The organism is Nonlabens sp. Asnod2-A12, from assembly GCF_045063745.1.
In the GTDB taxonomy this organism is placed as follows: Bacteria; Bacteroidota; Bacteroidia; order Flavobacteriales; family Flavobacteriaceae; genus Nonlabens; species Nonlabens xylanidelens.
The window spans coordinates 2,595,220-2,652,890 of the sequence record NZ_JBEFOB010000003.1; the positions used below are offsets into that span (position 1 = coordinate 2,595,220).

General features: G+C 36.0%; 41 protein-coding genes (1 of these 41 running past the window's edge). 27 read left to right on the forward strand and 14 right to left on the reverse strand.

Annotation, left to right across the window (positions count from 1 at the left end; translation table 11 throughout):
• The 5 genes from ACJJVJ_RS11850 to ACJJVJ_RS11870 all read left to right on the forward strand — a co-directional run.
• Window positions 1-648, forward strand: partial view of a MotA/TolQ/ExbB proton channel family protein gene (locus tag ACJJVJ_RS11850; protein ID WP_104513905.1) — the 3' portion only. It extends 96 nt beyond the left edge of the window; only the last 648 of its 744 coding nucleotides appear in the window; its start codon lies off the left edge, out of view; its stop codon occupies window positions 646-648.
• Window positions 649-670: 22 nt separating this feature from the next.
• Entirely contained in the window at window positions 671-1,144 is a 474-nt protein-coding gene (locus tag ACJJVJ_RS11855; protein ID WP_146080351.1) for a hypothetical protein, read from the forward strand.
• Between the two features lie 3 nt (window positions 1,145-1,147).
• Window positions 1,148-1,774, forward strand: a complete 627-nt coding sequence (locus ACJJVJ_RS11860; RefSeq protein ID WP_405370495.1) for an ExbD/TolR family protein — start codon at window positions 1,148-1,150, stop codon at window positions 1,772-1,774.
• Between the two features lie 2 nt (window positions 1,775-1,776).
• Window positions 1,777-2,262: an ExbD/TolR family protein gene (locus ACJJVJ_RS11865; RefSeq protein ID WP_405370496.1), complete on the forward strand. Its 486-nt coding sequence runs from the start codon at window positions 1,777-1,779 to the stop codon at window positions 2,260-2,262.
• 88 nt (window positions 2,263-2,350) lie between these two features.
• Window positions 2,351-3,061, forward strand: a complete 711-nt coding sequence (locus tag ACJJVJ_RS11870) for a porin family protein (protein WP_405370497.1) — start codon at window positions 2,351-2,353, stop codon at window positions 3,059-3,061.
• Window positions 3,062-3,077: 16 nt separating this feature from the next.
• Here the strand turns inward: ACJJVJ_RS11870 and ACJJVJ_RS11875 are convergent, their stop codons facing one another.
• The 7 genes from ACJJVJ_RS11875 to pyrH form a co-directional block, all read right to left on the reverse strand.
• The gene (locus ACJJVJ_RS11875; RefSeq protein ID WP_405370499.1) at window positions 3,078-3,683 is read right to left on the reverse strand and encodes a hypothetical protein; all 606 of its coding nucleotides are present in this window, start codon (window positions 3,681-3,683) and stop codon (window positions 3,078-3,080) included.
• Window positions 3,684-3,689: 6 nt separating this feature from the next.
• Window positions 3,690-5,147: an RNA polymerase factor sigma-54 gene (gene rpoN, locus ACJJVJ_RS11880; RefSeq protein WP_104513899.1), complete on the reverse strand. Its 1,458-nt coding sequence runs from the start codon at window positions 5,145-5,147 to the stop codon at window positions 3,690-3,692.
• A gap of 165 nt (window positions 5,148-5,312) precedes the next feature.
• The gene (asnS, locus tag ACJJVJ_RS11885; protein ID WP_405370501.1) at window positions 5,313-6,761 is read right to left on the reverse strand and encodes an asparagine--tRNA ligase; all 1,449 of its coding nucleotides are present in this window, start codon (window positions 6,759-6,761) and stop codon (window positions 5,313-5,315) included.
• Window positions 6,762-6,885: 124 nt separating this feature from the next.
• Entirely contained in the window at window positions 6,886-9,276 is a 2,391-nt protein-coding gene (locus ACJJVJ_RS11890; RefSeq protein WP_405370503.1) for an RND family transporter, read from the reverse strand.
• 82 nt (window positions 9,277-9,358) lie between these two features.
• On the reverse strand, window positions 9,359-11,548 hold the full coding sequence (locus ACJJVJ_RS11895; protein ID WP_405370505.1) for a DUF5686 family protein: 2,190 nt from the start codon (window positions 11,546-11,548) through the stop codon (window positions 9,359-9,361).
• Between the two features lie 131 nt (window positions 11,549-11,679).
• Window positions 11,680-12,234, reverse strand: coding sequence for a ribosome recycling factor (frr, locus tag ACJJVJ_RS11900; protein ID WP_104513895.1), 555 nt, complete (start codon window positions 12,232-12,234; stop codon window positions 11,680-11,682).
• Between the two features lie 43 nt (window positions 12,235-12,277).
• The gene (gene pyrH / locus ACJJVJ_RS11905; protein ID WP_104513894.1) at window positions 12,278-12,985 is read right to left on the reverse strand and encodes a UMP kinase; all 708 of its coding nucleotides are present in this window, start codon (window positions 12,983-12,985) and stop codon (window positions 12,278-12,280) included.
• A gap of 242 nt (window positions 12,986-13,227) precedes the next feature.
• Between pyrH and ACJJVJ_RS11910 the strand changes: the two genes are divergently transcribed.
• The 4 genes from ACJJVJ_RS11910 (at window position 13,228) to ACJJVJ_RS11925 (ending at window position 18,637) form a co-directional block, all read left to right on the forward strand.
• Window positions 13,228-13,791 carry a DUF3109 family protein gene (locus ACJJVJ_RS11910; protein ID WP_104513893.1) on the forward strand — a complete coding sequence of 188 codons (564 nt, stop codon included), beginning with the start codon at window positions 13,228-13,230 and terminating at the stop codon, window positions 13,789-13,791.
• Window positions 13,792-14,145: 354 nt separating this feature from the next.
• Window positions 14,146-15,138 carry a ribonucleotide-diphosphate reductase subunit beta gene (locus ACJJVJ_RS11915; RefSeq protein WP_104513892.1) on the forward strand — a complete coding sequence of 331 codons (993 nt, stop codon included), beginning with the start codon at window positions 14,146-14,148 and terminating at the stop codon, window positions 15,136-15,138.
• A gap of 148 nt (window positions 15,139-15,286) precedes the next feature.
• Window positions 15,287-17,908 (forward strand): ribonucleoside-diphosphate reductase subunit alpha, encoded by a 2,622-nt coding sequence (locus tag ACJJVJ_RS11920; protein ID WP_405370508.1) that lies wholly within the window; start codon window positions 15,287-15,289, stop codon window positions 17,906-17,908.
• A 282-nt stretch (window positions 17,909-18,190) separates the two neighbouring features.
• Entirely contained in the window at window positions 18,191-18,637 is a 447-nt protein-coding gene (locus tag ACJJVJ_RS11925; RefSeq protein WP_405370510.1) for a PA2169 family four-helix-bundle protein, read from the forward strand.
• Between the two features lie 125 nt (window positions 18,638-18,762).
• Here ACJJVJ_RS11925 and ACJJVJ_RS11930 read toward each other — a convergent pair whose 3' ends face one another.
• Complete coding sequence (locus tag ACJJVJ_RS11930) at window positions 18,763-19,680, reverse strand: hypothetical protein (RefSeq protein ID WP_405370511.1); 918 nt, start codon at window positions 19,678-19,680, stop codon at window positions 18,763-18,765.
• 407 nt (window positions 19,681-20,087) lie between these two features.
• On the opposite strand from ACJJVJ_RS11930, the gene dnaE reads away from it, so the two are divergent.
• The 4 genes from dnaE to ACJJVJ_RS11950 all read left to right on the forward strand — a co-directional run bounded on the left by dnaE (window position 20,088) and on the right by ACJJVJ_RS11950 (window position 27,131).
• Complete coding sequence (dnaE, locus tag ACJJVJ_RS11935; protein WP_405370513.1) at window positions 20,088-24,437, forward strand: DNA polymerase III subunit alpha; 4,350 nt, start codon at window positions 20,088-20,090, stop codon at window positions 24,435-24,437.
• A gap of 141 nt (window positions 24,438-24,578) precedes the next feature.
• Window positions 24,579-24,899 (forward strand): thioredoxin, encoded by a 321-nt coding sequence (trxA, locus tag ACJJVJ_RS11940; protein WP_405370515.1) that lies wholly within the window; start codon window positions 24,579-24,581, stop codon window positions 24,897-24,899.
• Between the two features lie 179 nt (window positions 24,900-25,078).
• Entirely contained in the window at window positions 25,079-26,077 is a 999-nt protein-coding gene (locus ACJJVJ_RS11945; protein ID WP_405370517.1) for an NADP-dependent oxidoreductase, read from the forward strand.
• 124 nt (window positions 26,078-26,201) lie between these two features.
• Window positions 26,202-27,131 (forward strand): DUF58 domain-containing protein, encoded by a 930-nt coding sequence (locus tag ACJJVJ_RS11950; protein ID WP_104513884.1) that lies wholly within the window; start codon window positions 26,202-26,204, stop codon window positions 27,129-27,131.
• A 63-nt stretch (window positions 27,132-27,194) separates the two neighbouring features.
• Here ACJJVJ_RS11950 and ACJJVJ_RS11955 read toward each other — a convergent pair whose 3' ends face one another.
• The 5 genes from ACJJVJ_RS11955 to ACJJVJ_RS11975 all read right to left on the reverse strand — a co-directional run bounded on the left by ACJJVJ_RS11955 (window position 27,195) and on the right by ACJJVJ_RS11975 (window position 36,136).
• A complete protein-coding gene (locus ACJJVJ_RS11955; protein WP_405370519.1) occupies window positions 27,195-27,425 on the reverse strand; it encodes a hypothetical protein in 231 nt (76 codons plus the stop codon).
• A 268-nt stretch (window positions 27,426-27,693) separates the two neighbouring features.
• Window positions 27,694-30,426, reverse strand: coding sequence for an alpha-amylase family glycosyl hydrolase (locus ACJJVJ_RS11960; RefSeq protein WP_405370521.1), 2,733 nt, complete (start codon window positions 30,424-30,426; stop codon window positions 27,694-27,696).
• Between the two features lie 61 nt (window positions 30,427-30,487).
• A complete protein-coding gene (locus tag ACJJVJ_RS11965; protein WP_405370523.1) occupies window positions 30,488-31,624 on the reverse strand; it encodes a SusE domain-containing protein in 1,137 nt (378 codons plus the stop codon).
• 19 nt (window positions 31,625-31,643) lie between these two features.
• Window positions 31,644-33,242 (reverse strand): RagB/SusD family nutrient uptake outer membrane protein, encoded by a 1,599-nt coding sequence (locus ACJJVJ_RS11970; RefSeq protein WP_405370525.1) that lies wholly within the window; start codon window positions 33,240-33,242, stop codon window positions 31,644-31,646.
• A gap of 11 nt (window positions 33,243-33,253) precedes the next feature.
• A complete protein-coding gene (locus ACJJVJ_RS11975) occupies window positions 33,254-36,136 on the reverse strand; it encodes a SusC/RagA family TonB-linked outer membrane protein (protein ID WP_405370527.1) in 2,883 nt (960 codons plus the stop codon).
• A gap of 190 nt (window positions 36,137-36,326) precedes the next feature.
• Between ACJJVJ_RS11975 and ACJJVJ_RS11980 the strand changes: the two genes are divergently transcribed.
• From ACJJVJ_RS11980 to ACJJVJ_RS12045, 14 genes are all read left to right on the forward strand, one after another.
• Window positions 36,327-37,346 (forward strand): LacI family DNA-binding transcriptional regulator, encoded by a 1,020-nt coding sequence (locus tag ACJJVJ_RS11980; protein ID WP_405370529.1) that lies wholly within the window; start codon window positions 36,327-36,329, stop codon window positions 37,344-37,346.
• Window positions 37,347-37,469: 123 nt separating this feature from the next.
• Entirely contained in the window at window positions 37,470-38,855 is a 1,386-nt protein-coding gene (locus ACJJVJ_RS11985; protein ID WP_405370530.1) for an MFS transporter, read from the forward strand.
• Window positions 38,848-39,510, forward strand: a complete 663-nt coding sequence (gene pgmB, locus ACJJVJ_RS11990) for a beta-phosphoglucomutase (protein ID WP_405370532.1) — start codon at window positions 38,848-38,850, stop codon at window positions 39,508-39,510. The genes ACJJVJ_RS11985 and pgmB overlap by 8 nt, the downstream gene beginning before the upstream one ends.
• Entirely contained in the window at window positions 39,507-41,810 is a 2,304-nt protein-coding gene (locus ACJJVJ_RS11995) for a glycoside hydrolase family 65 protein (protein WP_405370534.1), read from the forward strand. Before pgmB ends, ACJJVJ_RS11995 begins: the two co-directional genes overlap by 4 nt.
• A 289-nt stretch (window positions 41,811-42,099) precedes the next feature.
• A complete protein-coding gene (locus ACJJVJ_RS12000) occupies window positions 42,100-44,499 on the forward strand; it encodes an alpha-amylase family glycosyl hydrolase (protein ID WP_405370536.1) in 2,400 nt (799 codons plus the stop codon).
• 72 nt (window positions 44,500-44,571) lie between these two features.
• The gene (locus ACJJVJ_RS12005) at window positions 44,572-45,999 is read left to right on the forward strand and encodes an alpha-amylase family glycosyl hydrolase (RefSeq protein WP_405370538.1); all 1,428 of its coding nucleotides are present in this window, start codon (window positions 44,572-44,574) and stop codon (window positions 45,997-45,999) included.
• 346 nt (window positions 46,000-46,345) lie between these two features.
• Window positions 46,346-47,056: a DUF2064 domain-containing protein gene (locus ACJJVJ_RS12010; protein ID WP_405370539.1), complete on the forward strand. Its 711-nt coding sequence runs from the start codon at window positions 46,346-46,348 to the stop codon at window positions 47,054-47,056.
• A 74-nt stretch (window positions 47,057-47,130) separates the two neighbouring features.
• A complete protein-coding gene (locus ACJJVJ_RS12015) occupies window positions 47,131-50,112 on the forward strand; it encodes a TonB-dependent receptor domain-containing protein (RefSeq protein ID WP_405370540.1) in 2,982 nt (993 codons plus the stop codon).
• A 69-nt stretch (window positions 50,113-50,181) separates the two neighbouring features.
• Entirely contained in the window at window positions 50,182-51,402 is a 1,221-nt protein-coding gene (locus ACJJVJ_RS12020; RefSeq protein ID WP_405370542.1) for an ABC transporter substrate-binding protein, read from the forward strand.
• Between the two features lie 126 nt (window positions 51,403-51,528).
• Window positions 51,529-52,389 (forward strand): ABC transporter permease subunit, encoded by an 861-nt coding sequence (locus ACJJVJ_RS12025; protein ID WP_405370544.1) that lies wholly within the window; start codon window positions 51,529-51,531, stop codon window positions 52,387-52,389.
• The gene (locus ACJJVJ_RS12030; protein WP_104513877.1) at window positions 52,389-53,156 is read left to right on the forward strand and encodes an ABC transporter permease; all 768 of its coding nucleotides are present in this window, start codon (window positions 52,389-52,391) and stop codon (window positions 53,154-53,156) included. The genes ACJJVJ_RS12025 and ACJJVJ_RS12030 overlap by 1 nt, the downstream gene beginning before the upstream one ends.
• Window positions 53,157-53,161: 5 nt before the next feature.
• Complete coding sequence (locus ACJJVJ_RS12035; protein ID WP_405370546.1) at window positions 53,162-53,887, forward strand: ABC transporter ATP-binding protein; 726 nt, start codon at window positions 53,162-53,164, stop codon at window positions 53,885-53,887.
• 111 nt (window positions 53,888-53,998) lie between these two features.
• Window positions 53,999-54,958 (forward strand): radical SAM protein, encoded by a 960-nt coding sequence (locus tag ACJJVJ_RS12040; RefSeq protein WP_405370548.1) that lies wholly within the window; start codon window positions 53,999-54,001, stop codon window positions 54,956-54,958.
• Between the two features lie 398 nt (window positions 54,959-55,356).
• Window positions 55,357-56,385, forward strand: a complete 1,029-nt coding sequence (locus ACJJVJ_RS12045) for an App1 family protein (protein WP_405370550.1) — start codon at window positions 55,357-55,359, stop codon at window positions 56,383-56,385.
• Between the two features lie 120 nt (window positions 56,386-56,505).
• Here the strand turns inward: ACJJVJ_RS12045 and ACJJVJ_RS12050 are convergent, their stop codons facing one another.
• Window positions 56,506-57,606, reverse strand: a complete 1,101-nt coding sequence (locus tag ACJJVJ_RS12050) for a DUF4407 domain-containing protein (RefSeq protein ID WP_405370551.1) — start codon at window positions 57,604-57,606, stop codon at window positions 56,506-56,508.
• Window positions 57,607-57,671 lie beyond the last annotated feature (65 nt).

The following is a 57,671-nucleotide window of genomic DNA, read 5'->3' on the forward strand; positions in this document are numbered from 1 at the left end:
GTAATTAAGACAGAGTCTTTCCACCAAGTTTTAAAGAAAAACTTTATTGATGGAGGACCTGGATTCATGGCCATCGTATTAGTATGTCTTATATTAGGACTTGCAGTTGCTATAGAAAGAATTATTTATTTAAATCTTTCTACAACAAATTCTAAGAAACTTGCTGCTGATGTAGAGCAAGCTCTAAAAAGTGGTGGTATAGAAGCTGCTAAAGATGTGTGTCGTAACACAAAAGGACCTGTAGCATCTATCTACTATCAAGGACTTGATAGAGCAGATGAGAGCATTGAAGCTGCTGAAAAAGCTGTCGTAGCTTATGGTGGTGTTCAAATGGGTCAATTAGAAAAGAATGTATCTTGGGTATCTTTATTTATCGCTCTTGCACCTATGTTAGGTTTCATGGGTACGGTAATAGGTATGATTGGATCATTTAACAGTATTGAAGAAGCAGGTACTATGGAGCCTTCTCTTGTAGCTGGTGGTATTAAAGTAGCACTTCTTACAACGGTATTTGGTCTTATCGTAGCGATTATCCTTCAAATCTTTTATAATTATATCGTTTCTAAAATCGATAGTATTGTAAACGATATGGAAGACGCTTCTATTACTCTTATCGATATTCTTGTAGACTATAAGAACGGTAAGTAATTAACCATTACAAAAACAAATCATGGTTTTACATAAAGTATTAAAATACCTAGTTCTTCTTTTGAGCCTTATAGCGATGGGATTCTTTTTCTATACGCTAGCTTTAGGTGATGAAGCAATTGAACTAAATACGGAAGGCAGCCAGGCTGTTACCGTATCGCCATTAATCTATTTGGCTTATATTTCGTTAGCTCTTATCGCTGTTATAGTGATAATCTTTGTTTTCAAAGGACTTTTTTCTAGTGCTGAGGTTTTAAAGAAATCTTTGATTTCTGTTGGACTTCTTGCAGTTGTTGCATTGGTGTCTTATTTCGTTCTTGCAGATGATAGCGTTTTAGATGCGTCTGGCAAGGTTATTGAGTTAGAAGATGGAGAGCTGTTAACTGCTGGAACTTCTAAATGGATAGGTGCTTCTTTATATATGTTCTACATATTAGGAGTAGTTGCTGTTGGAACAATAGTATGGGCAGGAGTAAGTAAACTTATAAAAAAATAAATTATGGCTAGAAGATCTGCACCAGAAGTAAACGCGGGATCGATGGCAGACATCGCATTCCTACTATTGATCTTCTTCCTGGTTACTACCACGATTGAAGTGGATAGTGGTATCGCAAGTAAATTGCCACCACCTGCTCCAGAGACACCACCGCCACCAATTAAGAAAAAGAATATTTTTCAGGTGATAGTGAATGCTGAGAATCGTCTACTTGTAGAAGATGCTGACATGGATATCAAAGATTTGACAGATGCTACTGTTAATTTTTTAGATAACGGTGGAGGAACAGATGCTAGAAACGCTTGTACGTACTGTAGAGGTGCTAAGGATCCAGAATCTTCTGACAATCCTAAGAAAGCTGTTGTTTCTCTAGTTAATGATAGACAAGCATCTTATAAGATGTATCTAGCGGTAACTAATGAGCTTGTAAGAGCTTATTCTATTTTAAGAGATAGAGAAGGGAAGCGCCTTTATAACGAAACTTATGGTTCTATGACTAAAAGATTGTCAGACTGGCCGGCAACGGAGGTAGATTCTCCTGAGTACGATGACCTGAAAGATAAAATTGATAAAGTTAGAGAATTGTTTCCTAGAAACCTTTCTGAAGCTGAACCTCAAAACAGAGAATAATTATGTCTAAGTTTAAGAAAAAAAAGAGTGGTGAATTACCAGCTGTTTCTACAGCATCTCTTCCAGATATTGTTTTCATGTTACTATTCTTCTTTATGGTTGCGACTGTAATGAGAGATGATGAACTACAAATTGAAAACAAATTACCACAAGCTAATCAAGTTGAAAAGCTAGCGGAAAAGAAGAAGGTAGTTACTATTTACATAGGTAAACCTAGTCCTAACTTCCAAAAGACTTATGGTCTTACTGAAGTTGTTCAATTAGGAGATAAAATTGCTCCAATTTCTGATGTTCAGACATTTGTCAATACTAGGAGAAATCTTATGGACGAAGATGATAAGGATGCGATGACTGTTTCTTTAAAAGTAGATCAGAATTCACAGGTTGGTATTCTAACTGATGTTAAACAAGAATTAAGAGATGCATATGCTCTTAAAATTAGTTACACTTCAGTAGAAGGTGATCCTTTAAAAAACTTAAAGAATTAATAATAAGTTCTTTAATTTAATATTAATAGCCGTTCTTTTTTAGAGCGGCTATTTTTTTGCTTTAACTTTACGGCCTTATCTTTTCATTATGAGATTATTTTTGCTTGTTTTATTGTTTTTAACCGCTTTTACAGTTGTAAGGGCTCAAGATATTAAACGTTCTGAAAATGCTATTCCTACGGTAGTTGATTCGCTTTATAGAGAAGATCAATTTTATTTAGCTTTATCTTTTAACCTTATTAATAACGAGCCTGATTCTTTTTCTCAAAATGGATTTTCTGGTGGTTTAAGTCTCGGTTTTATTAGAGATATGCCGGTAAATAAACGTCGTAATATGGCTTTAGGCGTTGGTCTTGGGTTTTCTACAAATTCCTATAATTCTAATTTGTTCATTGGAGAAGACCCTTCGGGAGCAACAGTTTTTAGTATTCTTGAGGATGAGGATAGTGTAGATAGAAATCGTTTTTACACGAATTTAATAGAGATGCCTATACAATTTAGATGGCGTACTTCTACAGCTACCAATACTACATTTTGGCGTATATATAGTGGTGTGAAATTATCTTACATGTTCACTCATAGAGCAAGCTTTAAAGATGACGTTTCTTCGGTTAAGAAAACTTCTATTCCAGAGTTGAATAGATTTAGATATGCTGCGACATTGACCTTAGGTCATGGTAGTTTTAACGCATTTGTTCAATACGATCTAAATACTTTGTTTGACGACAGTGCATTAATAGGAGTAGAGCGTGTTAATCTACAGCCGATAAAATTCGGAATTGAATTCTACTTATTATAGCTTTGGTATTCTTTGGTTATGTCGTCATATAACTAAATGCTAATACCTGACTTAAAAGTCCTAATAGAAACCCAAATATAAGTTGATGGCTATTATGTGCCTTCATGCTTAATCGAGATGTAGCTGTAAGACCAGAAATAATGCCTAGCGCTGCAATTTCTAAGAGTAGATTAATTCCTAAAGTATAAGATAGCATTATTAAAAAGCCTAATGTGCCACCTGTAGCCATTAAATGAAGGCTTATTTTGTACCTAATAGATGTAAGTATAGTTGCTACTATTGTAGCAATTAAAGTACCTAAAAAGAAGTTGTATAAAGATAGGTGTAAACCGTTGACAAAAGCGGTTCTCAATAGCATGATCAGTAAAATGGCATACACAATTAAAGGTGTTATTCTCTCACCAGTAGTAGATAGATGTACACTTTTTACAATTCCTAAGACCTTCAATATGCTATAGATAAATAACGGTATTGCTGCGGTAAGAATTACAATTAAATACAGTTGTAATTTTACACTATCAGCATCACTGTAATAGCTGAAGTTAAAGTACCATAAGGATACTAAAGAAGGAATGAATATAGGATTTACTATATAGCTCCATAGTGTGAGAAACCACTTCATAAGATTCTAGATCTCTTTTCTTAACCTTGCTACTGGTATGTCTAATTGTTCTCTGTATTTTGCAACAGTTCTACGTGCAATAGGGTACCCTTTTTCTTTTAGCAATTCAGCTAGTTTTTGATCAGTAAGGGGTTTTTTCTTACTTTCTTCTCCTATAACTGTTTCTAGAATTTTCTTTATCTCTCTTGTAGAAACCTCTTCACCATCAGAATTAGTCATTGATTCTGAGAAAAATTCTTTAATCAATTTAGTACCATATGGTGTGTCTACATATTTAGAATTTGCAACTCTTGAAACTGTAGATACATCCATGTTGATCTTATCTGCGATATCTTTTAAGATCATTGGTTTTAAATTACGTTCATCACCTGTAAGGAAATATTCCTCTTGATAATGCATAATCGTAGACATGGTTACAAAAAGTGTTTCCTGACGTTGTTTTATCGCGTCTATAAACCACTTTGCACCATCTAATTTCTGTTTAATAAACATAACCGCATCTTTTTGAGATTTGGTCTTTTCTTTGGCTTCTTTATAACCTCGTAACATGTTAGAGTAATCTCTAGAAACATGTAATTCTGGAGCATTACGACCATTAAGAGTTAATTCTAGGACGCCATCTTTAATTCTAATATTAAAATCTGGTACTACTTGTTCTACTATTCTTGTACTTCCACCAGTGTAAGATCCTCCTGGTTTTGGATTTAAATGCTCAATGTCATCGATAGCGTCACGTAATTCTTCTTCATTGATATCGTATTTAGTCATTATTTTAGAATAATGCTTTTTACTAAATGCGTCAAAGTAATCTCTAATCAACTTTATGGCTAGTTCATTACTCTCTGATTTTGTTTTGCGTTTTAATTGCAGTAGTAAACATTCTTGCAGGCTTCTAGCTCCTACACCTGCAGGATCTAGATCATGAACTACTTCTAGAACTTTTTCTACCTCTTCAACATCGGTATATATGTTCATAGTAAAAGCAAGATCGTCTGCAATGTCTTCAATAGATCTTCTTATGTAACCACTACCGTCTATACTACCTACTAGAAACTCTGCTATTGCTCTATGTTGCTCACTTAGTCTTCTAGTGTTTAATTGCTCTACTAAGGTTTGTGTAAAGGACTTACCAGCTGCATATGGAACGCTTTTATCGTCGTCGTCAGCACTGTAGTTATTTACTTTTGTACGGTATTCGGGAACATCGTCATCACTTAAATAATCGTCAACATTGATGTCGGTTTCTATAGTTTCATTACCGTCGTCATAGTCATCTTGATTAGAATACTCGTCGTACTCGTCTTCAGACTTTTCCTTTCCGCTGTCTAGAGCAGGGTTTTCTTCTAGTTCAGATTTTACACGTTGTTCAAAAGCCTGTGTAGGCAATTGTATCAACTTCATCAACTGTATTTGTTGAGGAGATAACTTCTGAGATAATTTAAAATTTAAAGACTGTTTAAGCATGTTTGTTTTCTAACTATGTAAAAATACTAAAAGCCTATTTGATAAGTGCTAAAGTTGTTAAAATTATAAGTAATCATGGATCATGTGAGTTGTGAATACTTATTTTAACTAAAAAGTCCCAATTTCTAATTTAGAAATCGGGACTTTTATTAATCTTTATGCTATTTAAAATTCAGCATTTCCAGGAGTACGTGGATAAGGAATTACATCTCTTATGTTACCCATACCGGTTACAAACATAACTAGACGTTCAAACCCTAGTCCAAAACCACTATGTACCACACTACCGAATTTGCGCATCTCTAAATACCATCCTAGTTCTTCTTCAGAGATTTCCATGTCGGTCATTTTCTGTTTTAAGACATCATAACGCTCTTCACGTTGTGATCCACCTACCATTTCACCTATTCCAGGGAAAAGGATGTCCATGGCTCTTACCGTTTCATTTCCGTTTGCATCCTTATCGTTAAGGCGCATGTAGAATGCTTTAATTTTTGCAGGATAATCAAAAAGAATTACAGGACATTCAAAGTGCTTTTCTACTAAGTAACGCTCGTGTTCTGACTGTAAGTCTGCACCCCATTCATTAATAGGATATTTGAATTTCTTCTTTTTGTTAGGCTTAGAATTTCTAAGAATATCAATAGCTTCTGTATAAGAAACACGTTTAAAGTTATTCTTACCTATAAATTCTAATTTTTCACGTAGTGGCATTGGACTACGTTCTGCAGCTGGCTTTTGTTTGTCTTCGTCGGCTTGTCTTTTTTCTAAAAATGCAATATCATCTGCACAATTTTCTAATGCATAATCAATAACAGATTTTAAGAAACCTTCTGCTAGGTCCATGTTAGCATCTAGATCGTTAAATGCAACCTCAGGCTCTATCATCCAGAATTCTGCAAGGTGACGAGATGTATTAGAATTTTCTGCTCTAAAAGTAGGGCCAAAGGTGTATACCTGACCTAATCCCATAGCATACGTTTCGGCTTCTAACTGACCAGAAACAGTAAGGTTTGATTCCTTCTCAAAGAAGTCTTGTTTGTAATCTATGTTTCCTTCTTCATCCAGCGGCGGATTCTTAGGGTCTAACGTAGAAATGCGGAACATTTCTCCAGCACCTTCTGCGTCACTACCTGTAATTATAGGTGTATGCGCCTGATAAAATCCTTGTTCTTGAAAATATTTGTGTACCGCAAAAGATAGTGCTGCTCTCACACGCATCACTGCGCCGAAGGTGTTAGTACGCACACGTAAATGCGCTTGTTCTCTTAAGGTTTCTAGATTATGCTTCTTAGGCGATAATATAGTTTTCTTCACCTCTTCAGGGTCTGCAGTGGCAAGTATTTCTACTTTAGTAGCTTGTAATTCTATGCGCTGTCCAGAACCTGCACTCTCTGTAAGTGTACCTGTTACAGCAACTGCTGCGGCAACATTAATTTGATCTAGAAGATCGCGATCATAATTTTCTGGCTCTATTACTGCCTGTAAGTTATGTATGGTAGATCCATCGTTTAATGCTATAAATCTATCGTTTCTAAAACTACGTACCCATCCTTTTACGGTTATCTCGATCATACTAGGATCAGACTGGAGTATTGCTGCTATTCTTTTCATTGGTTTACTTGATGAATTCAGTTCGGCAAATATAATTTTTATGGGCCGTAAGCACAATTAATAATGATTGTAAATGTGATGGTGTTGGTGTTTATCTCGCTTTCGCGAAAGCGGAACTAAAATCCTACTCTTCTATACCATCTGTATCTTGTGCGATTAATGGAATCGCTGGTTTTTTAAAGGTGCGCTCATTTGCAATACTTTTTTCTAATGAAAGCAACATACTAGGTAATAATAATAAGTTTGCTGCCATTGCAAAAAGTAAAGTAGCACTTACCAAAGCACCTAACGCTACGGTACCACCAAAGCTGGATGCGGTAAAGGTTAAGAAGCCAAAGAACAAAACGATAGATGTGTAAAACATACTCACACCGGTTTCTTTTAAGGCGCCATAAACTGACTTTTTAATCTTCCAGTCGTTTGCGATCAATTCCTGACGGTATTTTGCCAGAAAGTGTATCGTGTCGTCCACTGATATTCCAAATGCGATGGAGAATACAAGTATAGTAGATGGTTTAATAGGTACGCCTAGGTAGCCCATAAGTCCAGCAGTAATTAATAACGGCAACAAGTTAGGGACGAGTGACACAAAAATCATGCGTAGAGACTTGAACATCCATGCCATGAATACGGCTATAAGCACGATTGCAAGTGATAGGGATAGAATAAGATTATTGATAAGATAGTTGGTCCCTTTTTGGAAAACAAGTGCTTTACCAGTTAGGGTTACTTCATAACGTTCTTCTGGGAATATGGTTTTAATTTTCTCTCTTAGGTTTTCTTCTACACGTTCCATGCGATCAGTTCCCATATCTTTCATGAATGTGGTGATGCGAGCATTTTGTCCGGTGCTGTCTACAAAGCTTTTCATTAAAGAGATGTCGTTAGAGCTTTTCTTTACCAGCTTAGACATAGTAACTGCATCATAAGTAGATGGTAGGTCAAAGTACTCTGGATCGCCACCATAATGTGCCTGTTTACTAAATTTTACAGCAGATACGATGGACATAGGTCTAGACAGTTCTGGAGTCTCAATAATGTGTTCTTCTAGTTTATTAAGTCTTTTAAGTGTCTTTAGGGAAGTTACTTTTTCATTTTTACTCTCGACTAGTATTTCTAATGGCATGATACCGTCAAAGCTTTCTTCAAAAAACTTAATGTCTTTATAGAATTGCATGCTTTTAGGCATGTCTTCAATGAGACTACCAGAAACTTTGATCTGATATATACCTATAAAGCTTAAAATAAGAACTACTACGCTAGTAATGTAAATAGGAATGCGCTGTTTTTTTACCATGCGTTCATTCCAGTCTACAAATTTGTTGATCCATGTTTTACCTAAGTGTTTTAAGTGACGCTCTTTAGGAATAGAGAGGTAACTATAAATGATGGGTATGATCATTAAACTAAGTAAGAATATGGCGATAATACATATACTTGCTACTACACCGAATTCTACTAACAATTTACTTTGTGTAAAGATGAATGTAGCAAATCCACTGGCAGTGGTTAGGTTGGTCATTAAAGTGGCGTTACCGACTTTAGTAATTACGCGCTGTAAAGATTTTGCCTGGTTACCGTGTTTCTTGATTTCTTGCTGGTACTTATTAATTAAGAATATACAGTTAGGAATCCCGATTACGATAATAAGCGGTGGTATTAATGCGGTAAGCACGGTAATTTCATAACCTATCCAGCCTAAGATACCAAAAGCCCACATTACACCTATAACCACGGTTACTATGGAGATAAAAGTAGCGCGCCAGGATCTAAAGAAAAAGAAGAAAATACCAGAAGTAATAGCTAGAGCGGCCAGTAAAAACATTCCTATCTCGTCTACTATGTTTTGAGAGTTAAGAGTTCTTATGTACGGCATACCAGACACTTTAATGTCCAGCTGATTATCGCTAGCATATTGATCTAGAACAGGTTGAAATTTATCGATTATAAAATCCTTGCGCAGGATAGTATTTACGATATCCTTTTTTATATAAACAGCGGTGCGTATAACGCTATCATTTTCTGAGTAGATTAGGTTTTTATAAAAAGGTAACTCGTTAAAAAGTTTCTTTTTAAATGCAGCTAATTCTTGATCGTTTTTAAGAGGTTCTTGAAGAACAGGTTCTACTATAAATTTTGTGTTATCGTTGTTTTTAGTAAGATTAGGAAGGTTAGAGGTGGATAAGACCAGCTCTACTTCTTCAAATGTTGCGAGAGAGTCTGCTAGTGCGTTCCAGGCATTGAACCTTTGGTAGTTGTCAAGATTATTGTTTTCTACCCCTAGAATAATTAGATTTCCTTCTTCACCAAATTTGTCTAGAAATTTATTGTATTCTTCATTAACAGGATGGTCGTCAGGCAGTAAGTTAGCCTCTGTATGAGTAAACTGCATGTATTTCCATTGTGAGGCTAGTGCAATAGTTGCGATAACTATTAAGGCTAGAATCACTTCTCTATTGCGCAGTATAAGTCTAGCGATACTATTCCAAAATCTAAAACTAAATAACTTTTGCATGGCTCAATTTAAGGCGCGCAAAGGTACTTTTAAAAGACGTAATTAAATAAGGAATGAAGACTTAATTATGCTTAAAACACTGTTATAGCTCTAGGTAGAATGTAAACTTGAGGGCGAGGTTGTCTGCAAAATCAGGTAAATGATAGGCTCCATAGCGGTAACTAGCACTTAAACCGAATCCAAAGATGAGTTTATTTAATTCAAAACCGCTCTCTAAATAACCTTTTTCTAAGGTGTTAAAGCTTATGTTTTCATGACGTTGCTCGTTATCTAGATCGCCCCATGCGGCTTTTGATATCAATACCAGTTCTGGTTGCAAAAACGAGAAGATCTTAAATGGAGCAAACCTATGTTTTACCTGTCCTATTAAAAGTTTATCAGAGAAAAACTCATTAAAATACATGGTTTCAAAACTGCGTCTACCAGCTACAGAAAAACGTTGTAGGATCTCATCTTTATTAGGCGCGTTAGGGTAGGCGTGATACAAATGTGTTAAAGGTACTTCTCCAGCGCTGTAATGACCTTCTATCATAAAATCGGTACTAGTTTTATTGGGCCTATTTATGGTGTATTCTGCTTTTCCAGAAACTTTAAGATAATTAAAGTTACTCTCTGCGAGGCCTTTTATTCCTTGTGTGATTTGCCCGCTTAAAATAGGGTAACCTCTTGTTATTTCTTGATAACCTTGTGGTGTGCGCATAAACTCACTGACAGGACTCCATCTCGCGCCTAGAGAAATTTCTGATAATACATATTCAGAAAAAGGATCTCCAGTTGGGTTAAACTGGTAATTTGTTGTTTGGGTAACTCGCTTTCGCGAAAGCGAGACCTCACTAATCACAGATGGAAATAATCGCTGTTGTAATGACATTCCATACTGTTTATACAAATAAAAAGTAGGTATGTTAATTAATCTAGGTTCAAATAGAGAGTAGACTCTTGCGTCGGTTAGAAAACTTTCTGCAGCAAACTCGTTGATATCATCTTGTTTATAGATGTTTAACCAGGTGTTTTTTTCTTTATTAATACGGTAGCCTATTCCTATTTTATGTTTAAAAACAGCATCGTTAGTACCGTAGGCCAGGTATCCATTAATCCTAAAGTTTTCACTTAACTTCTCATTAGTTTGCCCGCCTATGCCTATTCTAAAAGCTTCGTAATCATTGAATTTAACTAAGTATTTTAAATCTACATCAAAGAAGCTGACAGGAAAATAACCTACCTTAAATTTATCTAGAGTTTCTAGCTTGCGAGTGATTTTGGACGCTGCGACTATACTGTCTAGATCCATAAATCGAGCAAGCTCTGTGGTAGAAAAGGCGTCATCTCCACGGTATTTATCCCAGTACTGTTCTTGTTGTGTTATAGCGCTGTCCTGTACTTCTATTTTAAGACCTTTTCTACCGTAATTAATTTCTTTATTGGTTTTAAAATTGGAGTTTAAGGCTTCTATTATAAGGTAGAGTTCTTCAGAAGCATTTTGATCATCACCTACTTTTTTTTCTATACCTACTTCTAGTCTTGCACCTAGTATTTCTAATTCTTTTCTAGTTTTCTCTTTTCTTACATAGAGTTTTCTAGAGCTGTTGAACCATAGTGATGTGGTAGGGTCATAAATAAAATCATGATATGCGATAATGTTAAGATCGCCTGTTTTTTTAAAAACAGCCTTTGCTACGCCATTAGTTTGATGATCTATATATAAGGAGCCGTAGAATAATTGTGCTTCTTTCTTATATCTAGGAGTAAAGATGATTTTAGAAACAGGCCTGTCATTAATTATCGTGTCTTTCTCTATTTTAAAATCATATAAAGAAGGAGCCTTTTCATTAAGTGGGCTTATAAACTCTTGGTCAAATATTATGTAGGTGTTGTCATATATATTTTCTGATTGAAAATCTATATTGTAAATAGGGTAGACTGGTTTTTCAAATCCAGGCATGTTTGCCCCAGTGATAACCTCTTTGTAGCCTTCTATGTCATCATAAATGTGTTGTGATGTTTTTTCGGCAAAGAAGACTCCGGTTTTCTTAAGCGTTTTCCTTAATTCTGTTTTTTTATATCCTGGTCCGGTAAGTGCTTCTGGATCTCCAGAAACCTTAAGATTCTCATAAGCATCGTATTTATAGGAATTCAGTTTATGAGTAGGGTCATTTTTTTTTGAAGAGATAAGTACCTTGGTCATTAACATCTCGGCCTCTCTGGTACTTTGCTGTTGTGCAAACATACCTATAGATAAAAGCAAGATAAAAATACCAAAAACTAACTTCATAAAATGATTTGCTTAGAAAGGTTAAAAATAGAATAAGCACAGTTATAAAACTACGGTACTTAGGAGAATATTGTGAGCGTAAAAAAACGCCAGTGGTGACACTGGCGTTTTGTTAAATAGATAGCAATCTATTATACTTTCATAATCTCTTGTTCCTTAACAACTAGATGCTCGTCTATTTTAGCAACATATTTGTTAGTTAAGTTTTGCACATCGTCTTCAGCATTTTTAAGTAAATCTTCAGAAATATCAAGTTTCTTAAGATCATTCATAGCCACCTTACGGTCGTTACGGACACCTATTTTTGCTTCCTCACCTTCAGCTTTTGCTTGTTTTGCAAGATCCTTACGTCTTTCTTCTGTAAGAGCAGGTACGTTTATGATAACGCTCTCGCCGTTATTCATAGGGTTTAAACCTAGGTTAGCATACATGATTCCCTTCTCAATTTCGGTAATCATACCTTTTTCCCACGGCTGTATAGTTAACGTACGAGCGTCTGGAGTAGAAACGTTTGCTACTTGTGATAATGGTGTCTGGCTACCGTAGTAGTCTACCATTACAGTGCTTAACATGGCAGGAGATGCTTTTCCTGCACGTATACTTAAAAGTTCTTTTTCTAAGTGTGTGATAGCGTTATCCATGTTTTCCTTGGCGCTATCTAGTATAAAATTAATTTCTTCAGTCATCACTAGTATTTTTATAATATGCTATGCAAATATATTGCCGTTTTTACATTTGTACTTTAGTACCTATGTTTTCACCACTCAATAGCTTAATTAAGTTGCCATTTGTGTTCATGTCAAAAACAATAATAGGTAATTCATTTTCTTGACTTAAAGTAAATGCCGTAGTGTCCATTACTTTAAGGCCTTTGCTCAATACATCGTCAAAGGATATAAAATCAAATTTAGTTGCCGACGCATCTTTCTCTGGGTCTGCAGTGTAAATACCATCTACACGAGTACCTTTAAGAATAACATCTGCCTCTATTTCTATGGCTCTAAGAACAGCGGCGCTGTCTGTAGTAAAGTATGGGTTACCTGTTCCACCACCGAAAATTACTACGCGTCCCTTCTGTAGGTGTCTCATCGCCTTGCGACGTATAAAAGGCTCTGCTACTTCATTAATTTTAATCGCAGTCTGTAATCTAGTCGGTACATCAGCATCTTCTAGAGCGCTCTGTAAAGCAAGACCATTAATTACAGTTGCTAGCATTCCCATGTGGTCACCTTGTACGCGATCCATACCATTACTAGCTCCAGCAACACCTCTAAAAATGTTACCACCACCTATAACTATGGCTACCTCTATACCTAGATCGGTAACTTCTTTTATTTCCTGAGCATATTCTGCCAGGCGTTTAGGGTCGATACCGTACTGTCGTTCACCCATTAAGGCTTCTCCAGATAGTTTTAATAAAATGCGATTGTATTTCATAACATAGATGTGTGTGCTGCAAATATAAATGAATTAGAAATCCTATTAAATATTTATTTAGGTATCGCTTTCGCGAAAGCGATATAAGAACAATCATCTCTACATATTAAAGAAACAGTCCTAAATAATAGCAGTCGTTTCATATGTATCTGCGATTTATTTATATGCTTGGTATTTAGAGTCTGAGATTAAATCTCAAATTCAGGTTCAAAAGCTATCTTTGCAATCTAACTATTTACCTTATGTTCCAGCTGGGAAAAACCATTGTGTCAGACGATCTTCTTGAAAAAGACTTTGTATGTAATCTTACTGCATGTAAAGGAATTTGTTGTGTAGCAGGAGAGGCCGGCGCGCCTCTAGAGCAAAAAGAATTAGATATACTAGATCGTGAGTATGAGAAGATAAAACCTTATTTACGTCCAGAAGGTATTGCGGTTATAGAGGAGCAAGGTACATGGATAGAACGTGAGAATGGAGAGTTAGAAACTCCACTCGTTAATAATGAAGAGTGTGTTTATGCTACTTTTAAAGAAGATGGTACAGCGTTGTGTGGTATAGAGTCTGCTTATAGAGATGGTAAAACGACTTTTTATAAACCTATATCTTGTCATTTATACCCAGTACGTATTCAAGAATATACCGATTTTAAAGCGGTGAATTATCACAAATGGCAAATTTGTGACGACGCCTGTGCGCTAGGTGAAGAATTAGGCGTGCCAGTTTATAAATTTTTGAAAGAACCACTGACCAGAAAATTCGGTCAGGAATGGTATTCAGAATTAGAAGAAATTGCAAAGGATTTTTAGAGCGTTAATTTAAAATCTGCGTTTTCAAAGAGCGTTTTTTATAGTTCTCCTTTTGTGAAACCGTGAATAACTTCTTGTAAAAAATATGCTAACTAGACGTAGGAAAAGTCTTCAAATCGTGGCTCAGTAGTGATGAAATAAGTGATTTAACATTTCTAAATTGAGTAAAAAACCATTCATCGAAACAATATGTTAAATGGCTGTCAGTTAGTTTTTTGTGGTAAATAATTCACAAAAGTTCTATGTTGAAAACTTGTGAAAAAGGCAAATGTTAAAACCTCCATATCGCCTCAAACTTTAGCCATCTTTGTTACTCTTAAGTTTTAAGAAATTAACGAGATAATTAAAGGCCACATGCAGACGACTCCAGAACCTATTTTACAAGAGAATCCAGATAGATTTGTTATTTTTCCTATTCAACATGATGATTTATGGGAATGGTATAAGAAGCAACAGGCATGTATATGGACGGCAGAAGAAATCGATTTGCAAGTTGATATTACAGACTGGGAACAATCTCTTAATTCTGACGAGCGTTATTTCATAAAACACATTCTTGCATTTTTTGCAGCGAGTGATGGTATTGTAAATGAGAATCTAGCAGAGAACTTTGTAAATGAAGTTCAATATTCTGAAGCTAAGTTCTTCTATGGTTTCCAGATCATGATGGAAAACATACACTCAGAGACTTACTCTCTACTTATCGATACTTATGTAAAAGATGATAAAGAAAAAGATCAACTTTTTAGAGCTATAGAAAATTTCCCTGCGATTAAATTAAAGGCAGACTGGGCAATGAAATGGATCGATAGTCCATCATTTGCAGAGCGTCTTATTGCATTTGCAGCAGTAGAAGGTATTTTCTTCTCAGGTGCTTTTTGTTCTATTTACTGGTTAAAGAAGCGTGGTTTAATGCCAGGACTTACTTTTTCTAATGAATTGATTTCTCGCGATGAGGGTATGCACTGTGATTTTGCAGTACACCTACATAATCACCACCTAGTTAATAAAGTGCCTAAAGAACGTATCACAGAAATTATTGTGGACGCCTTAAATATAGAGCGCGAGTTCATTACAGAGTCATTACCTGCTAGTTTAATAGGTATGAATGCAAAATTAATGACTCAATACCTAGAGTTTGTAACAGACCGTTTACTAGTAGAACTAGAATGCGAGCCTGTTTATAACGTGACTAATCCGTTTGATTTTATGGATTTAATAGGTATGGAAGGTAAGACCAACTTCTTTGAAAAAAGAGTAGGTGAGTACCAGAAAGCTGGTGTTATGAACAGTACTAAAGAAGATAAAGATTCTATGGATTCTTTTTCTTTAGATGCTGATTTCTAGAGCAAAGCTTATTTAGACCTTACAACTGCAACAGTTGTTCCATTATAAATTACCGAAAATATGTCAAGATATTTTCACTTATGTTAACCCAATTACAAGAGAAAGGGAGTAGAATCCTTATCTCTTAACCCAAATAAAACAGTTCAATATGTTTGTAGTAAAAAGAGACGGCCACAAGGAGCCAGTGATGTTTGATAAAATCACAGCGAGAGTACGTAAATTATGTTACGGTTTAAGTAATCATGTAGACCCTGTAAAAGTAGCTATGCGTGTAATCGATGGATTATATGATGGTGTTACTACTAGTGAACTTGATAACCTAGCTGCAGAGACTGCTGCAACTATGACTACTGCACATCCAGATTATGCAAGACTTGCAGCACGTATATCGGTTTCTAACCTGCATAAGAACACAAAAAAGACCTTCACTGACGTAGTAACAGATCTTTATCAATACGTAAATCCGCGTACGGAGAAAGCTGCACCTATGATCTCTGACGAGGTGTATAAAGTAATACAAGATAATGCAGACCGCTTGAACTCGGCCATTATCTATAATCGTGATTTTGGGTACGATTACTTTGGGTTTAAAACATTAGAACGTAGTTATTTATTAAAAATTAACGGTCAGATTGCAGAGCGTCCACAACACATGTTAATGCGTGTGTCTGTAGGTATTCATATAGACGATTTAGACGCAGCTATAGAGACCTATGAGTTGATGTCTAAAAAGTTCTTCACTCATGCAACACCTACATTATTTAATGCAGGTACACCTAAGCCTCAAATGTCTTCTTGTTTCTTATTAACGATGCAAGATGATAGTATAGAAGGTATTTACGATACATTAAAACAAACAGCAAAAATCTCACAAAGCGCTGGTGGTATAGGACTATCTATTCACAATATACGTGCGAGAGGTTCTTACATAGGTGGTACTAACGGTACTTCAAATGGTATTGTGCCTATGCTTAAAGTATATAACGACACCGCACGTTATGTAGATCAAGGTGGAGGAAAACGTAAAGGTTCCTTTGCTATTTATATGGAACCATGGCATGCAGATATATTTGATTTCCTCGATCTTAAAAAGAATCACGGTAAAGAAGAAATGCGTGCACGCGATTTATTCTATGCGATGTGGATCTCAGACCTTTTCATGAAAAGAGTAGAGACTAACTCTACATGGACATTAATGTGTCCACACGAGTGTCCAGATCTTTATAACCTTCATGGAGATGAGTTTGAAGCATTGTATACTAAATATGAGCAAGAAGGAAAAGGTCGCAAGACTATCCAGGCTCGTGAGTTATGGGATAAGATACTAGAATCTCAAATCGAGACAGGTACACCATACATGTTATATAAAGATGCAGCAAATAATAAGTCTAACCAGAAGAATTTAGGTACCATCAGGTCTTCAAACCTATGTACAGAGATCATGGAGTATACATCTCCAGACGAGGTTGCAGTATGTAACCTAGCCTCTATTGCATTACCTATGTTTATTAAAGATGGTGCATTTGATCACAAAGCATTATATAAAGTAACAAAAAGAGTAACTCGCAACCTTAACAAAGTTATCGATCGCAACTATTACCCAGTAATTGAGGCGAGAAATTCTAACATGCGTCACAGACCAGTAGGATTAGGTATTCAAGGTCTAGCAGATGCTTTTATCATGTTACGTCTTCCATTTACAAGTGACGAGGCAAAGAAATTAAACTCAGAGATTTTTGAGACCTTATACTTTGCAGCTTGTGAGGCTTCTATGGAAATGGCTATTGAAGAAGGACCTTATTCTACATTTGCAGGTTCACCTATGTCAAAAGGAGAATTCCAGTACAACATGTGGAATGTAAATGATACAGATTTAAGCGGTCGCTGGAACTGGGCAGACCTAAGAACTAAGGTAATGGAACACGGTGTGAGAAACTCACTATTAGTTGCGCCTATGCCTACAGCCAGTACTTCTCAAATCCTTGGTAACAATGAGGCGTTTGAGCCGTATACTTCTAACATCTATACACGTAGAACACTCTCAGGAGAATTTATCGTAGTAAACAAGCATTTATTAAAAGATCTTGTTGATCTAGGACTTTGGGATGATAGTTTGAAGAACGCTATTATGAGAAATAACGGTTCTATACAAGCGATAGAAGGAATTCCAGCAGATATTAAAGAGCTTTATAAAACAGTGTGGGAATTAAAGATGAAGGACATTATCGATATGTCTCGCGAGAGAGGTTTCTTTATCGACCAGTCGCAATCCTTAAACCTATTCATGGAAAACGTGACTACTTCTAAGCTTACCTCTATGCACTTCTATGCGTGGAAAAGTGGTTTAAAAACAGGAATGTATTACCTAAGAACAAAGGCAGCAGTAGATGCAATTAAATTTACAGTAACAAAGGAAAAGAAAGCAGCACCTATCGCAGCACCTGCAGCAGTAGAGGTTCCTACTCTTAATACAACAGCGCCAGCACAAGCAGCAAGCACACTAAGAGCACAACAGCAAGTGTCACAACAGCAAGTGTCACAACCTGCTCCTGTTCAGGCTCAAGCAGCAGCTCCAGTACAGTCTCAGTCTCTATTTGTAGAAGATAGTGCGCCAGCAGCGGCAAACGTTATGAATCAAACGCAGCCAGTTGTGAATACTAACGTGATCACAGAAAATGAAGAAATGACTGCCGAGGAATATAAATTAATCTTGCAACGTGCAAAAGACGCTGCCAGTAATGGTGACGACTGTGAAATGTGCGGTTCATAATTTTTATTACATTTACTAAAACGTATAAAAGCCCAATCCTGTGATTGGGCTTTTTTATGTTCTATAGTTTCGCTTTCGCGAAAGCGGAATGATAAACTACTTTAAGAAGTTGTTTTGAAAGACATAAAAACCTTAAATCTCTTAACATAAAAGCAAGATAAAGTAAGCTAATCTTAAATCTCTACTAAGCTTTTTTTAAACCTGTCTTAATCGGTCGTTTGTAACTGGTTCATTGTTATATGTTTGTGGTGTAATTAATTATTAACCATACAAACAAATATTATGAACTACACAAAAGAAGTATCCCAAAAATTAAATGATTTACTAACTAAAAACTATGATGCAGAGGCTGGATATAAACTAGCAACAGAGCAAGTGAATAGCAGTAGATTAAAAGATTTTTTCTCAAAACAGCAAGAAGAACGTTATAATTTTGGACATGAATTAAAGGAAGAAATTAAAAGTTATGGAGAGAGTCCAGAAAAAGGGACAAGTTTAAAAGGAGATGCGCATCGCACCTGGATGAACATAAAGTCTACTTTTACCTCAGATAATGAAGAAGCAATTCTAGAAGAGGCCGTAAGAGGTGAAAAAAGCGCAGTAGAAGAATACAATGAAATTATTGCAGAAACTACCTTGCCGCCATCAACAAAAAACGTGTTGATAAAGCATAGAGATACTATTCAAAATGCATTAACTAGAGTAAATGCAATGGAAGAAATAGCCTAATAAAATAGGTGTAAAATAGTAAAAGCTCGATCTTTTAAGATCGAGCTTTTTTATGTCCTATTTTTTAGAGTTTATAGAAGCGATTTTCATGTAAGAGTTCTCTTCTATAAAATAGAACTAACTAATTATTTTGCTTTCTTAGAACCGACTGAAAGCGAATAGGTCACTCCTAGATTAAAATAATTAGAATCTCCTACATTGCGTCCGTCGACTAGTGTTCCATATCCAGCACTTAATCCTAATGATGGAAGTACAGGTACATAAGCAGTAACACCTATACGTGTGTAATCTACTTCTGTTTCTGGAAATCTACCGCCAAAATCTGCGTCAGAAATATCTCTACCGTCAGAAGAAGACTGGTAATCCATCCATGCTTCTACATAAAAAAGTGCGTTAGAATATCCTATTTTACCCATGAATAATAAAGCATCTGGTACATCTAGATCGCTACCACCATTAACACCTAGATTATCATCTGCATCACCACGTAGACTGTATCCAGCAACTGCAGTAGCAAATAAACCAGAGTCTGCTTGTAAGTGAGCACCTAGATGTAAGTTAGTCGTTACCGCTCCAGAACCTAGAGATAATATCCCGTTAGGCTCATAACCGCCAGGTAGTGTTACACCTACAGCACCTAGACCGTCTAGTCTTGCTTTACCTAGTTTTGTACTGAAGGCTCTGTATTTACCATATAAACTAATATCTTGAAAATCAGATTGCTCTGTCGTCCCATTTACTGGGTCTGCAGCGCCATTTCCTTGTGCGCTTATATAAGGTGCGTTTGCAATAACAGTAAAGTTGTCTGTGATGGAATACTTAGCATATAAATTATAAATATCTTGATCTATTTCATTGTGAGCAGGTATAGGGTCTACTTTATCTTTTCCTATATAAAATGCGTCAAAGGTGCTGCGTGTATAACTAGCCGTAACAGATAAATCGCCTTTAGGATTAAAAAAACCATCTACTAGTCCTTGAGAAAATACAGTAGATGTAAATACTACTGATAGTAATAGGGTGAATAAAAAATTTGTTTTCATGATAAAATTTTAAAATTGAATATTAAGTTCGAGTTGTTATATGAAACAGTAAGAGTTTTTAATCCTATAGAGGCTTACTGTTTTTGAACACAACAAATAGCGATTTTTTAATTCACGATTGCCTCTCGATTTCATTTCATTTATATCACATGTTATTGCAAGATTGTGATAATTGTGTCGGGATAAGTAAGAAATATTTTGTTTTTCAATTGTCTTTAGTCTTTACAAGAGCTGTAATTTTAACTAAGATTGTTCATAACTCTACTTTCAAAAAGCAACTCAAAGACCTATATTTAAAATCCGAAAAATAATTAGATTACAGATTTCATGCTATTGATAATCAGATTTATGTAAATATTTTTCAATTCCTTTTATAGAAGTAATTTCATCTTTTAGAACGCGCGCTTATGTACTTAATTTTTGACACAGAAACTACTGGATTACCTAAACGCTGGGATGCACCTTTTACAGATGTAGATAACTGGCCTAGGGTTATACAGATAGCGTGGCAGTTACATGACGAGATGGGTAACCTTATAGAGGCTCAAGATTATTTGATACAACCAGACGGTTTTGACATCCCTTATGATGCAGAGCGTATACATGGTATCTCTACAGCACTTGCTCAAAAAGACGGTATTCCTCTAGTGGAGATGTTAGAGAAATTTAATATAGCCCTTAGTAAAACAAAATTTATAGTAGGTCAGAATTTAAAATTTGACCTTAACGTTACTGGAGCTGAGTATGAGCGCACTCAAATAGGTAACGATTTACAAGAGTTACCTGTTCTAGATACCTGTACAGAGCACACGGCAAATTTATGTCAGATTCCCGGTGGACGATACGGTAAATTTAAATTACCGACACTTACAGAGCTGCACCAGTTTCTGTTTAATCAGCCCTTTGGAGAAGCGCACAACGCGACTGCAGATGTGGAGGCAACCACGCGTTGTTTCTTAGAATTACTTAGAAAAGAGCAGTACTCGCTAGAACAACTAGGTTTTGAAGATGGATATTTTTTACGCTTTCGCGAAAGCAACCCTACAACCATCGCACCGGTAGGAATAAAGCATGTCAATCTTAAAAAAGCATCAGAAAGATTAAAGTCCAACGATAGTCCAGAGATATCTAAGGCAGAAATTAAAGAGAACTTAAATGAATTAAGAGATGCGAGTTTTGCACACTTACACAGTCATAGTCAGTTTTCTATATTACAATGTACAGCTAGTGTAAAAGATCTAGTTACAGCTGCTGCGGCAAATAATATGAATGCCGTTACCATGACAGACCATGCAAACATGATGGGAGCATTCCATTTTGTACGTGCGGTAAAAGCACATAACGCGAGTCTGGCAGATGCAGAAGAAGGAGAAGAAAAAGAACCTATAAAACCTATTATAGGTTGTGAATTCCAGGTGTGTGAAGACATGTACGATCGTACACACAAGGATAACGGATACCAGATAGTGATTCTAGCCAAAAACAAGAATGGATATCACAATCTAGCAAAAATGGCAAGTAAAGCCTACACAGATGGATTTTACTACATGCCGCGTATAGATAAAAAACTGGTAGAAGAATATAAGGAAGACCTAATTGTTCTTACAGGAAACATGTATGGTGAGGTACCTTCTAAGATTTTGAACTTAGGAGAAAATCAGGCCGAAGAAGCACTATTGTGGTGGAAAAAGCACTTTGGTGACGATCTTTATGTTGAGGTAATGCGCCATGGTCAAGAAGATGAAAATCGCGCAAATGAGGTGTTAGTCAGCTTTGCTCGTAAACACGACGTGAAAATAGTAGCGACGAACAATACCTATTACATACATAAAGAAGATGCCAATGCGCATGATATTTTACTTTGTGTAAAGGATAATGAAAAACAAGCCACGCCTATAGGTCGTGGCCGTGGTTATCGTTATGGATTGCCTAATCAGGAGTATTATTACAAGTCTGCTCCAGAGATGAAAGAACTCTTTAAAGACCTGCCCGAGGCGATACTTAATGTACAAGAAGTAGTAGATAAAGTAGAGGCATATGAGCTTGCGAGAGATGTACTGTTACCTGCCTTTGACATTCCAACAGAGTTTGTAGATGAAAATGACGCGGTTAATAATACTAAGAATGGTGAGAATAGCTATTTGAGACACCTTACTTATGAAGGTGCAAAAATACGTTATGGTGAGATCACTCCAGAAATAGAAGAACGACTAGAATTTGAATTAGAGACAATTAAAAAGACCGGTTATCCTGGTTATTTCTTGATTACTTGGGATTTTATAAAAGCAGCCAGAGACATGGATGTGGCTGTAGGACCTGGTCGTGGTAGTGCCGCAGGTAGTGTGGTAGCCTATTGTTTATGGATTACAAATGTAGATCCTATACATTACGACCTGCTTTTTGAGCGTTTCCTAAATCCAGATCGTGTATCCATGCCCGATATTGATATAGATTTTGATGATGAGAACCGTTACAAAGTAATGGACTACGTTATTGAGAAATATGGAGCGTCACAAGTAGCACAAATTATTACCTATGGTACGATGGCTGCAAAGTCGTCTATTAGAGATACGGCTCGAGCACTAGATTTACCATTACAAGACGCAGACCGTGTGGCAAAATTAATTCCTGATTTTGCTAAGTTGAAGAAAATGTTTGCTCTAGAAGATAATGAAATCGCAGGAAAATTCCGTGGTGATGATGCAGACATGGTGCGAGAATTAAGAAGCCTAGCTGAGGGAAATGATCTTATCGCAGAAACTATACAGAAAGCTAGAATTCTAGAAGGATGTGTGAGAAATACCGGTGTACACGCCTGTGGTGTGATCATTACACCAGATGATCTTACTAATTTTGTTCCTGTAGCAACAGCAAAAAATTCAGATCTTTATGTGACTCAGTTTGATAACGAGGTCGTAGAAAGTGCTGGACTGCTTAAGATGGATTTCTTGGGATTAAAAACCTTGAGCCAGATTAAGGATACTGTTGCGATTATAAAAGAACGTCATGGAATAGAGCTGGATATAGAATCTATACCGCTAGACGACGAGAAGACTTATGAGCTTTTCCAGCGTGGAGAGACTACTGCCATTTTTCAGTATGAAAGTTTGGGGATGCAAAAATATATGAGAGAGTTAAAACCTACTCAATTTGCCGATCTTATTGCCATGAATGCCTTGTACAGACCTGGTCCACTAGAATATATTCCAGAATTTATTGATCGTAAACATGGTCGTAAAGAGATCGTTTATGATCTAGATGCGATGGAAGAATACCTTAAAGAAACGTATGGTATTACGGTTTATCAGGAGCAAGTAATGCTACTGTCTCAAAAACTAGCTAACTTTTCAAAAGGTGATGCCGATGTTTTGAGAAAAGCTATGGGTAAAAAGCAAATGGCAACGCTACAAAAAATGAAGCCTAAATTTCTAGATGCTGGAGAAGGAAATGGTCACGACCGTACGGTATTAGAAAAAGTATGGAAAGACTGGGAAGCCTTTGCATCTTATGCCTTTAATAAATCTCACTCTACCTGTTATGCATGGATAGCCTATCAAACAGCTTATTTAAAAGCAAACTATGGAGCAGAGTTTATGGCAGCAACCTTGTCTAACAACATGAACCAGATCAAGGATGTGACTAAATTTATGGATGAGTGTCGCCGCATGGGACTTGATGTATTAGGTCCAGATGTAAATGAATCTAACTATAAATTTACGGTAAACCCTAAAGGAGCGATACGTTTTGGTATGGGAGCTGTAAAAGGTTTAGGCCATGGTGCGGTAATGACTATTATTGAAAATAGAAAAGATGGTCATTATAAGAGCATCTTTGATATGGCAAAGCGTATAGACTTGCGTGCTGCAAATAAAAAATCTTTTGAAGCACTAGCTTTAAGCGGTGGTTTTGACGGATTAGGTGGAGAGAATCGTGCGCAATTTTTCCACGAATTTGATAACGGACAGATATTCTTAGAACAAGTAGTTAAGTATGCACAGAAGTTTCAAGAAAATGAGAACAGTGCTCAAGTAAGCCTTTTTGGTGAGGCCAGCGATGTGCAAATTCCAGAGCCACAATTACCTGTTTGTGAAGATTGGGGAACGATGGAGAAATTGAAAAGAGAACGAGAAGTAGTAGGTATTTACATATCTGGTCATCCACTAGATGATTATAAACGAGAGATGAAATTCTTTTGTAATGCAAACCTCGCTGCTATGAAAGATCTCACACCTCTGGTAAATAGAGAGCTTACATTTTGTGGGGTGATATCTGAGGCACGACACATGATGAGTAAAGCAAATAAACCTTGGGGTATTTTTACCATGGAGGATTATGACGAGTCCTTTGAATTCAGAATGTTCGGTGAGGATTATTTAAAATTCAGACACTTTTTAGTGCCTAATAGTTTCTTACATGCCAAGGTTAAAATACAACAAGGCTGGATAGATAAGAATACTGGTAAGCCGCGAGATCCACGTATTTTATTTGTTCAGATGGCACAGTTACAAGATGTCATGGCGCAAGCTGCAAAGAAACTTACTATAGAATTTCATGTAAGTGAAATACTAGAAGAACGCATTGCTCTATTAAAAGACGCACTAGATAAACATCAAGGAGATCATAGACTGCTCTTTAATTTAAAAGATCATGAAGAAAAGATCTCTATAGATATGTCTGCTAGATTACAAAAGGTAAACGTCAGTGCAGAGCTGTTGCAACTGCTAGATGATAACGACATAACTTATGGGGTGAATTGATTTATTCCTGATATGATATTTCACCTATTATATAGTCAGCATTAATAAGTGAAATATCAATATAAGTAACTACAATACCAGACTAGTGTGTATGGCGTTAGTTTTGTTTAAATTTGTATATAATTATTAAAGAAAAATATCATGGCACTAGAAATAACAGATGCAAACTTTGAAGAAACAGTATTAAAAAGTGAAAAGCCAGTATTGGTTGACTTTTGGGCAGCGTGGTGTGGACCATGTCGTATGGTAGGACCTATCATCGACGAGGTTTCTTCTGAGTATGCTGATAAAGCTGTAGTAGGTAAAATGGACGTAGATGCAAATCAAGAATTTGCTGCTAAATATGGTGTACGTAACATCCCTACAGTATTAGTTTTTCAAAACGGTGAAGTAGTAGGTCGTCAGGTAGGAGTTGCTCCTAAAGATGCTTATACAGACGCTTTAGACTCTCTTTTGAACTAGTATTCAAAATATAAAATAGATAAGCCTGCTCATTTTGAGCAGGCTTTTTTTTGCTCTTTTCTTAATAAAATAGATGATCATGATCTTGTTTAAAGTTTAACCATTTTAGGTTCAACTTTAATATAACCCTAATACTTTTCTAGAGTATTTGGGCTAACTTGAAAATAAAATTAATTATTATGAGCAAGACTATATTGTTGAAAAACAGACCGCAAGGAACACCACAAAACAGTAATTTTGAATTCATAGAAGAAGAAAAGCCGTCGCCTAAAGATGGTGAGGTTTTATTAAGAACTAAATACGTGTCAGTAGATCCTTATCTACGTGGACGTATGCGAGATGAAAAATCTTATATAGAGCCTTTTGAAATAGGTGCTCCCATAGCATCTGCAATTGTGGCTGAGGTTGTACAAAGTAACAATGACCGATTTGAAAAAGGAGATTTTCTAACAGGATCATTAGAATGGAAAGAATATCAAACTAGTACTGCAGAGAATTTACGTAAAGTAAGTAGTGATGAAAATTCATTAAGTGCCAATCTAGGAATTCTAGGTATGACTGGACTTACCGCATACTTTGGACTAGATAGAATAGGAGAGCCTAAAGAAGGAGAGACTTTACTAGTCTCTGGTGCAGCAGGTGCCGTAGGATCTGTAGTGGGACAAATAGGTAAATTAAAAGGGCTTAAAGTTATAGGTATCGCTGGGTCTGATGAAAAAGTGGAGTTACTTAAGAGTAAATTCGGTTTTGATGCAGCTATTAATTATAATAAAACAGAAGACCTAGCTGCTGCGATTAAAGAGCACGCGCCAGATGGTATAGATATTTATTTTGATAACGTGGGTAGCTACACGCTAGATGCAGCTATGAAAAACATAAACCGCTTAGGTCGTGTTATAAACTGTGGTGCGATCTCTTTATATAATGAGACTGAAAAGCCTACTGGGCCTAGATTAGAAACTACTATTGTAAAACAAAGCGTGAAAATGCAAGGTTTTATAGTTAGTAATTATCAAGAGCATTTTCCAGAAGGTGTAAAGCAATTATCGCAATGGTTAAATGATGGGAAACTGGTAAAGGAAGAGACCGTTGTAGAAGGTTTTGACTCCATTCCACAGGCATTTATTGATTTATTTGAAGGGAAAAATAAAGGTAAAATGGTGGTTAAAATCTATTAATAACGTTTTTAGCACGATACTTTTTTAAGATTCGCTTTCGCGAAAGCGGAACAAATTTAAACCCCATAAATAAAACAAGCATGATCGTCAATTAAGATGGTCATGCTTTTCTTATCTTCACACTATGGATGTACAAAAGGAACTCAATAAAACTACTGGCTTTAAAAACCTGCAATTACTGGCTAGTCAGGTAGTAGAAGGTTATATAAGTGGTATGCATAAATCTCCTTTTCATGGTTTTAGTGCAGAGTTTGCAGAACATAAAATTTACAATCCTGGTGAGAGTACACGTCATATAGACTGGAAGTTGTTTGCAAAAACAGATAAGCTTTACACAAAACGTTATGACGAAGAGACTAATTTGCGCTGTCATCTTATCGTAGATAACAGTCCTTCTATGCACTATCCACTGACTAAAAAACAGGAGATAGGCTCGCTTAATAAAATAGGTTTTACGGCGCTGGCAGCAGCAAGTGTTATGAACCTTCTTAAGAAGCAAAGAGACGCAGTAGGAATGAGTATTTATGCAAATGAGTATGAATATTATGCGCCAGAAAAAGGTAGCGAGAGACATCACAATATGCTTCTAGATCAACTGACTAGAATAAGTAGTGAGAAACCTAGCGGGCAAACTACAGATACTTACAAATATCTGCACGAGATAGCAGAGAATATAAAACGCAGATCGCTTATTTTTCTCTTTACTGACATGTTTCAAAGCGATAGACATGAAAACGAACTCTTTGAAGCGCTTAGGCATTTAAAATATAACAAACATGATGTGGTACTTTTTCATACCTATGATAGTGCTACAGAGGTCAACTTTGATTTTTCTAACAAGCCCACACGATATACAGATGTAGAAACAGGAGAGCATATCAATCTGTATGCAGATAATGTTAGAGAAGATTATCAAAAAGCGATAAAAGAATATTTTGAAAAACTAAGAGTACGTTGTGGACAAAATAGAATCAAATACATGCCGGTAGATATTCAACAAAACTTTGATGTGGTTATGACTACCTTTTTATTAGAACGACAACTTTTTAAATAAAATAAAAGCCTGACTTTTTTTAAAATCAGGCGTTATTATTTATGCTTATTTTAATGATGAATACTAGTTATCATCTGTCTTTACTTTTTCTATTTCACCGTTCTCATCATATTTGATTTTAGCTTCAGAACCGTCTTCATTTTCGATTTTTACTTTATCATCTTTTACTTCTACCTTATCACCGTTTTCGATCATCTCGTTAGCGGTTTCTTCAATAGTTTTTTCTTCCCTACAGCTTCCAAGTGCCACTGTAGTCAATAATAAAAGAGCTGATGTTTTAAGGATGTTTTTCATGATGAATTATTTCTAGTTAAGATACTATAATCTTAAGGTCCACATCATAAAATCCTTATAAAATAAAAGCCTGTCAGGGACAGGCTTTACGTAACCAATTGAATTATGAAAAGAGTAAAGGGTTACTGCAAAGTAATTATTTAAAAGATTTAGGGAATCTAATAAACATCTCTCTTTGGTAAAGCAAAAGTAAACTTCACTTTAATAATAACTTAAACCTCTTTTTACAAATATCACTTATCTTTAAAAAGTAGAAAAACAGGTTGAATTACATTTTTATTATTTTTTCTATTTGTGTTTGATCTGCGGTTGTGATTTTTATAAAGTAAATACCTTGCTTTAAATCACTGACATTATAGATGTTTCTAGCACCTTTAAAAGTAGTAGTAAGCTGACCAGAGGTATTATAAATCTGTACTAATTGAGCTTCTTGAGATAGTTTAAAAGTACTTGCTGTTGGGTTAGGGTATAACCTTATAAGATCTTGAGAAAGAAATGAATCTTCATTACTTAAAGGATCTTGTAATAGCTGTGTTGTAAAAAGTTTGTATTCTCCAGGTTGTAAATTAATCATGGCTGTTGTATTAGTAATGTTTACTGCTGTATTATTACCGAAGTAGTCATACCATGTACCAGTTTGAGAGAAATTAGGATTTACGTTTTGAGCTGTTATACCAAAGTTAGCTACAACAACAGCATCAAATTGAGTGCCGTTAAGATTGATTCTCTTTACTACTCCAGATACATCCAGATCGTTATTAACAGAGTTAAATGTATCTGGATAAAGGGTCTTAAAGTTAATCATAGTGGCGGTTACATTATAAAGAGCCATACGGTTTGCGTCTGTATCATAACCTAGTGTCCATGGAATAGGCTTACGTCCTGTACGCCCATTAAGGTCTATGTCTTGTTCATAACCTAGTTCTCCAAATTGCCATAACATCTTAGGGCCTGGGATACTATATAACATGGCTGCGATAGCTTCTTGTCTTTCTAGAGCAATAGGTAAAGTTCTTACATCGTGGGATGAGTTTGCATTATTACCGAATTGTAGGTTTTTGTACATTAAGCGCTGTTCGTCATGACTTTCTGCATAGGCAACTAGATGTTGATCATTGAAATTACGTGAGCCAAAATAAGAACCACTAATATCTGCATTACTACCATAACCCATAGAATTCTGGTTGTACTGATCTGTCATTTTTCCCCAAAGCATGAATCCAGCATTTGCAAGAGCAGTTTCTTCACTATTATCTGCTAGGTGTTCTAGTATCATGTAAATATCGTTACCGTTTGCATTCCATATGGTATTGCGGTAATCATTGAGAATGTCTACCCTAGACTGATCATAAGCATTCCATGCGCTTACATTTCCTAGAGTATTATTTTGAGTAAACCCTTTTGATAAGTCAAATCTGAAACCATCTATTTTATACTCGTCTATAAGAAACTGAAGAGTTTGCTTTACATAATCACGAGTAAAAGTACTCTCGTGATTCATGTCATAACCTACATTAAAATCATGACGCGCCGTAGGATTCATGTAAGGATTATTTACCGCTGGTCTAAAGTTAGCATCATCCCACCACATTTGACATAACGGACTTTGACTAAAAGCATGGTTATACACTACATCTATTATGATAGCAATTCCTTTTGAATGACATAAATCTACCAGTTCTTTAAACTTATCTGTAGTACCATATGTTTTATCTAGAGCACCGTGAAATTTAGGATTATAACCCCAGCTGTCTGCTCCTTCAAACTCATTGATAGGCATTAATTCTATAGCATTAATTCCCAGTGTTTCTAGATAATCTATACGATCAATTACTTGCTGGTAACTGTCCTGTTCAGAAAAATCTCTTACTAGTAACTCATAGATAACTAAATTCTTTTTATCTGGTTTTGAGAAGTTAGTTACATTCCAGTTATAAGGTGTTTTTTGATAGGTGTAAAGAGTAATATCTCCTGTAGTCTGGTTAGTAGGATAAGCTGGTAGGTTAGGATAATTTCCTGCCACGATAAATTGATCGCTGCCAGGGTCTAGAATAAGCTGGCTGTATGGGTCTGCTATTTTAATATCAAAATCTATTAAATATTGATACATAAACGCTGTGTTTGCGGTAAAAGCTGTAGCTGGTATGGTAACCCAAAAATAATCACCATCCTTATTCATTTGGTATGTCGTATCTAGATTCCAGTTGCTGAAACTACCTAATAGTATCACATCGTCTTTAAGTGGTGCGGCAAGTAAGAAGGTAACGCTACCATCTGCATTTTCATTAACTCCGTTTCTTAAACCAGCAGGACGTATTAGATTTTGTGTCGTACCAGGTACAAAAACACTAACAGTATCGCTAGAAGAGTCTGTACCGCTAGACGCAGTTATAGTAATGTCATAAGAACCTGATGTGTTAAATGTGTATGGATTACTTATAGTACTAGCTGTAGTGGTCGCTATACTAGTCGAGTTGACACTTAAATCTAAAGTTGCACTTTGAGAACTATCACCTGTTATGGTAATAGTCTGGTTGAGGTTAAATACAGCACCATCTTGTGGAAAGGTGATCGATGTATTTAATCCTGGAGGAAAAACATTTAGATATATATCTGGAGAGGTTTGTGCTGTTGCCGCTGCATTTCTAACGACTAGCGATATTTCTGAAACGACATCACCTGGTGTTACACTGTAAAATTGATTTATGCTTGTACCTAAATCTAGTGTGTAAATATTACCAGTACCGCTGTAGGTAAACTGTGGTGCGCCATTATTATCATTAAAAGTGGGTACTATAATGTTTTGCCATTGTTGCCCATTTATGGTTACACCTGTATAGGCGTATAGGGTTCCGGTTTCGTTTTCTAATGCTGTACCAGTAGCATCAAAGGTTAATATGACTTGATCTGTTTGAGTAGGTGTTGATGGAGTTGTTGTTACTTGCGCTTTCGCGAAAGCGAAACAAATAAAGGCCATCAAAGCCAGAGTATAGTTTTTCATAGCTTGAGTTTTAAGCAAAAAAAAGGCTGCGAACAGCCTTTTAATTTAAGATGAGTTTTATTTATTCTTGTGGGATAAGAAGGAAACTACCGTCTAGATCATTAAAGAAAATGTCATAAGTACCACCTTTTGCAACGATATTAGGATCGTTATTGTTAGTACCTTGTCCAGCATATGGAGATACATTATCACCCCAACTATCTGTCCAGTCATCGTTTGCTCTTATCTTTAATTCTCCAGCGATTAATACAATATCGCGACCTACCCACTGGTGTGGATCAAAAGAAGATTGTGTTAAATCTAGATCTGGTCCATTCCATCCATTAGGAGTAGACGGGCCTATAAGACCTATACTTGTGTATATAGTTGCTGTTGCAGCAGTAGTATTAGCTACCATACTGAAACTAGAAGTACCTTCTGAAGCATTAGTAACACCAGTAATGTCTATGGTAAAGTCGTAATATCCTGCAGTAGGAGCAACAAATGAAGCAGGATCGCTACCAGCGCCATCATTAACACCTACAGCACCATTTCTCTCACCATATTGTGGTTGCCACATTCCTAGAGTAGAAAGAATTTTAAATTCATCAGCATTAAAGAAACCTGTGTAATAATGCTTGTTTACGTCTGTTACATCTACAAAAAGAGCAGGATTAGTCGCTCCATTACCATCTCCATTATTCCATCCAGGCTCTGTAGCAGCACCTACAAAATATAAGGGGCTAAAAGGGTAAGCTTCAAAAGCAGTGATTACTGCAGTTACTTCATTAGAAAAAATAGGATCTACCGCAGTTGCTGCTGTAGTTGCTTTTACTCTTAATTTAAAGTTAGTTGCTACACCAGGTTCTGCGCCTAAAGAAAGAGCGGCATCGTTAAGTGCATTGTAAGTTACTGCCGTATTAGTTCCATTATTAGATCCTAATACTGCTGGTGCACTATAATCGCCAGTGTCTAGATCCATTTCTAATTGGTAATCTATCTGTACAGGTGTTTCTAATGAAACTCTGTTCCAAGAAAAGCGTTCTGCAAGATCTGGTCCATTAGTTTCGGTAACTTCAAAAGTATTTACGTCTGGTGATAAGGTAATCTCTCCAGATGTATTGGTATTAAGTGAAAATTCTTCACTGTCTGTATCATCACAAGAATTAAAACCTGCAATAGCTAAAAACGACAGCATTAATATAGAAAACTTTTTCATTTTTAAATTATTTATAAGATTAGTAACCAGTGTTTTGTGGTTGTAGATTTGGGTTTAAGTTTAATTCTTGTGCAGGAATAGGAAGTATATTTCTAAATGCAGGTGTGGTCGTACCAGCTCTTACATTTCCTTTCCATGCCCAAACTTTTGAAGTAGTGAACTGTCCGAATCTTACTAGATCCTGACGTCTATGTGCTTCCCAGTGTAATTCTCTAGCTCTCTCCTCTAGTAAGTAATCAAGATCTATTTCACCAACAGTAATGTTTCCGCTAGTGTTTCCATAAGCTCTTTCTCTTATTTGATTCAAATAACCTTGAGCTGTTGTTAAATCACCACCAGATCCACCTCTTACTACGGCTTCTGCATACATAAGATAAGCATCTGATATACGGAAAATAGGGAAGTCTATGTCTACAAAGTCACCTACTGTATCACTACCTGCACTACCATCAACATTTACATTCTTGAATTTTTGAATGGCAAAACCATCTTTAAACTGACCTACATCATTGATTTCTTTTGTTTGCTCGTCAGTAAAGAATGTTTCTCTTGAATCTGCAGAGTTTTCTTCTCCTGGGAAAAGCTCTACAAACTGTTCTGTAGTTCTTATTCCACCCCAACCACCGTTGATACCGAATTCTGATGGATCCATGTTACCACCTACTGGAGCATGAGTTAAGTAAGTAGTACCACCAAATGTTTGCGTATTTAAACCGTCAAAGTTAATCGTCCATATAAAACCATCTTCAGCTCCATTGCGATCGTTATCTGCCTGAAAACTGTATGCATATGGTACATTAGGAACACTGTAACCTGCACTGATTACTTTGTTTAATTGAGTGATAGCATCTGTATATCTAGATGTTCCTGTGTAAACCTCAGCGTTCATATAAATTTTTGAAAGCACCATCCATAGTGCTCCTTTATCAGCACGACCGTATTCATTCATACGAGCTTCTACCATATCGTCCTCGATAGCTAGTAATTCAGATTCTATAAATTCAAATAGCTCTATTCTAGATTTTGCAAGTGGTAAAACTGCTGGATCTGAATTCTCATCGGTAAAAGGCATTTTACCAAAAAGGTCCATACCATGATAATAAGAATAAGCTCTTAAGAATCTAGCTTCTGCACGATAGTTTGCAACATCTGCTCTTACATCTGCAGGGATGTTGTATTCGTCTAGTTTTGCATCAGTACTTAGAGATAAGAATTCATTACATACTGCTATTTGATAATTAACACGAGAGAACATGGCATTTATAAATTCATTACCGTCTGTCCATACATGACCGTGTAAATCTTTTATAGTACCGTCATTCCAGGCTATAATAGCCTCGTCAGTGGTAAGTTCTTGCATGTTCCAGTATAATCTCAGGTAGTTAGAAAAACCACCGTCTATACCAGAGATGTCTGCATTACCATCTCCACCAGACTGTCCACCTAGAGCAAGACCAGCATATGCCTTTGCAATAATACCACGATAGGTTGCAGGATCTTGAAATAACTCAGCTTCTGTAACTCGGTTATCTCTTGGTTCTACAGTAAGGGCATCCTCACATGCAGTAAAAACAAGCATTCCAAGGAACAAAAAGATAATTGATTTGTACATTTTCATAGTGTTGCTTTTTAAAATTTAAATCCTAATCCAAAGATTAGACCTCTATTACGAGGGAATAGGTTATTATCGATACCACCAAATACTTCTGGATCAGTACCATCATAATCAGTGATAGTTAATAAGTTAGTTCCTGTAATAGAAGCTCTTATATCTACGTTTTCACCTGGGAAATTATACCCTAACGATACATTATCTAATTTGATAAAGTCAGCTTTTTGTATATAATAGTCAGACTGTAGTCTTTGTTGAGAAAAATTAGTATTTAAAATATCTACAGTTGAATTTACATATATAGGAGTTTGTGTGTTAGTAGGGAAGATACTTCCATAACTAGCAGAATTAGAGTCTACGTTATTATAGTTGTAACCACCAGCAGCACCTCTAAATGTGAAGCTAAAATCAAGATTCTTATAATTAAAATTAGAAGTTAAACCGAAGTAAACATCGTGATTTGCTTTTTTGTACCTTACTCTATCTGCGTCATTAATGATGTTATCACCATTAGTATCTACATACACACCATCTAATGGGTTACCATCCTGATCATATACCTGACGGAAAACATGAAAAGAGGTAGGGTCAGATCCTACAGCCCATTCTTGAATCGTATTTCCTGTACCACCAGATATTCCTCCTACAGGAACAGGTGCGTTATCTGCACCAGCTAGGTCTGTAATTTCTATTTCTTGAACAGTCGCATTTGCAGACAGTGTCCAGTTCATATTTTCTGTTTGAATTATTTTTCCTGAAATACTAGTTTCAATACCTCTACTCAAGGTAGAACCTGCATTTTGAAAACTACCATTTTCCAATCCACCTGCTGGAAGTGGACCGAATAATAATAAATCTTTAGTCTCTCTATAAAAACCATCTACACTACCAGTAATACGGTCATCAAAAAATCCTATGTCGATACCAGCATTCCATTGGTCTGTAGTTTCCCATTTAAGATCTATGGATCCTTCTGGACGTATAGTAGTTACAAATTGATCACCGAATTGTACAGCAGCTTGTGGCTGTCCAGGAGTGAAGACAGATAAGTATGCAAATGACGCGTCTATATCTTGCTGTCCTGTCTGACCGAAACCACCACGTAGTTTTAACTGTGATAAGAATCCACTGTTTTGTACAAAGTCAGTGTTGGTAAGTTTTATAGCAGCACTTGCTCCATAGAAGTTAGCCCATCTATTTTCTTCAGAAAATCTTGAACTACCATTGCGAGATGCACTAGCAGATAAAACCACTAAATCTTTAATATCAAAAGAAGCTCTTGCAAATGCAGTTACTAATGCAGAGTCATCTATAGCAATAGGATTTTCTTGAAGTTCGTTGTTTACTGTAGAACGACTTGTGCTTTGACGTGTGAAATCTTGAAAACTACCTCCTAGAGTAAGATCCATGTCAGTGTCTAGAGATTCTAAAGTTCTTTTGTATTCAAAACGACCATCTAATAATTGGTTTCTTCTGAATCCTTCACCAAAGCTTCTGTTGTTTCCACGAGCCCCAGCACCAGAGTTAAAATCTCTAATCGTGTACTCATCAAACTCATTATAATCGATACCAGCGTTACCAGTAAATTTTAAACCAGGCACTTGTCTTATATTATAGGCAGCGTTAAGATTTAATCTCGCTTGCTTGTTATCGAGTTGAGAATCTAAACTATTTAACAATCCTAGTGGATTACGAGGTGCATTACCTTCTGGTCCAGTCGAGTTAGTGTACTCGAAGAAACCGCCGAATTCTCCTGTATTATTAAATATAGATTGTGTAGGATCAAAAACAACTGCTGCCCCTACAGCACCTTCATCTGCTCTTCTTAATTCTTCTTGAGCTAGTTGAGAAGTAAAGTTTAATTTTAAATCTCCTTTTAAGAAGTTTTGTCTTACGTTAAGACCCAAAGTAGCTCTTTCATAACCAGATCTTAATAAGGTACCATTCTCGTTAGTGTACCCTAAAGATGCTCTAATAGAAGTTGCTTCATATCCTTTTTCTACGGTAAGATTATGAATAGCTCTTGTTCCGTTTTGATAAATTTCATTTTGCCAGTCTGTATTAGCATCTCCTAATACTGCAGGGTCTCTACCTTGATCAACAACTAGTTGTCTAAATTCATCTGCATTTAATACATGAGCATAATCTTGAACTTGATTTACAGCAAACTGTACATCATACCCTATTTTGAGATCACTATTAAGTTTAGCTTTTTTAGTCGTAATTAAAACAACACCGTTAGATGCACGGTTACCATAAATAGCAGTAGCACTGGCATCTTTAAGAATAGTAAAGGATTCAATGTCTGCTGGGTTAATAGTATTTAGACTAGCGTTGCGTTGATCTAGTGGTACACCATCTACTACATAAAGAGCATCTTGATTACCACCTAGTGTAGAACCTGGACGTACTCTAATAACAGGTCCATCACCTGGGCGACCAGAAGCAGCTGTAACTTGTACACCGGCTACTTTACCAGATATTAACTGACCTGGTGAGGTGATCGCACCTTTGTTAAATTCTTCTGCTTTTACAGTGGTTTGTGCTGCGGTAACGTTTGCTTTTTTAGTGCTACCATATCCTATAAGGACGATGGTGTCTAATTCTGATGGGTTCTCTGCTAGTGTTATGTTGATAGAAGTCTGTCCATTTAAAGGAATCTCTTGTGTCATATAACCTATAAAAGAAAATACGATTACGGCATCACTAGGTACATTATTTAAAGTGTACTTTCCATCAAAGTCTGTCGATGTACCATTTGATGTGCCTTTTACAGATACAGTTGCTCCTAAGGCTGGTAGGCCGTTAGATTCCAGTACTGTACCAGTAATGACACTTTGCGCAAATGCAAAAAATGGTAGTAAAATTAACAGTAAAACTGTTTGTAATTTCTGATTCATTTTTCTGATTTAGTTAAAAATTAATGATGTCTTCTTCTCACACGACGGCTAAATTATGTAAACTAAATGTTATGAAAACGTTTTCGTAACAACATTCTACGAAAACGTTTTCGGTAATCGTTATTATATATTTATAGTATCTTCACTTTCGCGAAAGCGAAACGGATAATAACTCCTAATCTAAGTTATCATGGCTCAAAAAATCACATTAAAAAAAATTTCTAAAGACTTAAATGTATCTGTATCAACAGTTTCAAAAGCTCTAAGAGATTCCCATGAGATAAGTGCAGAGACTAGGGATAGGATTAAAGATTATGCTAAGAAATTTAATTACAAACCTAATAGTATTGCGTTAAGCCTAAAGAATCAAAAAACTAAAAAAATAGGAATTATCATTCCAGAAATAGTGCATCATTTCTTTGCAACTGTTATTTCGGGAGTAGAGCGTGTGGCAAATCAAAAAGGTTATCAGGTCATCATTACCTTATCTGGTGAGAGCTTTGATAAAGAGGTAGTGAATATGGAAATGCTCGCTAATGGCAGTATAGACGGCTTTATTATGAGCCTTTCTAAGGAAACGATGGAGAAACAAGATTTTCACCATTTACGAGAAGTGACTAATCAGGGTATGCCTATTGTTATGTTCGACCGTGTGTGTAATGATATACCATGTGATAAGGTAATTATAGACGACGTTGCTGCAGGACATGAAGCTACTGAGTTTTTACTTAGAAAAGGAAGAAATAAGCTAGGTATTATAAGTACGGTAGACTATGTAAATGTAGGTAGATTACGTTCTCAAGGTTTTAAAGAAGCGTTGCAACAGCGCGGTTTTGAAGTAGAAGACCATCAGTTTTTAAAGATAGAAGATATTGATAAATGCGAGGGTGCGATAGAAGATTTTATATTAAAAAATGATTTTGACTCGCTAGTCGCGGTAAATGAATTGTTTGCAGTTACAGCTAGTAAAGCGTTACAAAAAGCAGGTAAGAAAATCCCTGAAGATGTTGCTATTGTAGCATTTACAGATGGTATGTTGTCTAAATATGCCAGTCCTACATTAACTACTATTGGACAAAAAGGTGAAGAAATGGGAGGTATTGCTGCTGCAAAATTGATAGAAAAATTAGAATCAAAGCATCATGAGAACGAAAGTTACGAAACCGTTATCGTAAAAACTTCTCTGGTAGAGAGAGAATCTACACCTTAATTATATAAATTTACAACCATGTTGAGAGGTAGACTTTTAACATAGAATCGAAACTTATCTTCTTCACACACAATAAGTTTTGATAAGTCATAAGGCTTGTCGTCATTAAAAAAAGATAACGATATGCAAAAACCTAAGTTAGGTTTCTGGGATATTTGGAACATGAGTTTTGGATTTCTCGGTATTCAGTTTGGTTTCGCCCTTCAAGGCGGATTCATGTCACGTATTTTTCAAACACTAGGAGCAGTAAAGGATGAAATCCCACTACTGTGGATAGCCGCACCATTAACAGGGCTGCTAGTACAACCCATTATAGGTTTTTTGAGTGATAAAACCTGGTCTTCTAGATTAGGTAGAAGAAGACCTTATTTTCTAGTAGGTGCTATTCTTAGCTCTATTGCTTTATTTTTTGTCCCATACTCATCTGCATTATGGATGGCAGCAGGTTTTTTATGGATACTAGATGCGTCCATTAATATTTCTATGGAACCATTTAGAGCGCTGGTTGCAGATAAGTTGCCAGATTCTCAACGTTCCTATGGTTTTGTAATGCAAACTCTTATAATAGGTATCGGTACATTTATCGCTAGTTCACTACCTGCATTAGTATCGATGTTAGGTGTCTCTGACGAGGCTCCTGCTGGAGTAATACCGCCATCTGTTAAAGTTGCATTTGCAATAGGAGCTTTTGTTTTTTTAATAACGATTTTATGGACGGTTTTTAAAACAAAAGAATACTCGCCACAAGAGATGGAAAAGTACAATGGTGAGATAGAAGATGATGACACAGGGATGATGGAAAGTATTTCAAAATCTTATTCTCTCATACCACCTACCATGATTAAACTAGGTGTGGTACAGTTCTTCTCATGGTTTGCCTTTTTTACTATGTGGAGCCTAGCAACACCAGCATTAACAGAGTCCGTTTTTGAAGCACCAGCACCTATTGCTAGTATGTTTGACATGTCAGACGCCATGCAGTCGGCTGCATTTGATACACAAAATACCGCATATCAAAAAGCGGCAAATAGCGTGGGTGGTTATATGGGGATTTATGGACTTTCTTCTATGGTATTTGCTTTACTACTTACCTTATATACTTCTCGTAGAAGAATTAATAGAAAATATGTTCACATGACATGTCTTATGGCTGGTGGATTAGGATTTTTAATGATGAATTATATCACAGACCCTGCAATGTTAATTTTATCGTTCACATTAATAGGTGTCGCATGGGGTAGTATTTTATCCATGCCCTATGCGATGTTGTCTAGTAGTGTTAATCCTAAACAGATGGGATTAATGATGGGTATCTTTAATATGTTTATTGTAATTCCTCAAATCATAGCCGCTTTAGGAGGTGTTAATTGGACCTCTAGTTTATTAGGAGATGGCGCCATTCATGCTATGACAGTTGCTGGTATAGCACTAGTTCTAGCAGGTCTTAGTAATTTCTTAATAACTGATAAAAAAGCTATCACCTACCAAATTCAAGAATCAGATGATTAAAAAAGCATTCATATTTGACCTAGATGGTGTAATTGTAGACACTGCAAAGTTTCACTTTATCGCATGGCAACGTCTTGCGGCATCTCTAGATATCATTTTTACAGAAGAAGAAAACGAACAACTCAAAGGGGTTTCTAGAGTAAACTCCTTAAAGAAAATTCTAGAATGGGGAAATAAAGAAATCTCTCCAGATGTTTTTCAAGCAAAAATGGATCAGAAAAACACGGAATATCTAGACCTTATAAGAACCTTAGATACTTCAGACATAATGCCTGGTGTGCATGATTTTCTTTTAGAATTAAAGAAACAAGATCAGCCCATAGCTTTAGGTAGTGCGAGTAAAAATGCCCGACCTATTTTAAAGAAATTAGGTATCTATGACCTATTTGAGGTAATAGTAGACGGAACAAATGTTACTAAGGCAAAACCAGATCCAGAGGTCTTTTTAAGCGCTTGCAATCAATTAGGCTATGCAGCACAAGAAAGTATTGTTTTTGAGGACAGTGTTGCAGGAGTACAGGCAGCAAATACTGCAAGAATGATATCCATTGGATTAGGAGAAAAATCCATATTGAATGAGGCAGACGAAGTCTTTGCACGCTTTACCGACATGCCACAAGATTATATCAACACATTATTAAGTAAGAAAAAATGAATCAAGAATATATCATACCAAACGCGTGGTCTATAATTGAAGAAGGATGGAAGCCGTCTCAAGTAGAATCTAGTGAAAGCCTTTTTTCCATCGGTAACGGTGCAATGGGGCAACGAGCAAATTTTGAAGAAAAATATACAGGCGCTACTTTTCAAGGTAGTTATGTCGCAGGAGTTTATTATCCAGATAAAACCAGAGTAGGCTGGTGGAAAAATGGATATCCAGAATATTTTTCTAAAGTATTAAACGCACCTAACTTTATAGGTATAGACGTTTTTATAGATGGAGAAGAATTAGACCTAGCTACAGTTCAAGAAGTGACAGATTACCGTCGCGAATTGAACATGAAAGAAGGATGGTACGAGCGTTCCTTTACAGCACACCTGTCTCAAGAAAAAGCGATAAATGTAGTTGCAAGAAGGTTCATGAGTCTAGAAATAGATGAATTAGCGGTAATTAACTATCAAGTAACTGCTGTAAAAGGAGCTATTAGAATCTCTTTCCAACCTTATATAGATGCGGGAATAACTAATGAAGATACTAACTGGGACGACGCGTTCTGGGAAGTAGAAGAACTAGTTTCAGAAGAGCATCAGGCACTCGTGTTAAGTCGTACTAATAAGACTAATTTCTATGTAGGTACCTTCATGCAGTCAGAGTTGATTAAGAATGGAGAGCATGTCCAGTATGCAGAGCATTTTGATAAAAATGATACCATCATACGTCATAAGGCAGCTTGTGATATCGCTCAAGGCGAAAGCGTAACTCTAAGAAAGTATGCCGGTTATACTTCTAGCCTTAATCATGAGCATTTTGAACTTTTTCCTGCTGCAAAATCAGTTTTACAGAAAGCAACAGAGCTAGGTTATGAAAGTTTGCTTAAATTGCAGGCAGATTCATGGGCGCAAATTTGGGCCATGGCAGATATTACTATAGACGGTGATCTCAAAGCACAGCAAGGGATACGTTTTAATATCTTCCAGTTGAATCAAACATACTTAGGTAAGGATTCTCGTCTTAACATAGGTCCTAAAGGATTTACAGGAGAGAAATATGGAGGTTCTACCTATTGGGATACAGAGGCTTATTGTATTCCATTCTACATGGCTACCAAAGATCAACAGGTAGCACGTAATTTATTAAGATATAGATATGAGCAGCTAGACAAGGCCGTTGAAAATGCTGGGAAACTAGGATTTTCTTCTGGAGCTGCTCTATATCCTATGGTTACCATGAATGGAGAAGAATCTCACAACGAGTGGGAAATCACCTTTGAAGAAATACACCGCAACGGTGCGATGGTTTTTGCCATTTATAACTACGTTAGATATACAGGAGATTACAGCTACATTCCAGAAATGGGACTTGAAGTGATGATTGCGATTGCCAAATTCTGGCATCAACGTGCGACCTTTTCACAGCGTGCAAATAAATACATGATCCTAGGTGTAACCGGTCCTAACGAGTATGAGAATAACGTTAATAACAATTGGTATACGAACTACCTAGCAAAATGGTGTATCAACTATACTGTTGATAATATCAATAAAGTAAAAGACGGTCATAAGTCAGATTACGATAGAATTATTGCAAAAACTAATCTTACAGATAGCGAGATCACCGCATGGCTGGACGTTGCAAATAATATGTACGAGCCATTTGATGAAGAACTAGGCATTTATTTACAACAAGATGGATTCTTAGATAAGGAAATCATTTCAGTAAATGATCTCTCTCCAGTTTACAGACCTATCAACCAGAAATGGTCTTGGGACCGTATTCTAAGAAGTTGTTACATTAAACAAGCAGACGTACTTCAAGGTTTCTATTTCTTTGAAGATCATTTTACAAAAGAACAATTAGAAAAGCATTTTGACTTTTACGAGCCGTTAACGGTTCATGAAAGCTCACTTTCTCCATGTGTTCACAGTATACAGGCAGCAAAGTTAGACCGCATGGATCAGGCTTATGAGTTTTATTTAAGAACATCAAGACTAGATCTAGACGACTATAATAAAGAAGTTGAAGAAGGTTGCCACATTACGAGTATGGCAGGAACATGGATGAGTATTGTAGAAGGTTTTGGTGGTTTAAAAATCATTGATAATAAGCCTAGTTTTACAACCAAACTTCCCGAACAATGGAATGGTTTCAGTTTTAAAATCAACTTTAGAAATCAGATTCTCGACGTACAAGTAACTAAAACTGGTGCACAAGTAACCCTAGAAGGTAAACATGCCCAAGAAATTATACTTAATGACGAGCACATTACTTTACAGCCTCAAATGGTAAATGCCTAGGCTATGAAGCTCGTATGCTAATAAAAAAACCATCAAATCTCACAGGTTTTCAAAATCTGTGAGGTAAGTTATATAGAGTTATTAGTTTTAAGTTTTCCCTTGAGGGAAATGATCGCAGGACAAAGGGTGTTTGCGCATGAGTGAAAACATATTGATAAATTACCGCCAAACCTTTAGGATTTGAATAAGATAATAATCGCGAGCAAAGCGATTCCATGAAAACTTTCCCCTTTGGGGAAATGCCGCAGGCAATGGGGCTAGCGATGCAATAAATAATAAATAAAGTGAAATGAAAAAACTACTAATCCTACTCATCGCAATTCTTATTATAAGTTGCGATAATAACGATAAAGAAAAAATTACACTTGACACGAGAGCTAGTGTTATAGAGGTGATGACAACGCCTATTTATAAAAATGTAGGAAGTAATAAATTTTTAATTTCCGATTACGTTTTAGATGTTGAATCTATTGATAGTATCACTTTAGGAAAAGGATGTTATAAAAAAGATTTAGGTAGTAACAATGATATTAAAATTCCTGGAAAACTAGACGACTCCTATTATTTTGGACTGAATGACAAAGCTCCTTTCGTTACTAATATTACTTTATGGATCGATGGAATTAGGAACGATATTCCAGTTTATAAAACTCCACAAGGTCAGTTTTCATTGCCTTACGTTAATAGAACTAAGAATAAACCTAAGAAAGTTCAAATTAAAGGAAGCTTTACAAATTGGGCAACCATAGATTTAGAAGATAACAATGGTGTCTGGATACATACGGCTGCACTTCCAGCTGGGAAACATCAATATATTTTTGTTTTGGATGGTGTCGAAGAAAAGTTGACTGAAAACGACGAGATGGTCATTAGTAATAATCAAGGAGGCTTTAATCGTTATATTGATAATTCTTTGTCAACAAATACAAAGCTATCCTACGATAAAATCCTTGACAAAGGATTCACTTTTAAAACATCGGGAAGTTTAGAAAACGTAGTTGTTCTGTACGAAAACCAACTCGTAGAAGCTGTAAAAAGCAAAAATGATAATACCTACACGGTAAACCTACCAGAAAAAGATTTTTCAAATCGCATTTCAAAAACACAACTCGTTAGAGTTTTTGCTAGTGATAAAAATGGTCGTACTAACGATTTATTGATTCCGGTACAAAATGGTCAGGTGGTAGAAGACCCATCGCAACTTGCTAGAAATGATTTTCATAATCAGGTGTTGTACTTTATGATGGTAGATCGTTTTCTTGATGGAGATAAAAGCAATACAAAACCTGTGAACGATCCAGAAATTTTACCCAAAGCAAATTATATGGGTGGTGATCTAGCAGGTGTTTTGGCAAAGATAAAAGACGGTTATTTTGAAGAATTAGGAATCAACACGGTATGGTTGTCGCCTATTACTCAAAATCCAGAAGGTGCTTATGGCTTGTGGCCAGAGCCTAAAACTAAATTTAGCGGTTATCATGGTTACTGGCCTATTTCTAATACTAAAGTAGATTACAGATTTGGCGATGAGAAGGTCTTAAAAGAAATCATTGAAGAGGCTCATAATCGCGATATGAACGTGATTCTAGATTATGTAGCAAACCACGTTCATGAAGAACATCCTTTATACAAGGAACATCCAGAATGGGCTACAGACTTGTATCTAGAAGATGGAAGTTTAAATACAGAACGCTGGGACGACCATAGGTTAACGACTTGGTTTGATACCTTCTTGCCTACACTAGATTTTTCACAACCAGAAGTGGTAGAAAAAATGACCGATAGCGCATTGTACTGGGTTACCGAGTATAAACTAGACGGTTTCCGTCACGATGCGACGAAGCATGTGCCAGAAGAATACTGGAGAACACTGACTCAAAAAGTACGTGATAATACGGACAGACCTATTTACCAGATAGGAGAAACCTATGGTTCTTATGACCTGATAAGGAGTTACGTGAGCACAGGAATGCTAGACGCACAGTTTGATTTTAATCAATATGATGCTGCTGTATCCGCTTTTGCAGTAGCGGATGGAAGCTACTCAAACCTCACCGAAACCCTTAAAAAAGGTCTGGAATACTACGGTCACCATCATTTAATGGGTAATATATCAGGAAACCAAGATCGTGCAAGATTCATAAGCTATGCAAGTGGCGATGTGAAATTTGATGAAGACGCAAAGAAGGCCGGTTGGACTCGTGAAATAGTTATGAGTGATTCTACCGCATTTGATAGACTAGGTATGTTGCAGGCGTTTAACATGACCATGCCAGGTGTGCCGGTTATATACTATGGTGATGAGTACGGTTCTATAGGGGCAAACGACCCTGATAATCGCAGGATGATGAATTTTAATGGCCTTTCTAGTAGGCAGCAAAACTTACGTAAATTAGTTCAGGAATTAGTTCATCTACGTCGCAACTCTATGTCGTTACTTTATGGTACTACACAGGTTGTTATGGAAGAAAATGGCCTGTTGGGTATAGAACGTCATTACTTTAACGAGAGTACAAAGGTGTTTTTTAATGAGAATTCTTTGATTCTTAATGTGGGTTTAAATAATGCACGCTTTCGCGAAAGCGGAACAGCCATCAATGCCATTGTAACAGATAAGAATATTCAGATACCACCAGGTAACTTTGTGATTTTACAAATGAAAAATGATCAAAATAAAGATTTTAAATAAGATATAGAACTCCTACATTTGATACCTGAGCATAATATTAGGAAAACCAACTATTAATAAAGTACTAGCTTAATGAAAAAATATATTTTAGGATTACTTGCCATCACGGCATTATTTGCCTGTAAGGAAGAAGTGAAAGAAGAAACAGTTGTAGAAGAAGTTGAGGTTAAAAAATACTCACCTATACAGGATGAAGATCTAGAAAATGCCGTTATATATGAGGCAAACATAAGGCAGTATTCTCCAGAAGGTACTTTTAATGAGTTTACCAAGGACATTCCAGAACTTAAGGATCTAGGAGTTAAAGTAATATGGTTAATGCCTGTTTTTCCTATTTCAGAAAAGAATAGAAAGGCAACAGGTGATTTAATGGTTGAGGATATTAAAGACCCTAAAGAAAGAGAGAAATATCTAGGTAGTTACTATGCGGTAGCGGACTATGAAGAAGTGAATCCAGACCTAGGAACGCCTGATGATTTAAAGAATCTTATAAAAACAGCACATGATAATGGTATGTATGTGATCCTGGACTGGGTTGCAAACCATACAGGATGGGATAATAGATGGATTAAAGAATATCCAGACTTTTTCACCAAGGATAAAAATGGTAAAATGATGCATCCAGAAGGTACCGACTGGACAGACACTGCAGATCTTAATTATAGTAATAAAGATATGTGGACGTATATGACAAAAGCTATGGAGTCATGGATAGAAAGATATGACGTAGATGGTTTTAGATGTGATGTGGCTCATGAAGTGCCTACTGAATTTTGGAATTATGCGACTAAAGAATTAGAAGACCGCAAACCTTTATTTATGCTAGCAGAAAGTGAAAAGAAAGATCTTTTTAAAGAAGCATTTGATATGGGGTATAATTGGGAAGGGCATCATTTAATGAATGAACTGACTAAGGGTGACTTTGATGTTAAGGAATGGGATAATTACATGGAACGTAATGAGAAAAATTATGAGAAGGATGATATATTAATGAATTTCATAACAAATCATGATGAGAACTCATGGAATGGATCTGTAAAAGAAAGAATGGGATCTAAGGCAAATGCCATGCTTACATTTAGTTACATGATACCTGGTATGCCATTAATTTATTCTGGTCAGGAGTATGGTATGGATTACAGATTAAAGTTTTTTGAAAAAGATACTATCCCTAAAACTAAAGGGGAGACTTGGGATCTTATGAAAAAACTAGGTGAGTTAAAAAACAATAATGCCGCACTTAATGGTGGTAAAAACCCTGCTAGTTATACCAGACTAGAAACAAGTAATGATAATAGTATTTATGCTATTAAGAGAGAGAAAAATGGAGATGTTATTTATTACATTGTAAATTTATCTACAGAGAGAGAAAAAGTAAAAGTACAAGGCTTGTCAGGTAGAATAACTGATGCGATACGTGGTGGTAGTGTTGATTTTAAAGAAGGTGACTTTCTTGATTTTCCACCGTATGGATATCGTATTTTTACTGTAGAAAAATAATACGGTTTTCAACAAAAATGTAAAAAAGGCTTCTCATTAGGGAAGCCTTTTTTTATGATATCTAGTGTCAGTCATAGAATTAAGAGTAGTATGCCATGAAGTTACTTATGTGATTATTCACTTTGCTTTTTATCTGAATTTTTAGAATTCATGTATGCTAATATGTATCAAAAAGTGAAAAGTGAAACTTTCGTGACAATTTTATTGTAATTATGCAAATATCATAGAGTAATTGTCATTTTGTAAAACCTGAAGAGGGAAGTTTTACGTATGTAATGCCGTAGTTTCTATTCCATGAATGCGAGCTTATTTTGAATGATAAAAATGTAACGGTTAAAATTAAAAATTGATTTTTAAGAAATCTTCTCATACTGCTATTCTAGTCTTTGCCGCTTCTGGTAAGAAAGATGCGTGGCGTAAAGGTATTAAAGGCGGTGATGTGCTTTTTGATACGCTTACAGATCAAACGGTTGCTCTAGCGAGTAAAACTGGTTTACCATATTTTGTACATACAGAAAAGCAACAAAAGGGATTTGATTTTGGTTCTAGGCTAAGTAATTCTATTCAGGCAGTTTTTGAGCAAGGATATGATAATGTAATAGCCATAGGTAATGACACGCCGCATTTAAAATTATCACATTTTAAACAGGCTATTGATAACCTAGAACAAGGGGTTGCTACAATAGGTCCTTCCCAAGATGGTGGTTTTTATCTTCTAGGAATTAATAAAGCTACTTTTTTAAAGGTAGAAAATAAAGAAAATAAAGAATCTAGCTTTTCTAAGTTACCTTGGAAAACGTCTCGATTAACTAATTCTCTTACAGATAGTTTTAGTAACGGTCTAGTTTTATATAAAATGCTAGATAAGTTAATAGATCTAGATGCAAGTGTAGATTTAAGGGCGATTTTAGATTACTCATTATCTTTAAATGAAATAATACTTCAACTCATTTTATTATTAGTTGAGAGCGATAAAAGTATAGCGTCTAATAGTAGTGTCTTTTACTTAATTAAGGATGCTGATGTTTATTATAACAAGGGATCTCCTTGTTGTTAATGTCTATATGTATTTATAAGCGCGTGATTTAGAAAATAAATTTGCGTGCATTTTTATCACTTTACTTTTATTAAATGAAACAATTATCCTTTTGGGTAATGCTACTTATGTGCATTACCGCATTCTCTCAAGATCTAACAGTTACCGTAACTGATTTCTCCACTTTTCAAGGTTTACCTGAAATTAAGGTTACTTTAATTAATAGCTCTAGAAATATTTCTATGGAGCAAGCGACTGATGCCTCAGGAAAAATAACTTTTAAATCTTTACCTACCATCAATGGTTATGTGGTAAAATTTGAAGGTAACGACCAGTATGAATCTGCAGAAAGTTCTGTTATTAACATACGTTCTAATGAGAACCCATCTGTTGTATTAAGCATTCTCTCAAAAAACGATGATAATACTCTAGATACTGTTGTTATTAACTCGCAGACTAGTAACCGTATTAACCGTCGTGATGCTGAGGTTTCCTTTGAACTAGAAGCTGCCGAAATTCAAGAAATACCTGTAGAAGGTCGTGATATCACTAGAGTTCTATACCGTCTACCTAACGTTACACAAGCAACAGGTTTCTTTCCAGAAGCGCCTAATGTAAGTGTAAATGGAGCAAACCCATTATTCACATCATATACTATTGATGGTATGGATAATAATGAACGATTTTTAGGAGGGCAGAGATTTGCGATTCCTTCTGGTTTTGTAAATGACATTACTGTTTTTACTAATAATTATAGTGCAGAGCAAGGTCTAACAGAAAATGGTGTTATAGACGTTACTACAAAGTCAGGTACCAATAAATTAACAGGAGAAGCCTTTTTTATCACACGACCAGGTCCTAGTATAGATGGTACTAGTCAGTTTGCACAAAGAGATTTATCTGGTAATCAGGTTAAAGATGGATTTGCTAGATATCAAGCAGGTGTAGGAGTAGGTGGTGCTTTAGTAAAAGATAAAACCTTTTATTATTTGAACATAGAACATACTACAGATGTAAAAGATAATTTATTAACGTCTCCACAATTAGGAGTGGCAGAAACTGTTGAAGGAACAAATACGTTTAATTATCTGTCTGCAAAGATTGATCATAAATGGTCAGATAGTTTCCGTAGTTCATTGAGAGCAAATGTAGGTTTTGTGGATATAGAACGTCAGGGTGGTGGACTAGATGGTGGTGCGTTATTTCCTAGTGCAGGAGATACGCAAGAAAGAAACTCTATCAACATCGCTTTAAAGAACAGTTATAATATAGGAGATGTATTTGCCGAATCTAACATTCAGTACTCTCGTTTTAGATGGAATTATTCTCAAGCAAATAACTTTGGTAGTCCTCAAGTAACGGTAAGAAATCCAGCAGATGAAACCATAGCTATTATTGGTAACCCAGGTTATATTTTTGACGCTTTAGAAAACACAGTGCAATTTCAACAGAAATTTAAATACTACTTAGATAACCACTCTCTTAAAGCAGGATTAAACTACATACGTGGTGATCATGAATTATTAGGTGGTGGTAATCCATCAGGTAATTATACGGTAGATTTAACTCAAGCTCAATTAGATGCTTTAAGAGCAAGAAATCTAGGTGGCGCTCTTAATATTAACGACCTACCATCTGACGTAGAAGTGACTAACTATGGTGTAGAATTAAGACCAGCACAGTACGGTACAGATCAATCTATTTATTCTATTTATGCAGAAGATCTTTGGTCAGTTTCAGATCGTTTAAACGTGACACTAGGTTTGCGTTATGATTATGATAACCTTTCTAAAGGTGGTAGTGACGAAGGTGATAAAAACAACTTTGCACCTCGATTAAATTTAAACTATAAACTGACAGAGAAAAGTAGTCTACGTGGTGGATATGCTGTTTCTTATGGTAAAATACCATATGCAGTATATAGTGATGCTTTACAACAAAACACAACTAGTGAAGATTATCAAGCGCAAATTCAGGAATTTGTAGATTTAGGGATACTTCCTTCAGACACTAACGTTGATAGAGTAACCTTTGATGGTAACCTTACTGCAAATGTAGCAGGAGTTTCTTACCTTAATGGACCTACAGCAGCATCTTTACAAGATCAACGTGAAGGGGTTTTCTCAAATGAGAGACGTATACTTAATCCTAATGGGTATGATAATCCATACTCACACCAGTTTGCTATAGGATATCAAGTACAGGTAGAAGAAGATAAATTATTCTTTGTAGACCTTATTCATAATAGAGGTGAAGATCTTTTAAGATTAAGAAACTTAAATGCCGCTGCAGAGTATACGGTGGATCCTGACAACGTAGTAGTAAGAACACAAGCAGAGGCTGATGCTACACGACCTATTCCTATTTCTAATAACAGTGCCGTAATAGATGGTCAGACTAGAACTGGTGTTGCTAGAAGTGTTGTTATTACAGAAAATGGTGGTAAATCTCGCTATTATGCTGCTAGTTTTAATTTACAGAAATCTCGTGGAGAGGACAACTATTCTTACCGTGTTAACTATACACTAGCTAGTTTAAAAAACGATACCGAAGATATTAACTTCCGTGCACAAGATGGTAATAACTATGGAGATGAATATGGAGCATCTATCAATGATAGAAGACATAACATAAACAGTATTTTTAATTATTACCCACTAGAAGGAACGACTATAACACTTGCAAACATCCTGCAAAGTGGACAGCCTATTAACCGCATTCCAGATGCTTTGTTATATGGAACAACAGATTTGAATGGTGACGGTAGCGGTTTTGGAGATGCATACCAGGGTAATAGTGATCGTTCTCCAGGAGAGGCTCGTAATAACGACCGTCTTCCATGGTCCGTTAACTTTGACCTAGGTGTACAACACCAGTTTAAACTTAAAGGCGATAAAAAACTAGAACTAAGAGCAGATGTCTTTAATGTTTTTAACGTAGAGAATTTGAGTGGTTATAGTAACAACGCAACACAGTCTAATCAAATTCAGGCAGGTCCTGCTTCTAGTGGTCGTTTTGTCCAGCGCAACGCAGGTCCACCTAGACAGTTTCAATTTGGTGTTAGATATTTGTTTTAGAAATTTGAAAAGTTCCGCTTTCGCGAAAGCGGAACTTTTATCAAGCTTAATATAAGATGTAAAGAATCTATGAAAAAAGTACATATTTACCTTATCCTAATCACAGCGGTTTTAATAACCGCTTGTGGTGGTAAGGAAAAGGAAGAAAATTCTATAGATCTAACTAGTGCTAGCTGGGAAGAAATAGAAAAAGAAGCGCATGGTAAAACTGTAAACATGATGATGTGGAGCGGTGACCCTAAGATTAATTCTTACATGAAAAACTATGTCGCACCAGCGATGAAAGAACGTTATAATATAGACGTAGAATTATCTAACGGTCAGGGAAATGCAGTTGTGCAACTGATCATGACAGAAAAACAAGCTGGTAAAAAGAGTAACATAGACATGATGTGGATTAATGGAGAGACATTCTATCAGTTAAGACAGGTTAAAGGTCTATACGGTCCATTTGTAGATCAATTACCTAATGCGCAATACATAGATCTAGATAACCCATTTATAGGAACAGATTTTCAAGAACCTATTAATGGCATGGAAACACCTTGGGGTAATGTGCAAATGACCCTTATTTACAACAGTGATAAGGTGACTGATTTACCTCAATCACGTGAGGATTTACTTGCTTTTGTAAAAGCAAACCCAGGTAAATTCACCTTTGATAATCACTTTACAGGATTAACCTTTTTAAAGGCTTTATTAATCGATATCGCTGGTGGTAAAGATGCACTAGCAGGAGATTTTAATGAAGAAAAGTATAATAAGTACAGCGCTCAATTATGGAGTTATGTTAAAGAATTACAACCTTATCTATGGAAAAATGGCGAGGCATTCCCACAAAACGTGGCGCAAATGCACCAGCTATTTGCTAGCGGAGAGTTACTGTTTACAATGAGTAATAATGATGCTGAGGTAGATAACAAAATTAATGAAGGTGTTTTTGCAGCATCTTCTAGAGCTTATGTACCAGAATTCGGTACGATACAGAATAGTCATTATTTAGGTATAGCAAGTGACGCAGTAGATAAAGCTGCGGCTATGGTCATGATTAATTTTATGATCTCGCCAGAGGCACAATTAAAAAAGCAAAATCCAGATGTGTGGGGTGACGGTACGGTTTTAAAATTGGATAGATTATCACAAGAATTTCAAGAGAAATTTCAAAACATACCTTCTAGAAAACAAGCTCCTAACAGAAAAGATATTCAAGAAAAAGCACTTCAAGAGTTAGCACCTGAGTACATGATAAGACTAGCCGAAGATTTTAGAACAGAAATTATAAATAGTTAGATAGAAGAATACAATTTAAGAATAAGTTAAATAGGTGTATATTATTTACCAGTTCATTTATTCTTGTTCAAAATTAATAGCATTTTTTATTTATCATATTAAACAATAATAACGCAACATAAAATATTGAAATTTAAGTCAAAACATATCTCCATTACTATTTTTATCCTATTTGCAGCAGTGCCTGTTCTCTTAGGGTTTGGATATGCTTTGTTGTATAGTTTTGGGCTTACAGGTATTTTAAGTGAAGGTTTTACAACAGAGTATTGGGAGAAAACACTACTAGCTACAGAGTTCTGGAAGTCCTTAGGTTTCAGTCTTTTTATAGCTGCAGTAGTAATGACTATTTCGTTGTTCTTTTCTTTATGGATAGTAATCTCGTGGACTAAGAATTTATATAAAGGACTGCTGTCTTATGTGACCTATTTGCCACTAGCATTTCCTGCTATTGTAATGGCATTTTTTAGCTTTCAGTTGCTTTCTAAAAGTGGTTTTATAAGTCGTGTCATTTTTAATTTAGGATGGATAGATGACCTAAGTCAGTTTCCAGACTGGACTAATGATGCTTATGGAGTTGCAATTATATTCAGCTTGTGCCTACTGATCACGCCGTTTTTTATCATTTTATATTCTAATTTATATCAAAACGAGCGCATTCCAGAACTTAAAGCACTTGCTCAAACCTTAGGAGCAAAGAAAAATCAAATCACTACCAGAATAATAGTGCCTATCTTATTAAAAAAGAGTGCTTTTACAATTATGTTGTTTCTCATATTTGTGATGGGAACTTATGAAATACCGCTATTGTTAGGTAGACAAGATCCATCTATGTTATCGGTTTTTATAATTCAAAAACTTCAAAAATTTAATCTGGCAGACATACCACAGGCATATGCGGTGTCAGTTATTTATATACTTTTAATAGCAATCTTAATAGCGGTAGTTTATAAAACGAGACCAGCATTCTTTAATCCAGAAAAAAACTGATGAAGAAAGCCCTCCAAATATTATTTATTCTATCGATCTTTTTCCCGATCGCATTCTTACTATTACTTAGTCTAGGACGCAACTGGCCGTATCCAGAATTGTTACCGCAATCACTGTCCCTAGAAAACTGGGAGTTTTTACAAAAGTCAGATAGTAAACTATTGCAAACATTTTTCTTGTCTCTAGGTATTTCTATTCTAGTGGCAACGGTAACTACTGCGCTGGCTTTTATAACGAGTAAACATATCGCATTGAGTAAATACCGCAATAAATTAATGCTGCTGGCATACATTCCTTATGTGCTATCGCCAGTTATACTGGCAGCGACACTACATTTCTTTTTTATATATGCAGGTATATCAGGTAACGTGAGTGGTGTGTTGCTAGCGCAGTTTTTTATAGCATATCCCTTTGGAGTTATTATTCTCAATAACTTCTGGAATCATAAAACTAGAGCGATAGAAGAGCTATCTAAAACATTAGGCAGCAGCAGCTGGCAAACGTTTAAAAACGTATTACTACCTATTTCAAAAAACGCATTATTGCTATGTTTTTTTCAGACATTTCTAGTGTCGTGGTTTGAATTTGGGCTCACTAACTTAATAGGAGTAGGAAGTGTGCAAACCTTAACGGTGCGCGTTTTCAGCTTTGTAAATGAGGCAAATATATTTTATGCAGCACTAGCGAGTTGTTTATTAATACTACCGCCCATGATTCTTATATGGATCAATAAGAGATACATATTTGCCACAGAAACCGTAATTTAAGACCATTGGAACCACTTTTACACATAGATAATATTACCAAAAGCTTCGGCAGTGAGACCGTTTTACACAACGTTAGTTTTACGCTGCAAGAACATGAGGTGCTTAGTGTTTTAGGAAAATCAGGTAGTGGTAAAACGACTTTATTAAAAATATTAGCTGGATTAGAAAAAGAAGATGATGGTACTATTTCGCTTTCGCGAAAGCGGATGAACGACACGCCACCTAATAAAAGAAACATAGTTTATCTATACCAAGAACCCTTGCTATTTCCTCACCTTAATGTTTCAGAGAACATAGCATTTGGTTTAAAGATACGTAAGCAATCACCAGATGTGATTAAAACTAAGGTGGAGCACATGCTTGCAGAAATAGGTCTAGAAGAACATGCAGAGAAAATGCCTCACCAGCTTTCTGGTGGACAAAGACAGCGTGTGTCATTTGCAAGAGCATTAATTATTGAGCCCAAAGTATTGCTGTTAGACGAGCCATTTGGAGCGCTAGATGCTGAGACTCGTGTGCAAATGCAAGAACTATTTAAAAAGCTCTCTAAGAAAATGAAGCTTACTTCTATATTCATTACTCATGATTTAAAAGAAGCACTGACTATGGGAGATCATATAGGTAAAATAGAATTAGGTCATTTTAAAAGATATGAATCTAAGCAAGATTTTTATGATGACGTAGATAGCGGTGCACAACAAGAGGCTGCTTTCTGGAAACAGTTTAATTGATCGTGATTTAAACAATTAAAATAAAGAAAGACCGTGGCACTTCTTTCTTATAGATAGAGTACCTCGACATGAGGAAAATGGATTGCTAGCAACAGTCTATAAAAAGATAAAATGATGACAGAAATTAAAAAAGATTTTAACCATTTACAGTCCTTATACTGGGTCTTTACACAGCTGTGTAATGACGATTGTGATCACTGTTACAATGATTCAAGTCCATTTGGGAAACGTATATCTCAAGAAGACTGTATGGCGATAATCGATAATATGCCAGACCATATAGAGCGTATTATCTTAAGTGGTGGTGAGCCTCTAGCCGATATTAAACTGCTACATGCTATTCTTGATAAAATCCAAGACAAGTATAAAGGTAAGACCCAAGTAATGATCCAGACTAACGGTGATTTATTAAATCCTGCAAAGTTACAAGTCCTTATAGATAAGGGTGTTTCTAGATTTGACATCGCATCTATAGATAGATACCATAAAAAAGCTGGTGGTAGATTAATGGAGCTAGCAGATATTTTTGATACTTGTGGTGTGGTCGGTACAGAAAAAGATCCGCTTATAGAAGGTGGTCATTATCTAGCCGAAAATCCTTTAAGTTGGGGTTATTGGGGTGCAAGTGAAGAAATGTGGTTAGGTGGTAACTGGGCCAGAGGTAAAGCGATGAAGCACGATATATGGATGAAGGATCCTGAGCATAACTTTTGTACCATTTTAAGTGGTGCAAGAAACTTCTTAGGTGGTCATGAAGATATACCTAACGAGATAAGCATACAGTTATGGCGCATTAATCCATGTTGTCCAGGTACACATTTCCCTATGGGAGACGCACGTAAACAAAAGGTGAGTGAGGTACTGGATAGAGCAAGTAAGAACTTTGTTTTTAAAATGCTTAATGAAGGTGACCCACTTAAAATGGGATTAAAACTAGGTGTTACTGAAGCAGATGCAAAAATTAAGAATGAAGAACTTAAAAATATCTGTCTATACTGTGATCATTTCTTAAAATGTAATAAAGATAAAATCTTCAATAAAGATGGCGTCATGGCAGACGTTGTTGAATAACACAATAATGTAATAAAAACTTTAAAAGCAAGGTGTTAGATATGTTATTACCTTGCTTTTAAAGTTTCATATAGAGTGCTATTTATCATAAGTAATAAGATAAGCTAGTTTTCCTTACTAGGCTTTATTTCTTAATTTTGTCATTTCTCTTAAAATCAAAATATGATTCCAGACTGGTTTTACAAATTACTTATCGTCATGTGTGTCATAAGTTTGTGCATCTTAGGTTATAAAATCGCCGACGGTGAACAAAACCGAAGTTTTATCTGGTTCGGCTTTTTATTCTTAATGGCTATCTGGTATGCATTAAGGCAATTAAGAAGTAATAAATAAGCTTTTAAACTTTTATTAACCAGCATTCTATAAGACAGTTGGTATAAAACGATTATTTTCACAACATGGCAATTTTTAAACGTGATCCTTGGATTCTCGACATTTATCGTACGTATAGTGGTGCAAACCATTTGTATATACGTGGTCGCGCGCTAGAAGACCAGCCATTAAAACATTATGAGCAACAGACCTTGTACCAGACGCTGCGCAATACCTGGCGTACTTTTGCTACAGACGAGATAAGAAATGCTCAGGTAAAATTAACTTTGCCTAACGGTAAGTTTTTTGAAGTAAAAGCAGACCATGAAGGCTATTTTCTCTTTAATATAAAAACTGATATAGACCTTGATGCATTAACAGATAAAGAAGGATACTTATCCTTTACGGTTAGTTTTGATGAAGATAATTCCGCTTTTGCGAAAGCGAAACGACAAAAACGTCTCAAAATAAATAAATTCTCTGGAGAGTCATTAATACCTCTAGAAACTGCGGCTTATGGAGTTATAAGTGATATAGACGACACTATAATGCATACTGGTGTGACTAGTTTTCTTAAAATACGTGTGGCTTTTAATACCTTTTTTAAGAATTATGACCGTCGTTTACCCTTAAAAGGTGCTGCTAGTTTTTATCAATTATTACATAGAGGCTCGTCAAGTAACGATCAAAACCCAATGTTCTATTTGAGTAATAGCCCATGGAATTTATACAAATATCTAGAGAAATTTCTAGACTTTCATGGGTTTCCTAAAGGACCTATTTTATTGCGAGATTTCCCGACTCCATGGGATAGAACGCCCAAATTAAAACGACCTCATAAAGAGCACGAACTTATCAATATCTTAAAACACTATCCACACATGAAGTTTATTCTTATAGGTGATAGTGGAGAGCACGATGCAGATTATTATAAAGACGTTGCACAGCAATTCCCTGATCGTATAATGGCTATTTATTTAAGGTCTGTAGATCATAAAAAGAAAATGTTGCGAGTAAAATCCATTGCCGACGGTTTTACCATATGTCCTATGTTATTAGTAAAAGAATCTAAAGAAGCCGTTACTCACGCTCGTGAGAATGGATGGATTGTGTAAGAAGCTGAATTCTAAAGAAGATTCAAGAAATTAGATTCAGGAATCGAGATTTATTTATAGCGATTCCGCTCTGCAGCGGAATGACAAATCAAAAATCAGATATCGTTAATCTCCAATCTTTTACCCTAAAATCCCATTCTGTTTTTTATAGAAAGCATCGGCTTGTTTTTGCATGAGTTCTCTTGCTATTTTCTTTTTGTAGGTATAGAGTTCGTCCTCGTCTGCGATGTCTTTATAGACTCTATTGTTTAATTCTTTATCAGTTTGTGTAAGTACGGTTTGCTGTTGCTTTTGTTGTGTTACCCATGATATAACGAGATCTTCTCGCTCTGCATATTTGTAATCATACTCACCTCTAGGGGATAATAATTTGGCAATGATAGGAGATGTTTCTATGGCTAGAAACAGTAAGAAGATGAAAAATGATGTGATAAAAGGCAATTTATTTAAGGCTTCAATACGCGCCATAAGTCCGTCTACGTTTTCTATAATCGGTTGTGATGCGGCCAGCTGTAAAGTTTCTTTAGTGTTTAAGTCGGCTAGTTGTAATTCTATGGCTGCTATTTTATCGGCATTTGAAGCTTTTAGTTCTTTAAGTTCTGCCAGAGCAGCATCATGCTTTTCTCGTTTCTCCTTGTAAACCGGTCCTTTTCCTAGTTTGTTAGTTCCAGATGTTCCTTCGGCTTCTGTAATATACGTGGAGTACAAGGCTTCTACTTCGGCTTCTTTTATGGTGATTTCAGATTTTAATTCTTGTATCGCTTTCGCGAAAGCGGACTCCTCAACAGCAAATAAACTAGCAACTTGCTCTTGATTATTTAAGGTCATCGCGTTTTTCTCTTCCAGAAGAACCTGATCGATTTCTTTCTCAAATATTTTTAATTCAAGAGGTTTTGAAATCACAACAGCAATAATAAGTGCTAAAACAATACGAGGTGCCGCCTGCCATAATTCATTGATTTTGCGATCACTTTTCTTAAGTGTAGAAACAATGTAACGATCCAGATTAAAGATCAATAAACCCCAAACCAATCCAAAAGCACCGGCTATCCAGTAACTATCAAAAACGGTAAATAGCGCATAACTGGCTGCAAAAAATGCCATAAGTGCGGTAAAGAAAACCGTTGCGCCTATACCGGCATACTTATTACGCTCGCCTGCGCTGCACTGGTCAAGTAACTCAGCATCAGCACCACTACAAAAGATGAAAAAAGATTGCATAAAAAAACGTTTATAAAAGGGTTGTCTTTTATAAACGCTTGAAATTGTGGATTGTTACAGTTAAT

Excerpts from the sequence above, each read along its gene's own strand:
- ACJJVJ_RS11865 (WP_405370496.1), top strand. The coding sequence starts at position 1,777 with ATGTCTAAGTTTAAGAAAAAAAAGAGTGGTGAATTACCAGCTGTTTCT.
- ACJJVJ_RS11965 (WP_405370523.1), bottom strand. The coding sequence starts at position 31,624 with ATGAAAAAGTTTTCTATATTAATGCTGTCGTTTTTAGCTATTGCAGGT.
- rpoN (WP_104513899.1), bottom strand. The coding sequence starts at position 5,147 with ATGCTTAAACAGTCTTTAAATTTTAAATTATCTCAGAAGTTATCTCCT.
- ACJJVJ_RS11930 (WP_405370511.1), bottom strand. The coding sequence starts at position 19,680 with ATGAAAACAAATTTTTTATTCACCCTATTACTATCAGTAGTATTTACA.
- trxA (WP_405370515.1), top strand. The coding sequence starts at position 24,579 with ATGGCACTAGAAATAACAGATGCAAACTTTGAAGAAACAGTATTAAAA.
- ACJJVJ_RS12040 (WP_405370548.1), top strand. The coding sequence starts at position 53,999 with ATGATGACAGAAATTAAAAAAGATTTTAACCATTTACAGTCCTTATAC.
- ACJJVJ_RS11995 (WP_405370534.1), top strand. The coding sequence starts at position 39,507 with ATGAATCAAGAATATATCATACCAAACGCGTGGTCTATAATTGAAGAA.
- ACJJVJ_RS11915 (WP_104513892.1), top strand. The coding sequence starts at position 14,146 with ATGCAGACGACTCCAGAACCTATTTTACAAGAGAATCCAGATAGATTT.
- ACJJVJ_RS12020 (WP_405370542.1), top strand. The coding sequence starts at position 50,182 with ATGAAAAAAGTACATATTTACCTTATCCTAATCACAGCGGTTTTAATA.
- ACJJVJ_RS11890 (WP_405370503.1), bottom strand. The coding sequence starts at position 9,276 with ATGCAAAAGTTATTTAGTTTTAGATTTTGGAATAGTATCGCTAGACTT.
- ACJJVJ_RS11925 (WP_405370510.1), top strand. The coding sequence starts at position 18,191 with ATGAACTACACAAAAGAAGTATCCCAAAAATTAAATGATTTACTAACT.
- ACJJVJ_RS11980 (WP_405370529.1), top strand. The coding sequence starts at position 36,327 with ATGGCTCAAAAAATCACATTAAAAAAAATTTCTAAAGACTTAAATGTA.
- ACJJVJ_RS12030 (WP_104513877.1), top strand. The coding sequence starts at position 52,389 with ATGAAGAAAGCCCTCCAAATATTATTTATTCTATCGATCTTTTTCCCG.
- dnaE (WP_405370513.1), top strand. The coding sequence starts at position 20,088 with ATGTACTTAATTTTTGACACAGAAACTACTGGATTACCTAAACGCTGG.
- ACJJVJ_RS11860 (WP_405370495.1), top strand. The coding sequence starts at position 1,148 with ATGGCTAGAAGATCTGCACCAGAAGTAAACGCGGGATCGATGGCAGAC.
- pyrH (WP_104513894.1), bottom strand. The coding sequence starts at position 12,985 with ATGAAATACAATCGCATTTTATTAAAACTATCTGGAGAAGCCTTAATG.
- ACJJVJ_RS11855 (WP_146080351.1), top strand. The coding sequence starts at position 671 with ATGGTTTTACATAAAGTATTAAAATACCTAGTTCTTCTTTTGAGCCTT.
- ACJJVJ_RS11955 (WP_405370519.1), bottom strand. The coding sequence starts at position 27,425 with ATGAAAAACATCCTTAAAACATCAGCTCTTTTATTATTGACTACAGTG.
- frr (WP_104513895.1), bottom strand. The coding sequence starts at position 12,234 with ATGACTGAAGAAATTAATTTTATACTAGATAGCGCCAAGGAAAACATG.
- ACJJVJ_RS11870 (WP_405370497.1), top strand. The coding sequence starts at position 2,351 with ATGAGATTATTTTTGCTTGTTTTATTGTTTTTAACCGCTTTTACAGTT.
- ACJJVJ_RS11950 (WP_104513884.1), top strand. The coding sequence starts at position 26,202 with ATGGATGTACAAAAGGAACTCAATAAAACTACTGGCTTTAAAAACCTG.
- ACJJVJ_RS12015 (WP_405370540.1), top strand. The coding sequence starts at position 47,131 with ATGAAACAATTATCCTTTTGGGTAATGCTACTTATGTGCATTACCGCA.
- pgmB (WP_405370532.1), top strand. The coding sequence starts at position 38,848 with ATGATTAAAAAAGCATTCATATTTGACCTAGATGGTGTAATTGTAGAC.
- ACJJVJ_RS11945 (WP_405370517.1), top strand. The coding sequence starts at position 25,079 with ATGAGCAAGACTATATTGTTGAAAAACAGACCGCAAGGAACACCACAA.
- ACJJVJ_RS12000 (WP_405370536.1), top strand. The coding sequence starts at position 42,100 with ATGAAAAAACTACTAATCCTACTCATCGCAATTCTTATTATAAGTTGC.
- ACJJVJ_RS11920 (WP_405370508.1), top strand. The coding sequence starts at position 15,287 with ATGTTTGTAGTAAAAAGAGACGGCCACAAGGAGCCAGTGATGTTTGAT.
- ACJJVJ_RS11875 (WP_405370499.1), bottom strand. The coding sequence starts at position 3,683 with ATGAAGTGGTTTCTCACACTATGGAGCTATATAGTAAATCCTATATTC.
- ACJJVJ_RS11960 (WP_405370521.1), bottom strand. The coding sequence starts at position 30,426 with ATGAAAAACTATACTCTGGCTTTGATGGCCTTTATTTGTTTCGCTTTC.
- ACJJVJ_RS12005 (WP_405370538.1), top strand. The coding sequence starts at position 44,572 with ATGAAAAAATATATTTTAGGATTACTTGCCATCACGGCATTATTTGCC.
- ACJJVJ_RS11985 (WP_405370530.1), top strand. The coding sequence starts at position 37,470 with ATGCAAAAACCTAAGTTAGGTTTCTGGGATATTTGGAACATGAGTTTT.
- ACJJVJ_RS11970 (WP_405370525.1), bottom strand. The coding sequence starts at position 33,242 with ATGAAAATGTACAAATCAATTATCTTTTTGTTCCTTGGAATGCTTGTT.
- ACJJVJ_RS11975 (WP_405370527.1), bottom strand. The coding sequence starts at position 36,136 with ATGAATCAGAAATTACAAACAGTTTTACTGTTAATTTTACTACCATTT.
- ACJJVJ_RS12050 (WP_405370551.1), bottom strand. The coding sequence starts at position 57,606 with ATGCAATCTTTTTTCATCTTTTGTAGTGGTGCTGATGCTGAGTTACTT.
- asnS (WP_405370501.1), bottom strand. The coding sequence starts at position 6,761 with ATGAAAAGAATAGCAGCAATACTCCAGTCTGATCCTAGTATGATCGAG.
- ACJJVJ_RS11910 (WP_104513893.1), top strand. The coding sequence starts at position 13,228 with ATGTTCCAGCTGGGAAAAACCATTGTGTCAGACGATCTTCTTGAAAAA.
- ACJJVJ_RS11895 (WP_405370505.1), bottom strand. The coding sequence starts at position 11,548 with ATGAAGTTAGTTTTTGGTATTTTTATCTTGCTTTTATCTATAGGTATG.
- ACJJVJ_RS12045 (WP_405370550.1), top strand. The coding sequence starts at position 55,357 with ATGGCAATTTTTAAACGTGATCCTTGGATTCTCGACATTTATCGTACG.